Genomic DNA, 57,671 nt, shown 5'->3' with positions numbered 1-57,671 from the left:
GCATAAATAGAGGCGTGATCACCACCAGGGGCTCTGCCGACGCCGAAATCAATACGATTTGGCGCCAAGCCACTTAATGTTTTAAAAACCTCGGCCAACTTATATGGTGAATAGTGCATCATCATAACGCCTCCAGTACCGATTCGAAGACGTTTTGTTTTTGCTGCTAAGAAAGCAGCTGTAACTTCGGGAGCTGAACTTGCCAGTGAATGACTATTATGGTGCTCTGCTAACCACATACGATGATAGCCAAGCTCTTCACCTAAAAGCGCTATTTGTTCTGTACGCTGAAAGGCTTCCTCAGCAGTATGATCTTTTGGAATAGGCATTTGATCTAAAATACTTAATCTCATTAAAAACACCCTCTCTGTCTAAACACTCCCCTCTACTGTAATATAGGAAAATCTTTTTACAAAGCAAAAGACCTTACTCATAGGCTAACCGCTTTGAATGCCATGTTTCATAAACCATACCAATAAGCAACCGGGTTTGTACGGGACTCAATACGACATCATTAAATTTCATTGCATAAGCAGTAAATTTCTTTGTTTGTTCATCCACTATGAATTGTAAAATGGCATGCCCTTTCTCACCTTCAAATGTAATATCACCTGATAATTCGACAACATGCTCACCTGTTTTTGCTTGGTAATACCGCCAATACGGTTCAAAAAATGCGTAATTAAATGCATTACGAACAGATACATCTGAAAAATTCCTCAAATATCCTTCTTTTACTATATCGATATATTCATTATCAGTTATATCTTTTTTGGCATTATATACATATCCGACAAGTAGCCCCATAAACACAACACAAATAAATACTCTTATATGATTCCCTAAACTCAAATGCTATCACGTCCCCTTTACGCAAAAAACATCATCACCTACATATTACATTAAAAAATACACACAAAGTAGAATATTTTTGTTTTTTGTCGAATTTTAAAATATTTAAAAATATCTAATTGTCAAAATTAATAGAGAAATACAATTTAAGCTATTTACAGTCCCGTTTCATTTCGCTACTATCAAATTATTATTATAGAAAAGAGATGACTACCGTGCCTTTCGATTTAGATGTAAACATTTTACTCATTCTTATCTTTTTTGGCTTTCTAGCAGCATTTATTGATTCTGTTGTAGGGGGCGGCGGACTTATTTCATTACCCGCACTTATGTTTGTTGGTCTTCCACCATCTGCAGCCGTGGCTACCAATAAATTAGCGGGCACTATGGGGTCATTAACGAGCACCATAACATTTTATCGCTCTGGAAAATTGGATATTAAAGCCGTTTATAAATTGTTCCCATTCGTTTTTATAGGTTCCATGATTGGTGCTTGGATTGTCCATCTTATGGACCCAAGCGTTCTAAAGCCGCTAATGCTTGTGATGCTCGCAGCTGTGGCTATTTATACTATTTTCAAAAAAGACTGGGGTAGCGTTTCTACCTATAAAAAATTGACGCCTAAACGTTACACATTTTTCGTAGTGATCATTACCTTAATCGGCTTCTATGATGGCTTTTTAGGGCCAGGAACAGGCTCGTTTCTACTGTTTGCCTTTTTAATAGTTGGCTTTGACTTTTTAAAATCAGCAGGCAATGCAAAGTTTTTGAATTTCGGAAGTAATATCGCCGCCCTTCTTATGTTTATATACTTAGGGCAAATAAATTATGCCTATGGTTTACCAATGGGACTTGCGCAAATTGCTGGCGCTATTGTTGGTTCTAAATTTGCCATTAAACGTGGAAGTGGATATGTACGTAATTTATTTATCGTTGTGACAATTCTATTACTTTTAAAAAATACATATGACTATTTTTCATGATTCTTTAGTAAGCCCGTAATCAAATAACGCATATAAATAACCAGGCATCTCCGGTACGATAAATGTATCAATTAGAGGAGGTGCTTCTTTATGTCCACTACCAAACTCTCCTGAGCCGAGCTGCATCATTAAAACAACTAGTGCTGAAATTTCCTTCTTTAATGGCGTAGATGAGCGCATCATCCAAACGATCCTGAAGGAGTTGAATAATCAATGAAGCAAGATTTTACGAGCGTGCAGAACATCTACATTATTTGCGGTCAGACCGATATGCGTAAAGGTATTGACGGTCTCGCAGCACTCATTCAGGATTCTTTTAAACTTGATCCATCTAGTGATTCCATCTTCTTATTTTCTGGAACGAGTAAAGACCGTTAGAGATGGCTTCGCCATACTTTATAAACGATTAGATAATGGCAAACTGCAATGGCCAAAAGATGAAAAGGAAGTACGTAACCTTTCACAAAAGGAACTTCGCTGCTTTTAGAAGGTTTATCGCTTCAGCAACCAAAAGCGATTATGAAATCTGCAAAAGGTGTCTTATAAACCCACCTATTAAGATGGTATAATAATCCACAACTATACTGAACGGAAATGTGGTGAATGATTTGACGAACGTTCCTAAGCGAGAAAATCAAAATGAACGATTAATTCGAATGCTTGAGCAACAATTAGCTCAGTCAAATCGAAGCATAGACTGAACAAGTTCGCCAATTAACCAAGGCTTTATACGGTTCAAAATCGGAAAAATCAAAGTATCAAGCACCAGACGGACAAGGTTCTTTATTCGATGACGATCCGTCTTTTAACGAATCTGAGCACACAGAAGAACAAAGCACAGCGACGATTACTTACACTGTTAACCATAAACTACATAAGAAAAAACGGAATGCATACAGTAATCTACCTGATGTCACGTTCGCCAACTGTTGGGCGCATGTGCGACGTTATTGGCTGAAAGCCGATAGCAAAAACGGGCAAATTGGCGTGGATTACTGTGATCAACTGTATCACCTAGAACGTCAATTCAAGCATCTTTCACCAGGTAAACGCCGAAAATCACGGCAAAAACATTCAAAGCCGATTGTAGAGCAATTCTTAAAATGGGTGGATGAATCACCTTTCTTCGGAAAAAATGCCTTAGCCAAAGTTGCGGAATACACATTAAATCGTGTACATGGATTAAAAGCTTTTCTGTTCGACGGTAGGATTGAAATCGATAATAATCCGGTTAAAAATGCGATTCGTCCAAATGTGATTGGTCGTAAGAACTGGCTTTTCTCTGTTAGTGAAGCAGGCGCTAAAGCGAATGCCATCTGTTTAAGTTTGGCTGAAACGGCAAAAGCAAACGGCATCGATTTCTATCAATACCTAGTGACGTTAATGACAGAATTGCCAAATTTACCGATTCACCAGCAGCCAGAAATTTTAAATAATTACATGCCTTGGTCGAAAAAATCCAAGCCACATGTACAAACTAGCCATCTATCCGAAAAAAATTAGGATAGATGGCCATTCGTCGTGTGTACCGAAAAGGTGCGCTTTTTTTATATTTTGGGCTTACGCTATATCGGAGAAAGTGTAGCGCAAACAATTGATTCTACACAAGATACGTCATTCGTTTTGGATACTTTATATCAATTACCTGATTTACCGCAAGGCTGCATCTTGCATAGCGATCAAGGTTCTGTGTACACATCATATGCGTATCAAAAATCAGTCAAAGAAAAAGGAATTACCATAAGCATGTCCCGCAAAGGCACGCCCACTGATAATTCCCCAATTGAAACGTTCTATCTCGACGGAATCTACCGCACGACAAATGCGCATATGATTCAAATCGTCGAAGACTAAATTACCTATAATAACAATATCCGTATTCAAACAAAATTTAACAGCCAGTCCCCCATACCTGAATGAAAACACTGTTATCATTCAAAAAATAACGTTACATCTGCCAGTTTACTTAAGCTAAAATGCTCTCTGACTGTATAATAGTTGGTTTATAGGAATTTCGCAACTTCATGTACCTACAATAATTTAGATTACAATTATGTTTATATAGTAACTAATTCAGCTTTCTTTTTCTTAAGTGGTGCAAACTCTGTTAGACGTACCCAACTTAAACCAAGCGTTCCTTCACCTGCATGAACCGCTACACAAGCACTTAGTGGTAATACGGAGAAGTTTATGTGCGGATATTCGTTCTCTAAAGCTTTTTTCCAAGCGGTTGCGCCTTCTTCATCATTACAGTGAATAATTGCAACTTCAGGGATAATACTTTTTTCTAGATCTGTATTTAAAACATTTTGTACATATGTTTTAGCTCTAGTCGTAGCGCGTACTTTTTCTTTCATAACGGGCTTCCCATCTTCAAATGATATGACAACTTTAATATTCAACAAGTTACTTAAAAATGCTTGAGTCCCTGAAACTCGACCACTTTTATGTAATTGTGATAAGTTAGCCGGAATAAATGAAAGCTCACTGTTATCTGCCATCTCATTGATTCTTTCAACAATATAGCCAGGTTCAAAACCTTCACGCTCTAACTGCTGACCGAGTTTAATCATTTTCATCATCGGAAATGACCCGATTTTTGAATCCACTGGATATACTTCAAATTCAGCTTGACCAGCTGCTGTGAAAGTGCTTTGATAAGTGCCCGAAAGATGTTGAGAGGTATGAATTGCAATTGCACATGTATACCCTTGTTCTTTTAATGATTTATATAAGTCTACAACTTCACCAATAGTAGGTTGTGATGTCTTTGGATTTTTTTTAGCATTTCGTAGCTTTTCGTAAAACTGATCATGTGTCATATCAACAGTTTCGCGTAAAGCCCCTTCTTCGAACACTATATTAAGTGGTAATACGTGAATTTGATTGTCCTGTATGAACTTTTCATCTAACAATGCTGCTGTATCTGTAACCCATGCAATTTTCTTTCCCATTTAAAAGTAATCCCCTTCATCTATCGTAGAATATTATTCATTTTATCTTATGCAACTATACACAGATAAGATCATCATGAGTAGTGATATTTATAATACTGTATTTATTTTTTACAATCTTCGACATTATTTCGACAATAATTGCGATAAAAATAGCATTTTATAAGCATACGGTAAGCTATCTAATATTTCATTCGCTAATTGTTGGGCGCATATACGACATTATTGGCTGAAAGCCGATAGCAAAAATGGGAAAATCGGCTTGGATTACTGTGATCAACTGCATCGCTTAGAACGGCAATATAAGCATCTCTCACCAGGAAAGCGTCGTAAAGCACAGCAAAAGCAATCAAAACCGATTGTCGAAAAGTTTCAGGAATGGGTAGATAAATCGCCTTTCTTCGGAAAAAATACCTTGGAAAAAGTTTCCGAAAACACATTAAATCGTGTACATGGGTTAAAAGTTTCTCTGTTCGATGGTCGGATTGGAATTGATAATAATCCAGCTGAAAATCCGATTCGTCCTAATGTGATTAGCCGAAAGAACTGGCGTTTTTCTATGAGTGAAGCTGGTGCTAAAGCGAATGCACTGCTTGAGTCTGGCTGAAATAGCAAAAGCGAATGGTATCGATTTCTATCAATATTTAGTTAAACTAATGATGGAGCTGCCGAATTTACCGATCCATCAGCAACCCCAAATTTTAAATAAATACATGCCTTGGTCGAAAAATATCCAAGCCACATGTGCAAAATAGCCATCTATTCGAAAAAAATTTCAGATAGATGGACATTCGTAGTGCGGTCCGGAAAGGCGCGCATATTTTTTATATTTCGGGCTTACATTCTTTATATCTTTAAAATCGAGTAGGAGACTAGCCATTATTTGGCTAGTCGACCTCTCACACCACCGTACATACGGTCCCGTATACGGCGGTTCAACCTCTTAAGTATCTGAGCTCATAAAGTTGGGTTATGTCTTTCAGCCCCCACTTTGTGAGCTTTTCATTTGTTATCGCTCGATTAATAATCTCGTTTCTCGATAGTCGCCAATACCCTTTTCTTGAATGTGCTATTTTCATCGCATCATCATGGTCAATCCCATATTGACGTAATTTCGCATACCTCGTTTTTGGTTTCTTCCATCGCTTCAAAATGAGTTGACGCAATCGATGATTTAACCAACCCTGTATTTCTTTTATGAAGGCTTTCATATTGGCAATTCCATAGTAATTAATCCATCCAACCGTCGTTTGATTGATTCTTTTCACAATCCCTTCAAACGTACCTGCCATTTTACGACTCGTTAATTTTCTTAATTTATCTTTGAATCGTTGTTTAGCAGCTTTACTCGGTCGGCATCCAACTTTCCCATTAAGTTTTGTATGTTAAAACCTAGAAATGTAGCGCTTGTTGCACCACATACTTTACTTTTCTTTTCGTTAATCGTTAGACCTAAATCTTCTTCGATATATTTTTTCACACTTGTCATGACGCGTTCTCCCGCTCTTGGCGTTTTCACGTAAATCACAAAGTCATCTGCGTATCGAATAAAACGATGTCCTCGTTTTTCCAGTTCTCTATCTAGTTTATTTAAATAAACGTTTGCTAGAATAGGAGACAGTGGGCCACCTTGCGGAGCGCCCTCCGTTGTTTCAATGTAAATATCTTTATCAAGAATACCTGAACGTAAGAATTTCCAAATAAGTTTGAGGACAATCTTATCTGTAATGAATTCTTCTAGATACGCTCTTAGTCGTTGGTGATGGATTGTGTCAAAATAGCTTTTTAAATCACAGTCCACCACTGTTCGATATCCTTCTTGATAGTATTGTTCGGCGAGTTCGATTGCCTGATGTGCGTTTCTTCCTTTTCGGAAACCGAAACTATTCTTAGAAAAATGCGGATCAATGATTGGGTCAATTACTTGTAGAATAGCTTGTTGGACTACACGGTCGAGCACGCAAGGGATCCCTAAATATCTCACCCCGCCATCCGATTTTGGAATAGCTACCCTTTTCACTGGTTGCGGTTGGTATGTGCCATCCTTTAGTTTCTTTTTGAGTGGCTCAAAATATTTCCGCAGATGAGATTTTAGTTCGTGAACTGTTATTCCGTCCACACCCGGAGCTCCTCCATTTTCTTTTACCTTTTTAAAAGCTCTCCATAAGTTGCCGTTGGTAACGATTCTATCGATTAAATTGATACCATCTTGTTTCTTCATTTCCATGATTACATCCCTACACGCTCTTATATACTCTTTCGCTTCCAGCTTATCCCTCTATAAGTAGCCATCTTTTGGTCTTTACCTCGATGTTTTCTGTGCTTTGATGGGATGTCTTCACCTCCTTGTTCCTTCAAGATTTAAGATTGTTCGGTCCTTTACTTTTGTTAGAAAGCTACTATGACCTCTGCTGACTTCTCTTGATTCATCCGATTATCACTAATCCGATTGTTAATCCAATAACCCTCAAGAGACCTCCCCGGGTAAGCGCAACCACTTTCCTCTCATGTAACTGCCAGATTTACTGTATGGGATTCGGGCAATATTGGACTTTGTTTTGTGCTGCAAACTCGTCCGTCCCAATTCAGCCTTATATCTGATTTCTGTTCGTCAGTTCGAGATTTTGCGTCCGACTTCCTTCAGATTCCACGTCACCATGGACACCCTTGTCTTTCGCTAACAGTTCCTACTGCCAAGCCTGTAGTGGACTTTCACCACCAAGTTGTTGCGCATGCCGGGCGCACAACGAAATAAAGCGGTGCAATTATATGAATTGCACCGCTTTATTCGTTTTGTATATATATTGTTTTACAATGGTCAATTCTCAATTTTTGAATAGGCCATTTACTCTTCACTTTTCTTTGTCGTTTATCGATAATATTGACTTTTATTTTTTTCTTTTACAGATACTCTTAGCTTCCAAAGCTCTTTAGCTAACTGAAATACTTCTTCATCATTCCCATCTTCAATCGCTACTTTTCTTGCTTTTAATAGAGCATTTGCAGCAGGTGATAGATCAGGACAATCCAGCACCCATTTTTTATAATCTTCTATAAAAGGTGCTGTATCACTCCATACATAACGATGTTTTAAAAATGCAGCACCAACTGTATTTCTATTAAGCTCTTGTTTATATCGAAACAGCTCTTTCTCATCGTTACCTAATAATACTATTTGCTTTCCATCTATAAATACAAGTGAAATATCTTCCTTTTTTAAGAAAGTTTCATCATCTCTAAGTTTTAACATAACTTTCTCATCGTAAATAGTCATTTCTAAGCTTTCATGAAAAGAAAATAATGTCACCATAATTCCCGCAAACAATCCAAGAGCCATTGTGATAAAACCTACCCATGCGCCATTATAAGATGCAATTAGATTTAAAGGCCCTTGAAAGGGTATCCATGGTAAAGTAATAGCCCATTTAGCAATACTCGGAAGAAACCAACCAAGCACTAAACCGAGAAGTGGGAAACCAAGCCACAAGATCACTTTATCGGCTTTGGAAAAATTCAACAATGTATAATTATTATCCAAACTTTTATTCATCATTTCACCTTTATTTACTTAATATTAGGTAAATAATAACACTAGATTAATATACTGTCAAAACGATTTGTTGTTTTCTACTCGTATTACCCCCTGTATAGATTTGGCACTCTCCTAGAAACCCCAACATTATCCAACAGTTTTTTCAAGGATTTCAGAAGATCTACTTCCTGCTTCAAATAAAGACTCTCAACGATACTTCCAATTACACCCAACTCATTTTTCCCCTTTCTAAGCAATAGCAAAAGGTTTATAATTTGCTATGATTTTTCGCCAAATTAAAATGAACGGTAAAGTGAAACTTTAATCTGCGGAGGTTTTCTTCATTCCCACTGATTGTTAGTCTTCACTATTGGGTTTTACGGATAATTAATGCTAGATAAATTACTAATTATTTTCCTTTAATGTTAAAAAAATAAGATAATTTTTTTATACTATCAACTTTTTTCCCCTTTCACACGTCTAGTAGTTGTATACAATTTGAAAATGTTATAAAGGAGCTTCTTTGGACATGAAAACAAGAAATGCATTTCAACATGAAGAGGTGTTTGTCCAGTTAATTCGTGAACAGAAAGAGCGTTTTTATTTGCTCGCGTATAGCTATACGAAAAATGAACAGGACGCACTTGATGTCGTACAAGACAGTATTCAAAAAGCAATGCTTTCTCTAGATCGACTAGAAAATGTCGAGTATATGAAAAGCTGGTTTTACAAAATCGTCGTACGTACATCTATAGATTTTTTACGTAAGCATAAACGCTTACAAGTAACAGATGATGATACATTGCAATATTTAACACCTGCACAAGAGGATGTCTACGAAAACGTTGATTTAGAACATGCGTTAGAAGACTTACCTATAATGTACCGTGAAGTTGTTATTTTACATTATTTTGAAGATTTAAAACTCGCTGATGTTGCAAATATTCTTAACATTAAGCTGAGTACTGCTAAATCACGTCTTTATAAAGCGCTAAAACTATTGAAAATACAGTTGGAAGATGTGAAGGGAGAAACAGCACATGGATGAAAAATTAAAAGAATTAGAAAAACAATATAATGAGGTATCTATTCCAAAGGAGCTTGATTTTGTGGTTGAAAACGCATTAAAACAAGGTAAAAAGAACAGAAAAAAAAGAGCACCACAATGGTTACTTGGATCTGCGGCAGCTGCAATGCTTTTTACAGCTGGTTTAAATGTCAGTCCTGCAATGGCACGAACACTTTCAGATATTCCTGTTGTTGGTAGTGTCGTAAAAGTCTTAACTTGGACTGAATATGAAGTAAAAGAAGAGACATACGATGCGGACATTAAAATACCTTCTATTGAAAACTTAGAAAATAAAGATCTTGCTAATGCTTTAAATGAGAAATACCGTTCAGAAGGTAAAGCTCTTTATAATGACTTTATTGCCGAAGTTGGTGATTTAAAGGCTAACGGTGGCGGCTTTTTAGGCGTAGATAGTGGCTACGACGTAAAAACAGATAATGACCAAATCTTGTCGATTGGTCGTTACACTGTCAATACAGTAGCATCATCTTCTACAACGATGCACTACGATACGATTGATAAACAAAATGAAATTTTAATTACACTGCCAATGCTATTTAAAGACGATCGTTATATTAAAACGATCAGCGATAACATTATCGAACAGATGCGCAAACAAGCCGCTTCCGACTCAGATAAAGTATACTGGGTAAAAGGTGCAGGGCATGAAGAGGTTACGGACAACTTTACAGCTATTAAAGCAGACCAGCAATTTTATATTTCTGATAAAGGGAAACTTGTGATTTCCTTTGATAAATATGAAGTGGCACCAGGCTATATGGGCGTAGTAGAATTTGAAATCCCAACAGATGTCCTTAAAAAGGATCTTGTAAGCTCTAATTATCTTCATTAATCATTTGCAATAAAGTGAAATTTTAATCCGTGGGGGTTTCTATACCCACGGATTATTAATTTTCACCAATCGGGCTTTTACGGGCTGTAAGTCTCCCACCTCACTTCTTATTGTGGGGAGACTTACTGCCCTTTAAAATATAATTCTAAAAAACGAGGTATTTGAATCGTCAATTACCTCGTTTTTTTCTATAAAAAATTTTTTCATGAACTATAGCAATTATGCCTCGGCATAATTGCGTCCGGAATCGGCTTTAACTTCTTTCAGCGGATGTTTTTTGTACCGAAAGCGTAGCGACAGGTACAGATGTTTGGACACCCACTGAAAAGTGACTTAAAACCGCTTTCACTTCACCACCTATAAAGGTTGGGGACTTCTGTAGCTGATTCTTTGCTTTCGCTACCAACTGCTGCAAGAAGTTAAAATTCTCTTTTCAGAGTAGTTTGTCATACTTATAATCCCCTCACTTTTTGTCTAAGCTAAAATGTATCAATTAACGTTAGAGGGTTTTTATATGAAAGGTGTAGGATCGATTAGTATTTTACATGTTGTCTTCTTATCTATGACTGTTATTGGCTTAAAAAATCACGTGACAATTATTCCCCCACTACTCGACGTTGTAGGGAGAGATGGTTGGGCATCTGTATTAATGGCTACTGTTATTATATTCTTCTGGCTATTTCTTTTAGTTTATATTCAAAAAAAGACGAATCAAGAACCTATTAGAGACTGGTTAGATGGGAAAATCGGGAAAATAGGCTCTACAATTGTCATCTATATTATCGTTATTTATTTACTCATTTTAGCTGCTTTTACGATGGTTGAAACATTGCAATGGGTAAACACAACGTTTTTACCTGAAACACCGGTCATTATATTATTACTCATTTATACGATTCTTTGTATTTTACTCGTTACAACTAGCTTACAAACCATTGTTATGTTAAATGTCTTTGTATTATTTGGTGTAGTAGTCTTTGGTTTTTTTGTAGCATTTACAAATATACAGGTAAAAGAATATGAGTTATTACGTCCATTTTTTGAGCATGGATTCCACCCCGTTATTAAAGGGATGGTTTACCCGGCATCAGGATTTATTGAATTAATCATACTGTTATTTTTGCAGCACCAATTTAAAGAACGTCTTCGTTGGTATCATTTAGGCATCATACTTTTCATTTTAATGGGGCTTACTTTAGGTCCACTCCTTGGAGCAATTGCAGAATTTGGTCCTACCGAAGCCGCAAAGCAAAGATATCCTGCCTACGAGGAATGGGGACTAGTATCAATTGGTCGCTATATTGAGCATCTTGACTTTTTCTCAATATACCAATGGCTTACTGGTACATTTATACGAGTTAGCTTCCTCTTATATGTTATAGCGGATTTATTGAAAATGACTGGGGCCCCGAAGCAAATATGGAGAATGCTAGCTCCACCCTTCTTTCTACTGTGTCTACCGCTAATTATTTTAAATGAAAACATATTTTTGAAGGTGAAAGGGAACTATATATTAACAGTGACTTTTATTTTCTTTTTTCTTCTGTCAATTTTTTTCGTACTAGTAGCGTTCTTTTCAGGTAAGTCTTCCCCAAAAAAGAAATCTGAAAAACAAGAGATGGAAAGTGGTGAATCATAATGTCTCAGCAGGAGAAGGTGATAGATCTAAACACCTTAAAAAAACTATTTCAAAAATCAGCAGATATTCAATTTCAGGAATATACATTTAATCAAAAAAAGGTTCAATTCATTACCTGTGATGCAATGATAGACCAGCAAATGCTCAATGAAGTCATTATTCGGCGTGTTCAGTATCTTTATGACAATTTAGCTGATACAACCTTTGAAGATAATATTACACAGCAACTTCACATCCCGACTCTTCAAAAAATCAAAGATAAAGAAGAAGCCATTACCTTTGTATATACTGGTTTCCTACTGCTTTATTTTGAAGAGGAAGAACTTTTATACGCTAGTAATATTGCTAAAAAGCCTAATCGAAATCCTGAAGAAACGAGGATGGAAGTTCTCGTTAAGGGACCAAGGGATAACTTTATTGAAGACATCCGGGTCAACATTGCACTATTACGAAAACGTTTACCTACGAATTCTTTTTGTGTAGAAAAAATGGAGTTAGGCAAACGTTCAAAAACAAGCGTGGCTATTCTTTATTTTGATGATATTGTCGATATGGATATTTTACACGGAATTAAAAAGCAACTGACAGCTGTAGATACAGATATTGTCTTTAGTGGGGATATATTAATGGAGCGGGTTAATAAAAACTCCAAACTTTTCCCAAAATTCGATTACACAGGACGACCCGATTATGCTATTCAGGCTCTAATTAGAGGACGCTTTCTTATTTTCGTCGATGGTGTAGCATATGGCATCATCACACCTGTTAATTTATTTTTATTATTAAAATCCGCTGAGGATAATGAATATCCAATCGTTTTCAGTTCTATAGAACGACTTTTGAGGATCGTTGGCATTTTAATCGGTTTGCTATTGCCTGCATTTTGGCTCTCTTTGACGACCTATCATCAAAATCAGCTACCATTCCAGCTTTTAGCAACAGTCGTCCAATCAAAAACAGGTTTACCTCTCCCTTCCTCTCTCGAAATGCTAATCATGCTACTTATGTTTGAATTGTTTCGAGAAGCGGGCTTACGTCTGCCTTCTGTTATTGGTGGTACGATAAGTGTAGTTGGAGGTTTAATTATTGGTGATGCAGCCATTCGCGCTGGTGTGACAAGTCCAGAAATGATTGTCGTTATTGCGATCTCTACAATTGCATCATTTACTCTTGTGAACCAATCTCTTGTCACAACCATCAGTATATTGCGTATTGCGTTCATTCTTGCCAGTGCTTTCTTTGGTTTATTTGGCTTTTTCATCTCACTTTACTTTACACTTCTTTACTTATGTAACATCCGAATTTACGGTTATTCTTACATGAATCTTGCAACAGATTTAAATTGGACAACTATTAAAAAATCGATCTTCCGCTTATCACCAAAAGGCTACACCGAGCGTAATAAAGCACTTGCACCCCAAGATAACACACGTACATCTAAAAGCAGGAAGAAACAATGAAGAAAAAAGTTATTTTACTGTCAAGCTTAGCTACTTCACTCCTTCTCTCAGGATGTTGGGATGTTAATGAAGCTCAAAGAATGTATTATGTAGATGGACTTGGTATTGATTATAAAGATGGTCAGTATGTAATATACATGCAATTAATTAACTTCACCAATGTTGCAAAATTCGAATATCCTAATCCTCAAACAGTACAGGCAGAAGTTGGACAATCTAAGGGAAAAACAATGGAAGAAGCACTTTATAAATTATTTCAATCCGTCGACCAAAAAGTGTTTTGGGGGCATATGACATTTATAATTTTCTCCGAGGAAGCGATGAAAAATAAAAATGCCCTCTCCATTATAGACACTGTGTTGCGGTATAGGGAAACAAGGTATCAAATATGGACCTATTGTACACAAGATTCTATAAAAGACATCCTTCTTCTAACGCCGATTTTGAATAAATCTCTTATATCATCAAAGCTTAGTACTCCTTTAGATACAGCTGATAAAGAAATATTCGTCGAGCCCGTTAATTTCCGAAATTTAGTTATTGGCTTAAATGAACCAAATCACGAAATTGGTATCCCTTATGTAACGATCAGTAATAACTGGGAAACTGCAGAGCAACAAGGTCAGGAAACTGCCTTAACAGGGGTCGGGGTACTTTCTAAAAGTGGGTTTAAAGGCTTTATAAAGAATGATGCTGCAAGAGGCATGCAATGGATGCATAATAGAACGCACCGAGGTGAAATAACCTTTAAGTTAGATGATAACGAAACAGATTATTTGACAGCAACATTGGAAAAAATAAAAGTAAATATTGAACCACTTGTTAAAAATGATCAAGTAACATTTGATGTCCATGTAAAAATAAATGCAATTTTAAATGGTTTCAAAACGAATATTTCAGAAGATGAAATAAGAAAAAAGATTATAAAAGAAGTGAAGAAAGAAATTCGAACAACGTATAAAGAAGCATTAACGAAAGATATTGATATTTATCGCCTTTCTGAACATCTATACCGAAAAAATGTGAAAGTATGGAAAAAGATAGAGAAAGACGGAAAGATCCCATTAACGCCAAGTTCTATTAGTAAATTAGAAATAGACGTTAACCAAGTAAATTCTGGCCGTAAAACATTTACGGGAACATTTAATGAGTAATCTAAAAATATCCCCTTAAATGTACATAACTATTTAAGAGGATATTTTATTTTGGATTAAATATAAATAAGACTTTATTTATTCATTTTCACATTCAATTTATCTTGCTATTCCCCAAGGAGTCACCCAGTCGGTACGAAGTTCAACATATGGCAATATGCTGCGATATTGTCGAAATAATTATTTTTACCACAAAAAAATTAACATATCTTCACATATTGATTTGCAATTGATGATCAGCATGCTATAATTCATGTATAAAGAATTGAATAGCTTTTGACAATTATGTCAAAGGGGAGTAGCTAGCAGATGTAAACATAGCATCTGATTTCACATTCGTCATTACATGGTTATTTACCATCGGGTGTGAAGGCATATCTTGGCGTACAGATATTCTGTGCAACAACCAATTAATTAGCTTAGCAAGACCTTTGCCTATTTTTTTAGGCATGGGTCTTTTTATTTTGCCTAAAAAAGCAAAGAATAAGTTGAAAGCAATTTATTCATTTCTGTTCAAAGTATAAAGGAGGAAATACATTTGGAGGCAATTTTACTAGAATACGCATGGGTCCTCGTCGTATTAATTGTACTAGAAGGTTTATTAGCTGCAGACAATGCCGTTGTTATGGCTGTTATGGTTAAGCATTTACCAAAAAATCAACAGCAAAAAGCATTGCTATATGGTTTAGTGGGAGCATTTGTTTTTCGTTTTGCGGCACTATTTCTTATTACAACGCTCGTTAACTTCTGGCAAATTCAAGCTCTAGGTGCTGCCTATTTATTAATTATGTCAACGAAGCATATTTATGATTCCCGAAAAGCCAAACAAAATCCCGAGGAAACTCAGGAGAATAAAAAACAATCTGGTTTCTGGATGACCGTACTGAAGGTTGAGTTTGCTGATATTGCTTTTGCCATAGATTCAATATTAGCTGCTGTCGCCATTGCAGTTACACTACCTCATATCGGAAATTTCGATGTTGGCGGCATTAATGCTGGGCAATTCGCTGTGATGTTTTTAGGTGGTATTATCGGTGTTATTATGATGCGTTTTGCTGCTCGTTGGTTCGTGAAAATACTCGATAATTATCCATCACTTGAAACAGCTGCCTTCTTAATCGTTGGTTGGGTTGGTGTAAAGCTGGCTGTTCTAACATTAGCACACGAAAAACTAGGTATAATCCCACATGAATTTCCACACTCAACACTTTGGAAGGCCATTTTCTGGATTGTCTTAGTTGCAATTGCCCTTGGTGGCTATTTAGTTGGTGTGAAAAACCAAAGGAAAAATGTAAAATAATGAAAAAATATTACCCGGTCTAGCGAAGGCCGGGTATTGTTTGTATCATCAAATCGTGGATACTTGGTAACCAGTTAGCACCACATGATGATAATAATACATATTTTTTTATAGTTGAATCTTTTTCAATGTTGATTCGTATGTTACTATATAAAAGTTATTTTACAAAAGAAAGGATTTTTCTATATGGCGTATGCTAAAAATCAAAACTTAAATAAGATCTTAAAACACTTTGCTTTTATGTGGGTATTAACAGTTGTCGGAATGTACATAGCAACATTATTACCTCCTGCAATTGTCATGCCAATATCCATTATTGCGCTTGTACTTCTTATCATTGTCATTTTTGTACGAAACTTGAAGCTTGCTAATTCTATTATGTATACAATCCCCTTTTTAATGGGAATTTCACTATTTTGGACAACACAATTTTACATTGTAGAGCTAGGGCAACAACTTGTTTTACTTGTTTTCGTAGCGACTGTAGCTATTTTTATTGTGCTAGCACTGATAGGTATGATGATGAATAAAGACATTTCCAATTGGGGAACCTATTTATTCACCGTATTAATCGTCGTTATTGTATTTTCATTAGCCTTTATGTTTTTCCCTGTTAGCAACTTGGTCGCTTTGATTATTGCAGGAATTACTGTACTACTTTTTAGTCTCTATACGGTTTATGACTTTAACCGAATCCGACATAATCACGTTTCAGATGCTGAAGTAGTAGGCATGGCTTTAAATCTATACTTAGATTTCATTAATTTATTTGTCAATCTTTTAGAAGTCATTTGGCGTTTAAAAAATGAATTTGATTAAATTTCATAATTGAGAATAAAAATCAATTAAATTGCCACACTGTCCTTCTTCGCTGTATACTAAAAGAGATGCAGCAGGTATTTACTGCAAAGGGAGGAAAACTTTTATGTTATCTGAAAAACTACACACAGCACTAAACGAACAAATGAATTTTGAATTTTACTCTGCGCATGCTTATATGGCGATGGCGGCATATTGCACAGATCAAGATTACGATGGCTTTGCCAACTTCTTTTTAGTACAGGCTGAAGAAGAGCGCTTCCATGCGATGAAATTTTATAATTTCCTAAGCGATATGGGCTACCGTGCAACAATCCATGGCTTCGATAGCCCAGATAACCATTTCGAGTCTATTTTACATGCCTTCAAAACTGCTCTTTCACACGAGAAGGAAGTGACTCGCCGTATTTATAATCTATCGGATATCGCTTTAGACGAGCGCGAGCATGCGACAATGGCTTTCTTAAAATGGTTTATTGACGAGCAAGTGGAGGAAGAATCAACATTCGACACGTTAATTCGTAAAATTGAACGCATTGAAAATGATTCTAATGCCATCTTTATGCTTGACGCTGAATTAGCGACACGTTCATTTACACCAGATGCTGAAGCTTAAAATTTACTAGTAAATTGAGTCATTTTTTATTCATCCTCAATGTTTTAGTCTTACTTAACATTTACGCAGGAAGATTAAAAATGACTCTTTTCTTTTACATATTATATGGACTTAATCAAAATAGCCACTATAACTAAGAAACCCTACTTCTTCGTTTGGTTTTAAAAGCAATAGTTGATCTGTACCCTTTAAGTAAAATAACGGCGCTTCATCATTGACATACGGTTCTCCTAAATCTTTATACCATTTTTCATTTAGCTGTTTAGAATAAAATTCAAACGATATGTTTTCAATCTTATCGCTTTTACCTATATAAGAACAATATTGCGTCTCTATATCTTGTCCTGTACTGTCTTTCAAGTAATAAAAATCACAGTCTATTTCACCATATGCGGTATCGAACTGTTTCCTCTTAGCTGGTTTTCCTAACTTATTAACTACATCTTTTCTCGAATTACCTAGAGCAATTCCATTAACCATAAAACCATTCTTTTGTTTATCAATCTTAATAATAAATCTACCTTGCTCAAATAATCCCACCAAAGATTTATTAGACTTTTCAGCTATCTCTTGTGCTGAGTCACCGCTACTATTAACAGTTTTTATATCTGCCTTTTTATTAATTAGTTCTTCAACAGTTTTTTTATCCCCATTTACTATCGCTAAATATAATGGTGTTTGCCCTTGTTCATTGAATCCATTTACATTTGTTCCCTTTTTTATCAATTCTGCTAAAAAATCAAAATTATCTTTTTTATGATTTAGGAGAACATGGATTGCATTATTTCCAAATTTATCAACCTTATTAAGATCTAGTCCTTTATCTATAAATATTTGAACTACCTCTTTATTTTGAGTAAGAATAGCCGTTTCGTATGTATTTTGTCCATCTATATTCACTTTCTTTAAATCAATATCCAGGTTCAATAATTCTTTTATTAATGCTGTATTGTTTAACTGCTGTAATAAGGCTACTTGAACTATATTGTTTCCCTCGTTATCTACTTCTTGAAGATTTACTTTCATTTCATTAATAAGGTATTCAATCATCTCTCGATTCCCTGTTTTCATTGCAGAATATAGAACGGTATGCCCCAGCTCATTCTTTACGTCCATATCAATACCGTATTTATGAAAATCTTTTAATATTTCATATTGTTCATTATTGATTGCAACATGCGCAAGGGTATCCTTGTCTTTTCCAACTCTGATACTTCCCATTCCTTTATTCATTAAGGAAATAGCTAATTTTTTATTAGGTAATTTGATGGCTTCACTTATTGAATTTTCGCCATCTTTGTTAACAAAATTAGCATTGGCCCCGTTTTCAATCAAAAAATTTATATCATTCATATTTTGACTTTTTACTGCTTCAATCAAAGAGACATCCTTATCTTTTAATAAAAGATAATTTTCCCATGAAAAAGTAAACTTTGTTATAAAGCCATAAGTTGCAATACCAATAAGCAATAAAAGACTGATTAACACAGAGCTATATTTAATCATTTGCTTTACTTTTTTCTTAAATATTTCTTGTTGGCGTTCTTTTTCTAATAGCTCTTTCTTTTTTTTCTCTTCCAACTGTTTTTCATATAATTTAATTTGGTCATTAATCGCTTCTTCATTATTATAATAGAAAGAACATGATCTTTTTCTCTTTTGCAACGCTTACATGTGTTCATATTCTCTACGTTAAGACGTCCACATACACATGTCCATTTATCATTCAATATTTGTGAATAATAATATTGTGCATCATTTCCTTCATGTGTTTTTACAAACGTTAATAGCCAAGGGTTATTAATTTCTTTTAGTTCTACTTTTTCTAGCTCTGATTCAGTTTGAGTCCATGTAGTTCCATCACTAAAAAGTACTTTCTCAATGACTATATCAATGTTTCTTGCATGTGGAAAATTTTCTAATGAAATTTTTTCATTGTCACCAAATGCTCGGTTAGGACCTATTGATTCAGGTAGCTGAAGTTTATATTTAAAGCTATTTGATTCCCAACCAACTGGCTCACCAAATTGATCAAAACAATAAATGGTAGCATTAAAGCCTTTAATTCTATTTTCTGAAATATTATTAAATCTAAATGAGCAATAAACCTTACCAGTTTCTTTACTTCTATAAAGCTGATACTTAAGCACTTCAATTGGACAATTTATATCAACTAACATACTATTCCTCCGATTAATTTAACAACTCAAATTCTTCTTCTTGAGGCTTCATACAAATTTTTAAACTTATGTCTTGAAGTAAGGAAATAATTTTCGCTATGGCTAGAAAGAATATTCCTGTTAATATAATAGATATTGCTAATACTAAAGTTGTAGTGAGATGAGAGGTATAACTATCTTTTAATACAAAATATCTTTCTTCTATAAGGTTATTATCATAATGTTTACGAGTCACTTCTTCCCAATACTTCATATCCTCCCTTTCTTCTTTTAAACTTGAGATTTGAGATAAAGCAAAAATTATAGCGGAAACAATTAATATCACACTTGTTATCTGTAGTACTAATTTCACCAGTATGCCCTCCATATAATAAAATAATATCTATTATATACCAATTATTCATTATTTGCTATTCATTTCCTAGGAAAATATTCATAATAACTTTCTTCTTCCTAATACTTTATTCATTATTAAAGTTTGTACTTTTTAATAAAAGGCTGTTTAACTTGATTGTTGTTTTTCTCAAATTAAAAGCGTATTCTTGTGGCAAATACTTATAATCTACCCTTTTAATTTGTCAGAACCAACTTTCGTAATAATTAAATATCAACACCGTAATTAAACAGAGCCTAAAAAAAAAGAAACGCTAAAAAACTAACATTTCTCTTTTTCTTACTTATTTCGGCACCGAAATTCCACCTCTATTTCAGTGGAATATCAACTGTTTGAGTTCCATCTAAAAAGTTTTCATAATGTGAGAAATAGATACGAACTGGGTTGATGATTCCCTTCATGTCATATGTTTCGGTTTGTTCGATTACGTATTCATCAGGTCTATAGTGACTTACTGAATTACTGATAACACTTTCGCCATTTGCATCTATGGCCGTGCCAAGTAAACCGATATTTTTATTTTCATAAGAAGTTGGAACATTTATTGTTACCATGTGCTTATTAACTTGAACTTTTAAGCCTGGGAGAGGTGGTTTCGATAGCACTTTCTTTTGGTTAAAATCTACCTCTATAAAATCTTGCCCTTTCGGCAATACTTTTACTTTTCCAATGGATAATGTTAACTTTTTGGGCTCTCTAAAATAATTACTTTGCATAAAGAATGTCGCTTCCCAATCCATAAAATCCCCTGTAGCTGTTATGCCATTATTAATCGTCGTCCATTCCTCCCCTTTTTCATCCAATAGACGAATATCATCAAATCCTAAAATACGCTGATCATTATGTGGATCGAGAGCGATTGTAACACCTGTACGGAGCGGTGAAATTGATACAGACTTGATGATGATTTGCTGACCTTCAAAGCTCATTTTTTCATTCAATACATAGGACTTCGTTTTCGCTATTGGCTTTTTAAGTGAAAATGGGATCGTAAACTCTGTTTGTTTTTCATCTGCAAATTGTATATATAGTTCAAAATTAGCATTGTCATAATTTATAGGATTTTTAAATGAAGCCGCAAATTTATCTTCAATCAAAGATGTTTCTTTTTCGCTATACCAACTGTAACTTATTCCAGCGGGTAATACCTCACCATTTAGACGGAGCTCCATTTTCTTGATTGCTAAATCATGAACATCGAACGGTGCCGAAAATGTATAAGGCAATATCATACCTGTTTCATCAGCAATAACTCCTTGAAGTGTAAATGATACACCATTTTTCGTTTGTGACAGTCCTAGTTCCTCATAATAGTTGTTATGGAGTATATCTTTGACCCCTTTATCATACGTAATCATCTCTACTAACGGAGCAAAGCCTGGGATTTTTGCGATGGTATTCGCAAAAGCTGGAGATACACGGATAGACGTTACAAAAAGTAACAGCAATGCACAAGTAACAGCACTGCTTTTCCATATACGTTGTCGATTACGCTTTTCTTTTTGGAAGCGTATGACACTTTTCCTATGCGACTCTTCTAAATGCTCAAGTGGTATGTCAATTTTCGCTAGTTCTTTGACAAAAATATCATAATCATGCTTTTCTACCTGTTTCATCTATAGCTCTCCCTTCTCCGTAAAATATAGTTTTAGCTTTTTCAATGCCGCATGTAACCTTGACTTCACAGTTCCTTCTGGAATATTTTGAAGTCTAGCAATATCCCGATTTTTATAATCTTGAAAATATTTTAGAAAAATAAGCTCTTGCTGCTCTTTTGGTAGCTTTGTAATGATATCTGTCATTTCAAAACGCTCATAATTGGGGGCATTATCGCTGATTTCTATGTCTTCTTGCAAATTAAGACGACTGCTTCTTTCACGCATATCATGGCAAATATTGAGTAAAATTCGGACAAGCCACGTACTAAAATAACCTGGTTCTTTGACGGTATGTATCTTTTTTAGGCTTCGATATGTAGCTTCTTGTATTGCTTCAATGGCATCATGTTCATTTCTTAAATAGGAAAATGCCATACGGTACATCGTCTGTTCATATTGTTTTATTAGATGTAAAAAAGCATCTTCGTCCCCAGCTATCGCACGCTTCACCAATGCTTGTTCATCCATCACATACACCCCCTTCTACTTATTAGACAGTCAAGCTGACATTTTCGTTCGATTTATTTTTAATTATTTAATCAATTGTAACAAATTTCATTTTCATTTATATTCTGTATCTATTACTTCATAGAATTTAAAAAAGGGCTTCTTTGATTGTTGCTGTTAAAACATAAAAACAGAGTTAATCTACAAGATGTGTAGAATCAACTCTGTTTTTATGTTTTCTTAAATCGAATATTTCACTAAAGCACTCCGTTACTTTAAGTGTATTCCTTCACAATCTTTAATTAATAGGTGTTAATATTCAATTTTCATTTGATGAAGAAAAATTAGTTTTTTCCATTAACAAGGAACTTAACGAAGAGGATTATTCTATTATTTTTGCAAAACCAAACAATAAAACCATTGCTGTATTAAAAGAGCATACGGATGCTTTGGAAATGTTTAAACATTATTTACCTGGAAGTAGTTATTTCACTAACAGGGACTTTAATCTTTGAGAAAGCTCCTAAAAAGAGAAACGCCCGCAATCAACGTTTCTCGTATCTTCTTTATAGTAGTTGTGGTTCTCGAACTTCTCCATCAAATGCAGCTCGATATATCGAATAGATATCTTCTCGCTTAAGCGGCATCGGACTACGTGCTAAAATTCTTGTTTGCATTGTCGCATCATCCGTTAGTTGTTCCAGTGCTAATTCTGGTATATTAAATCCTTGTAATGTGGACGGAATATTAACGTCCTTCACAAGTTGCTTCAATGCATCTACACATTTATAGGAAGCCTCTTCTTGCGATAAATACGCAGATGAAATACCCATTGCATCTAAAATATCTTTCATACGTTTTTCGCAACTTTGACGAATATAGCCCATGACATATGGTAATAGCACTGCGTTGGAATCTCCATGAGCAATATGGAACTGGCCACCAAGTGGATAAGCTAAAGCATGTACTCCTGCAACACCAGCATTGAAAAAGGCTAAGCCTGCCAAATAACTTCCATAACTCATATCCGAGCGTGCCTGCTTATTTTGACCGTCATGCACTGCAGTTCGAATGGAACCACTAATTAATTTAATGGCTTGTAGTGCAAGTGCATCAGTTACTTCATTGGCATTTACAGAAACATAAGCCTCTATTGCATGTGTTAAAGCATCTACGCCTGTAGCAGCGGTCACTTTGGGTGGTAAGGAAATCGTTAACGCAGGGTCTACAATGGAGACATCTGCTAATAAGTAATCATGTGTCACAACATCTTTAGTCGTTTCTAGTGATAGCACGGATATATTTGTCACTTCTGAGCCTGTTCCAGATGTAGTTGGAATTAAAACCTTAGGTAACCCTTTATTTTCAATATTTTTTGTTCCCGTTAAGTTTAAGTAATCTGCCACTTTCCCATCATGTGTTGCCAATACAGCGGCAAGCTTCGCTAAGTCTAATGCACTTCCTCCCCCTAGACCAATCACTAAATCAAAATGATGTTTTCTTGTGAATTCAACTAGTTTCTCACCAATTGCGAGCGGTGGCTCTGGGGCAATATCGGTATAAATAGTTGTAGCGTACCCATTTTCAAGTAATGGCTTTTCAAGATGATCTGTTAAACCTAACTCTTTTAAAAATGGATCTGTGATTATTAAAATATTATTTGCTTTCAATTTTTCTACTTCCGGTAGTAGCTGACTCAAACAACCCCAGCCTGTATAACTCGCAGGAGTAAAGGTTAATTTATGCATAATTGTTCTACTCCTATCTATTCATAATAGCCTTCTGTCGATTTTCTAAATGACTTAAATTGGACTGAATCATGGCCAAACCACACTTGCGAATTTGTTTCATTTGCTAATCTTCTAATTCGTTCAACCGTAGAATTATAGCCCACAGAATCATATAGTATTCCTGGTGGCTTGACAGGCGGCCCAAAGCTTTCAGCGGTGTAAATGGCATCTGAAGCTAAAATAATTCCACCCGTTTCTGGCATATTAATATGCAAACCTAGCATTCCCCAAGCATGACCGCTTCCAAAATTCAAAACTTGGATTCCTTCTGCAAGTTTCACATTATCCTCACCACGCTTAATTAATCGCCATTGTAAATTGTTTTTTATCCACATATCAATGTCACCCCAAATATAGGCACCTTCTTTTACATTTCTTGCGTATGTTTGTAAAGTTCCATTGAATTCATCTTCCTGTACAATAATCGTTGCATTTGTAAAAAGCTCTAAACAGCCTGCATGATCTAAATGTAAATGTGAAGCTACAACATATTTAATATCTTCTGGACGCACATTTAACTCTTCTAAACGATGATGTAAATAGCAATCTTCTGGCATATTAATCGGGAATGCTTTTTGAGTAAATTCACCCCAGCGCCCTTCAGATCCCATTGAATTTGGGTTACATGCTGTATCAAATAATACTTTTCCTTCTGGATGATCAATTAATACTGTATAAACTGGAAGCTCTATAAATTCATTTGGCTGGTTTGGATGATCAATCGTTGCAGGGTTATGCATGGCAATCAGATAGTTTTTATCCATTCGTATTGTTCCATTACCCATAACATACAATTTCGGGTGCTGTTTGATTATGTTCATTTACAACCATCTCCATTTCGGAATCATTTATGCCTCGACATAATTGTAGCTGTCGCTTTGCTTTCGCTACATAAAAACATTTGCTGCTGAAAGAAGTTAATTGTTATTCCAAATCACTAGCTTCATTTCTGTCATTTCCTCAACTGCATATTTGATTCCTTCTCGACCGGTTCCGCTTTCTTTAATGCCGCCATATGGCATATGGTCAACACGGTATGTTGGAACGTCATTAATAATGACGCCTCCTACTTGTAATTTCTTTGAAGCTTTAAAGGCCATCTCGATTGAAGGTGTAAATATGCCTGCCTGTAAGCCGTAATGTGAATCATTGACAGCATCAATAGCTTCTTCTATGGAAGAAACAGAATTGACAATTACAACAGGTGCAAATATTTCCTCACAAGATACACGGCTTTGGGAGGATACATTATATAATACTGTTGGAAGTAAAATATTATTTTCAATACGACCACCTGTCAGTACTTCGGCACCTTCTGCTACCGCTTCTTCTATCCATGTGACAGCACGCTGTTGCTCAGTTTCTGAAATCATCATCGCTAAATCCGTTGTTACATCTAATGGGTCCCCTATTATTAGCTGTTCTATTTTTGCTTTTAGTTTTTCTAAAAATACATTCATCATATTTTCTTTTACATATATACGCTGTAGGGAGATGCAAACTTGACCTTGATTTGCAAAAGCCCCCATCACAATTCGGTCCATAATCTTATCGAGTTGAATCCCTTCATCAACAATAACACCAGCATTCGAACCAAGTTCTAATGTGACTTTCTTTAAGCCAGCGCGATTGCGGAGGGAAATACCTACAGCAGGACTTCCAGTAAATGTAATCATCTTTACTTTTGGATGTGCTAAAAAGGCATCTCCTACTAGTTTTCCTTGCCCAGTTACTAAGTTAAATGCACCTGCTGGTAATTTTGTTTGTGCCAATAATTTTGCTAAAAAATGAGCAGATAACGCTGTTTGGGTTGCAGGCTTCAAAACAATCGTATTTCCAGCTGCTAATGCGGGTCCAACTTTATGGGCTACTAAATTTTGCGGAAAATTAAAAGGCGTGATAGCCGCAATAACGCCCAATGGCTCTCGAATTGTATAACCAAATCTACCCTCTCCACTTTTAGATGCATCCATTGGAATCATTTCACCAGATAGTCGTTTAGCTTCTTCTGCTGCAAATTTGTAAGTTTCAATCGTTCGATCAATCTCAGCATAGGCATATTTTAAGGGTTTAGCTGATTCTAGTGAAATAATTCTAGCTGCCTCTTCTCGATTTTCTGCAAATAGATCCGATAATTGTTCTAAAATTTCTGCTCTTTGAAATGCTGTTAATGCTGCCATTTCGGCTTCTGCTGCATGAGCACTTTCAATTGCATGCTGCACATCATCTTCAGTGGCCATAGCAAATTGAGCAATGGCCTCTTTTGAGTAGGGAGCTTGAACCTCCATAAATTCATCTGTCATTTGCCATTGTCCATTAATAAATAAGCTCTTTTTCAAGACCTTACTCACTCCTCTCTTTTGATGGTTACGTATTCATTTCTGAAAATAAAAAAATGAATACGTAACCATTTTGATTTTTAAAAATAAACTGAGGCCTCAGTTTATTTTTTTACTTGTTGTATTTCTCGGGAAAAGTTTAACAGATTCTGTTTGTTGGATGCAATCACTTTTTTTCTCCATTACCTCAAATAACTTTTCAATAGCAATAAATCCGAGGTTTTTTTCGGATTCTAAACCTACTGTTGTTAAAGCAATTGAATGGTGCTTACTGAGCTCCACATTATCAATGCCAATAACATTAAAATCTTGAGGAACATGAAAGCCCCTCTCTAAGCAAAGGTTTAAAATTTCAATAGCAATTGCATCTGTTGCGGCACAAATAGCGGTAGGCCTCGTAGGAAATTTTAGTATTTCCTCAAATACTCGTTCAATATCGTCTTTTTTCGTATTTGTAAAAAATGCTGGCACTGTATTTATATCTATACCGCTGTCCTTTAATGCATTTTTAAAGCCATTGTACCTTTCAAAAAAAGTACTGATTTCATGTGGGCCGCCAATCCAACATATGTTACGATGACCTAAAGATAAAATATGATTCGTCGCTATATAACCAGCTTCCACATTATCAATTTCTACAAAATACCTGTTTTCTCGATGCTTGCGATTATACATGATAAAAGGTACGCCTAGTTTTTCAAGCTTAAAAAATAAGTCATCTTCATATAACATAGACGATAAAATAATCGCATCAGCCCTAGTTTCCAAAACAGAATTATAAATAGAATCTAAATCATCTTCCGTACCAAAATAAACATTTACTTTATAGCCCCGAGCAGTAACATAATTAACGATTGCAGTAGTTGTATCGACAAAAAAAGGATTATGTAAAGGCCCTGATATCAAAGTAATAATGCCAGTTTTTTTCTGTACAAGCGATCTTGCAATATCATTTGGAATATAGTTTAAATCCTCAATTGCCCGCATCACTTTTTCAACAGTTTTCGGCTTTACGAGTTCAGGAGTATTTAACACCCTTGAAACCGTTGTTTGAGAGACACCCGCATACTTAGCCACATCTTTTGAAGATACCAAAAAACCACCCACTTCATCTTTGTAAGCCTATTTTATACCATTAAAGAAATAATGTTAATAGATAAGAGTAAATGCAAGTACTTTCTATTATTAGGAATTTTTTTGATTTTTTCGCTCATAAGGCTTAACGGCTTCGCTAGCTTTAAAATTATAAACAGGTGTAATTACTTTTATTATATCTGCAGTTTCCTCGAGAACAGATGTAATTTCTGACATCGGCTTATATGCCATTGGGGCTTCATCTAATGTTTCTTCGTTTACGGATGTTGTCCAAATGCCTTGCATCATTTCTTTAAAATCTTCCATGTTTAGTGCTTCTTTTGCAGCACGGCGAGAATACATTCTCCCTGCCCCATGTGGTGCTGAGTAATTCCAATCTGCATTCCCTTTCCCCATACAAATAAGTGAGCCATCTCGCATATTCATAGGAATAACCAGCTTCTCCCCTTTATTTGCTCGAACGGCTCCTTTTCTTAACGTCATTGTTTCTGTATCAATATAGTTATGGATCGTATCGAATGTTTCGTTAAAACGCCAGTTCATATGCTTGGAGATTGTTTCGGCAATTGTCCAACGATTCATCCGAGCATATTGCTGAGCAATTTTCATATCGTGAATATAATCATGGAAATACTCACCCTCTAAATAAGCTAAATCTTTTGGTACAATAGGATTTTGCTCTTTAAAAGCTTTAATCATCGCTTGAATTTCTTTTTCGCGCCCCTGATATTTCAGCTCGGCAATTTTATCTTTTAAATCTTCTTGTTGTAATGTTTCATAGGCTCTTTTTTGATGCCAATTCGCTACCTTAGCTCCGACATAACGCGACCCAGTATGGATAAGTAAGTAGTGTGTGCCTGCATCGTCTTTGGCAAGCTCTATAAAATGATTGCCTCCCCCAAGTGTACCAAGCGATAAATTCGTATAGTCATCTTTTAAACCACTTGCTACAAACTGTCTCCCCTCGAATTCAACAAAATGACGTGCAGAAGATACTTCCTGATGGATATTCTGTCCGCTTGGTATATGTGCTCGAATTGTAGTATCAAGTTTCGAAAAATCGATATCCGTCTCATTTAACTCAGCTACAAATACACCGCAACCAACATCAACGCCTACAAGATTAGGCACTACACGATTTTGAAGTTGAATCGTTGTGCCAATAACACAACCCTTCCCTGCATGATAATCTGGCATAATCCGTACTTTTGTTCCTTCCATAAAGGCTTGATTTGCCAATTCTTTAATTTGATCGATAGCTGATTGTAAGGCTGTATTTGAATAAATTTTCGCTTCAGTAAAACGTCCTTTAATTTGAATCATGTTAATCCCTCCTACTATCTATACGAAAACCGTCTTATTTAGTTCCAATTTTAGCCAATTAATCCATTTGTAAAAAACCGGAAATACATAAAAAATGTTCTAAAATTATAAATTAATTTTAGAACATTTTCTTTTAACATTTATTCTTCATATTGAATATCTAATTTTTTCGGTATTTCTGGTATATCGTTTGATTTTACATCTACTTCTGTTAAAGCTAACGTATGTAATGGATATTTTTTCTGAACATCGAAAGGAATTGCAATGCTCTCCATTTTATTGTTCATTTGACTACGTGCAAGTAGCCCATTATTTGTCAGGTCAATGCTTATAATACTGTTAATCGTTTCTTTTAGCATTAAAATATCTTTTTCTTTTAACGGCATTTGTTCGTCCATTAAAAATGGTTGAATATTTTCTTTAATATAGCCCTGCGCCTCAATTAAACAAGAAAATTCATTTAATTTATTTGCGTATAACTTTAATTGGCGCTTTTCTTTTGAACGTTGGTGATTTAGCTCTTGCACTTTTTGCTCAATGCGTTCCAAACGTTTTTTCGTTAACTCCATAAGATAACTTTGTATTGAATAAATGGACTGAAGCATCGTTGCCTCCGCTTCTTGCACTTTTTCATATTGTGCAATACAAACAACTTGCTGCTCATTTAACTTGTTGACACGTTCCTTGAAAAATCCATTTTGTGTATGCTGACCAAAAATAGCTTTCATAAGACCTTTTCCATGAATTTTTTTATGCTGAGCGTCCAATCGATCATATTCACGTATATAATCGCTATGCATATTACGGTATTCCCGTAACATTTGTTGATAAAAAACAGCCTTTTCTGTAAAGCTTTCCACAATTTCATCTTGAAAATAATCATTTTGTGAAATGGTTTGTAAAAGTTGGTATAATGTTTGAACATTTTCAAATACGTTGGCAACCTGCTCGTATTCTTGCTCATATTCAGTTACAATCGCTAAATCACGTTGATAGCGTGAAAATTCGTATTGTGTATCGCCTGCATACTTTTCAATGTTCTCAACTGCAGATTGGAATGGATCTCTTTGTGGAATAACAGTTAATTCGAAGCGGAATCGTTCAAGCCATTGCAAGAAGCGAATTAAAATGCCATACGTTTTCTTATCACTATTTTCTGCAACTCGATGAATTTCTGAAATTAATTGCTCATACTGACTTTTCTCCCAAAGCTCATCACTCTTAGTCTGTTTAGCTTCAATCGCTTCTCTTGCAGAGATAGCAACAAAATCACTTATTAAATACCCAATTCGTTCTCTCTCAGCATTAATAAACGCCTGCGTATTGTCATTTGAATCTATGGCATTGATTACACAAAGAGGCTCAACACCTTTGTTTTTTAGCGTTTCCATCAATAATATTTCAGGATAAATAGCCATCGAACCTGAGCGTAATACCCAAAAGATTTCGTCAACACGGTTCATCAATGCCTCTGGGAAGTAGGCTATTTCTCCTCCCCCAGCTTCCAATGAAACAGAATCAATAATTGTTACTGATTTTAATAAATCGTTTTTCAAATATACTTCTAAGTAATCTAAATGTTCTCGTAGTATTTGAGATGCAAAAGTATCGCTAGTTGTCAATAATTCTAGCTTGCTCATATCAAATATTGCTACAACGCCATCTAAAAAATAAGCCTTTATTTCTTCATGTTCACCGTATCGCAAAAATGTATTTACCCCTGTTGGATGCTGATCACTAACAGGCAAAACTTGACGTCCTAAAAGTCCATTTACAAGTGTTGTTTTTCCAACACGCTCTTTCCCAACAATAAGAATCATCGTTTCGTTGTTAGCATCTTGAATGATACGATTTAAATGTTTAGCTGTATCTTTTACATAAGTATTTTGTACAATAATGCCATGTAATTGGCGCAAATGGTCAACAAGCTGTGGCAAAATATTATTCGCTGAGGCTGTATATTCGATCGGAACATTACCAATATTTGTCATCCCCAAAACCTCTTTTCGTATGTATCTAAAGTTATTATAAATGAAAATATTCATTTATTAATATATAGTACTAAGAAATAACGACAAAAAAGGACAATATACTTAAATGCAAACGTCACAAATAGGTAATAAATCTTATGTTTTTAAACAGGTTATCTCAGATACTATTATTCATTCAGACTAAAAGAAATAAAAATTATTATTATAATTTCGTAAGAGAGTTAGTCTTTCCTTCATTCTTCCATTCCAGCCATACGTGAGTAAACCGCTCCAAGTGTTGGCATTCCACCTTGTGCACCGAATTTCTCCACTGATAATGAAGCTGCAATATTTGCAAAATACACTGCCTGATCCAATGATTGCCCTTCTACTAAAGCATAAGCGAGTGCACCGTTAAACGTATCACCTGCACCTGTTGTATCTACTGCTTTCGTCAAATAGCCCGGAACATGAATAGGATATTCACCATCAAAATAGCGTGCGCCATCACTACCTAGCGTAATAATCATTTTATTAGGATACTTTTCTAATATTTGTTCAACATCATCTCCAAAAATTTCGGCACACTCCGTTTCATTTGGTGTGATATAGGCAATATCCTCCATCCATTGCACATCAAAATTAGCCGCTGGTGCAGGATTTAATAAAACAGGTACATTCGCTTCTTTACAAAGTTTTATTGCATAAGCGGTCGTTTCCGTTGGGATTTCAAGCTGCATAATTACCATTTGACTTTTTTGAATGATTTCTTTCGCTGCCTCTATATGCGCAGGCATTAACTCATAATTTGCCCCTGGTACTACTATGATACGGTTATCATTATTGTAGATTAAAATATTAGCAATCCCAGTAGGTGCCGATACGCTTGTAATAGCTTCAGTTTGAACATGCTCTTGCTGTAAAACATTGCGCAATGTTTCGCCAAAACTATCGAAGCCTACGCAGCCTATCATTGTGACTTCACTTCCAAGACGTGCTGCAGCAATTGCCTGATTAGCCCCTTTTCCTCCTGGAATTGTTTGAAAATCTTTACCAAAGATCGTTTCACCTTGCTTTGGAAAAACCCCCATTTGTACAACTAAATCCATATTTATGCTACCTATAACTGTAATCATCTTTTGACCTACCTTCCATCTTATTTTTCCATTTTAACTGAGAAAGCAGTGGAAAGACAGGCCATTTATATTTGAAAATTATGGGGTACTGATCTTCTTACTCAATGTTCTGCAATGCAGTTTTTCATCACCCTATATCAATTATGCCTCGACATAATTGCATCCGGAATCGGCTTTGTCCTCGCACAAAGAACTCCTTTCCGATTTCCGTGACATCCGCCGGAGGCTTTGGGCCAACTGATGTTTTTTTGTGCGAAAGCGCAGTGCAACGTAGCGGCAGCGACAGGATGGTTTTTGTGCGAAAGCGCAGTGCAACGTAGCGGCAGCGACAGGATGTTGGTTCTCAGTCATTGCCACAGGACGTGGCGTTCTTCGACTGAGTTCCTCTATTTCAGCGGACGTTTGGACTCTCACTAAAAAGTAATTTAAATCGCATTCATCTCACCACCTATAAAGGTGGGAGACTTCTGTACCTGTCGCTTTCGGTATAATAACCACTTGCTAAAAGAGGTTAAAGTTTTCCCAATAAACCTTTCCTTGCCTCTAATTCAATTTTCCTATCACAATCTACACAGGAAAACTTCCCGTCCATATTTTCTTTATATAGTTTATATTTCCTTGTGCCTTCTACAACTTCAAATATTTTCTTACAAAAAATACAATGAACCTTATAGCTAATCATGATACTTCCTCCTTTAACCCAATGTAGTTTTTCGGGGAATATAGTACAAAATATAATGAGAGCGACAATAAAATACTTATAATACCGAAAATAATTGCCGTCATTTGAAGTGTAAATAATTCTGCAAACAGACCTAATAATAAGGTAAAGGAAATTTGTAAAATATTTTGAAATATATTAGAAAAACTACCGAATCTCCCCATCATTTCAGGCGGTACATTTTGCTGATAGAATGTTTCATAACCCGTATTACAAAATGCCATAAAAAAGCCTAGAAAAACTAAACTTACAAATGCCAAAACACTCGATGTTGAAGCATAAAAAGCTGTGTAAAATAGCATTGTCAGAATCAAACCAAAAGCTATATATGATCGTGTGGAGGATTTTTTGGCGAAGCTTGCAGCAACCATTCCACCTAAAATTGCTCCGGCTCCTGCACTACTCACAAAGACTCCATATAAGCTATCGGATAAAGCCAAATCTTGCTTTATAAATGTTGTTTCCTGAGAATCAAGCGCAAATGCAATCATTAATGTACTTTGAAACAGTAAATAAATCGTTATAAATAATGAATTTTGTCGAATGAAAGCTATCACCGCTAGATAGTCACTTTTTAGTATTTGCCAAGTAATACGTTGCAGTGAAGTTTCCTTCACATCATCTACATCAGGTAATATGTATATGATTAAAGCACAAACAAAAAATGTAAAGCTGTTTAACCAAATCGTAATTGTTGTATTAAAAAGCATAATGAGGAGTCCTGCAAGTGCTGGACCTACTAAAAACGAGCCTGAATTGAACGTGCCAAGTATTGCATTGAATCGTTGTCTATCTTCTGAGGGAACTAGCTTTGTAATATAATATGTACTACTCGGTCCAAAGAAACTACTCGCTATATTCGCTAAAAATAACAGCATATAGATGAGCCAAATAGATTCCATAAACGGCATACAAAAAACTATGAAACCTCGTATAATATCAGTTGCAATCATCAACTTGCGTTTATTCATACGATCAATGAAAGAGCCAGCTACCAAACTTGTTAAAAGTCTTGCTATTGGTCCGACAATAAAGATTCCAGCCATCGCTGCCGGCGATTGCGTTAAATGCCATATTAATAAATTTAGCGCAACAAGGTAAATCCAGTTCCCTAAATTAGAAAAACCTAAGCCTCCAATTAATAAGCTGTATTTTCGAAGGATTTTCATTTATAGTTCCCCCCTTTTTTACTTCTCACAAAAGCTTTTCTTGTAAATGTTTAACTGACTCAACACCAAACGTTAGTTAATTTCCGTTCCAACTTATATACACGAGATACGTTTTTTCATTGCTAACTTATAGTGTCGTGACAATAAACTGGGTAGCATTCCATTTATTCCCCATAACTCTATTTATATATTATCAAAATATTACTTCAATTTGTTGCGTTTATTTAAAATAAACATTCAAATAACTAAAGTCGCTTTTTATTAGAATTATAAAATGTAGCAAGGAATAATCATTTACCAATCTATGAGTTCTTCCTGCTCCCTGAGCAGTTTCCCCTTCACTCAAAGCAACCCTTCTTTAAGCAACAAAAAAACTGAAGACAACAAATTTGTCTTCAGTCAAAAGGTAAGCCCTCAATCTATTTTAAAATACAACACGTTCTGCTTCGTAAGCAGCAATATGTTCTTCGTATTTGAAGGTTAGCGCAATTTCATCCAAACCATTCAGCAATGTTTCTTTATAGTAAGGATCGATGCTAAATTTATAAATTACACCGTCTTCACCCGTTACTGTTTGTGCTTCGAGATTGACTTCCATCGTGTATGGATTTTCTAAGCCTTTAGCTAAAATTTCATCACACTCTGCTGCAGTTAGTTTGATGGGTAAGATCCCATTTTTGAAGCAGTTATTATGGAAAATATCTGCGAATGATGGTGCAATTACTACATTGAAGCCATAGTCTAAGATAGCCCATGGTGCATGTTCACGAGATGATCCACAGCCGAAGTTATCTTGAGCTACTAAAATTTTAGAGTTTTTATATTCGGGTTTGTTTAATACAAAGTCCTTAATTTCATTGCCCTCTCCATCAAAGCGCCAATGGTAAAATAAATACTGACCAAAACCTGTACGCTCAATACGCTTTAAAAACTCTTTTGAAATAATTTGGTCTGTATCGACATTTTTACGATCGAGTGGTGTTATTACACTATTTACGATATTAATTGGTTCCATTTGCAATCATCCCTTCCGTGTAAATGGCATTTACACAGTTTCCTTTACGAATTCACGTACATCCACAAAGTGACCAGCAATTGCTGCAGCTGCTGCCATTGGAGGTGATACTAAGTGTGTACGAGAACCAGCTCCTTGGCGTCCTTCAAAGTTACGATTTGATGTTGATGCACAGCGTTCACCCGCTGGTACTACATCATCATTCATTGCCAGACACATTGAGCAACCTGTCTCACGCCATTCAAAGCCAGCATCTGTAAAGATTTTATCTAATCCTTCTGCTTCTGCTTGTTTTTTCGTCGAATAGGAGCCTGGCACAACGAGCGCTGTTACATTTTCATGTACTTTACGCCCTTCGATGACATTTGCAGCTGCACGTAAATCACTGATGCGTGAGTTTGTGCAAGAACCGATAAATACGTGTTGAATATCGATTGAAGTTAATGGTTGACCTTCCTCTAAGCCCATGTAGGCAAGTGCTTTGCGAAGAGCAACTTTATCTGACTCATCCTCATACTCTGACTGTGTTGGTACATTACTTGAAACACCTGAACCCATTGACGGATTCGTTCCCCAAGTTATGATTGGCTCAATTTCTTCTGCTTGTATAATACGAACTGTATCATATGTTGCATCTTCATCGGACGCTAAGCTTACCCAATAATCTGCTACTTCCTCAAACTTGTCTCCTTGTGGTGCATGTTTGCGACCACGAATATAGTCAACAGTCGTTTGGTCAGGAGAAATTAGTCCTGCCTTTGCACCCGCTTCAATTGACATATTACAAATTGTCATCCGTTCTTCCATAGAAAGCTTATGGATAGCCTCTCCAGTGAATTCCACAATATGTCCTGTGCCGACACCGATACCGAATTTCGAAATAATCGCTAAAATTATATCTTTGGCAGCTACACCTACCGGAAGCTCACCTTCTACACGAATTTCCATTGTTTTCGGCTTGTTTTGCCATAGAGTTTGTGTTGACAATACATGTTCTACCTCAGATGTTCCAATACCGAAAGCAATCGCTCCGAACGCACCATGTGTAGACGTATGGGAGTCACCACAGACAATCGTTTTACCAGGCTGCGTTAAACCTAGCTCTGGTCCAATCACGTGAACAATCCCTTGGTCAGGATGCCCCATTCCTGCAAGTTCAACGCCAAATTCTTCAGCATTTTTAGCTAACGTTTCGATTTGGTTACGTGCAATCGAATCATGAATCGTTGGTAGATTTTTTGTAGGTACGTTATGATCCATTGTTGCAAAGCTTAAATCTGGGCGACGTACTTGACGTCCGTTCAATCGTAGACCTTCAAAGGCTTGTGGAGAAGTTACTTCATGAATTAAATGGAGATCAATATATAACAGGTCCGGTTTGCCCTCTTCCTGATAAACGACATGTTTATCCCAAATCTTTTCAATTATATTTTTGCCCATTATCTTCACCTATTTCTTTAAATGTATGTTGTCATAATGCTTTCTGAAACAAAGCTTGTATCTATCTCGTTAATGACTTTATCTGTCCATTCATTCGTCGATAGTATACGACTACCATCACGTGCAAGATCTGCTGTGAAATAGCCATCATCAAATACTGCACTTACAGCACGTTCGATTTCTGAAGCCTCTTCTTTTAAGCCAAATGAATATTGTAGCATCATGGCAACTGAAAGAATGGTTGCGGCAGGGTTCGCTACACCTTGACCTGCAATTTCTGGTGCTGAGCCATGTACTGGTTCATATAGACCAAAATTATCTCCGCGAATAGAAGCAGATGGTAGAACGCCTAAAGAGCCTGTAATAACAGATGCTTCATCACTTAAAATATCTCCAAACATATTTTCAGTAACGACCACATCATAATAACTAGGATTTGTAATTAATTTCATAGCAACTGAGTCTACTAAATTGTGCTCTACTTGCACATCTGGATACTCTTTTTTCTTCGCTTCTACAACTTCGCGCCATAAACGACTTGTTTCAAGTACATTCGCTTTATCAACAGAGCATAATTTGCCTCCACGTAAACGTGCTAATTCAAAGGCATTTTCAACGATACGTTCAACTTCAGCAGTTGAGTAAACAGTTGTATCTATCGCGCCATTCTCAGTACGCATACGTGGTTCCCCGAAGTATACGCCGCCTGTTAATTCACGTACAATCATTAAATCGACGTTTTCGGCTACTTCACGCTTTAATGGTGAAGCATCTAGTAAACTCGGGAACGCCTTTACTGGACGTAGATTTGCGAATAAGTCGAAATGTTTGCGAATGCGTAATAATCCTTTTTCTGGACGTAATTCCGGTGGATTATTATCCCACTTCGGACCACCAACGGCTCCTAGTATAACTGCGTCACTATTTTCACACATCTCAATTGTTTCATCTGGTAGTGGATTATTGTGTTGGTCGATGGCAGCGCCTCCGATTGTTGCATAACTTAAATGGAATGTATGGTTGAATCGCTTACCAATCACCTGCAATACACGTACAGCAGAAGCAACAACCTCTGGCCCTATTCCGTCACCAGGAAGTACTGTAATTTTTTTCTCCATCGTCAAAACACCTTTCTTTGTATAGCGTTGAACTACGCTATTTTAGTAAGACTCTCACCTATATTTATAGGTGAGGTCATCAATATTACGACTACACGTAATCGGAATCATTGCGTTTGGATGTGAATGATGTTGACTCTATTCACTACTATTAAAATTGCTGACATTGATTAACTTACAGATTGTGTACGAAGGCTTGCTTGGATTAAATGACGGTTGATGGCATTTAAATAAGCTTTTGCCGATGCTTCTAAAACATCTTGTGATGAATTTCGTCCGGTTGTTGACATACCATCATATCGAATATTAATCACAGCTTCGCCTAATGCATCTCGTCCTTTACCAACCGACTTAACTCGATAATCAACCACATGAATATCTCCTTGAACAAGTTGCTCAAGTGTATTGAAAATAGCTTCTACCGAGCCCGAACCCGTTGCCACAACTGTCTTTTCTAAACCTTCTGATGTTAAAAACAATCGCTGTTGCTGTTGGTATATTTTCTGTACCATATTGTACCTGTACCATCTTTAATTCGTAGAGTGGAACATCTTCTATTTGAACTTGTTCCTCAGTAAGAAGCGTTCGTGTATTCCATATGAATTGGGGAAGTTGCTAGGAAAATATGAATGTGTGGTTGTTCGGCCACTTGAATCGCTTCCCACGTTGTGCCGATGTCTTTTTGTACACAACGAGCTAAGCCTGTTACGATAGAGTGTTTCACTGTTTCTGCAATACGATTTACCGCCTCAAAGTCACCTGGTGACGAAGCAGGAAAACCTGCTTCAATAATTGTCACTCCTAGGCGCTCCAGTTGCTTGGCGATTTCAATCTTCTCTGCTGTGTTTAGATTAATACCAGCAGATTGTTCGCCGTCGCGAAGTGTTGTATCGAAAATATCAATTTTTCGTACTTGCAGCCACTTCTCTTACGACCTTTTCTTTACCTTCGTTGATGAATGGCATCATAGCACGTAATTTAGCACCAACTTCTTCGATTTGGTGGTTTGCACCAGCTTCTTTGAATTTTGTATATTCTGGACGACCGTTTTCATTTTCTTGAATCCAACGGCGAGCGAATGTACCATCTTGGATATCCGTTAATACATCTTTCATACGAGCTTTAACTGAGTCATCGATAATGCGCGGGCCTGCAACATAGTCGCCCCACTCTGCTGTATCTGATACTGAGTAACGCATTGTTGCCATACCACCCTCAAACATAAGGTCAACAATTAATTTTAGTTCGTGAAGTGTTTCAAAGTATGCTAGCTCTGGCTGGTAGCCTGCTTCTACTAAAGTTTCAAATCCTGCTCTAACTAATTGTGTAGCACCGCCACAAAGTACAGCTTGCTCACCGAATAAATCAGTTTCAGTTTCTTCTTTGAATGTTGTTTCAAGTAAACCGCCACGAGCTGCACCGATTCCTTTACCGTATGCAAGAGCTAAATCTTTTGCTTGACCAGTTGCATCTTGATGAATTGCGAATAAACCTGGTACACCAGCACCTTCTTGGAATTGACGACGAACTAAGTGTCCTGGACCTTTCGGAGCAACTAAGAATACGTCTACATCTGCTGGTGGTGTAATTTGACCGAAATGAATGTTAAAGCCGTGTGCAAACATAAGTGCTTTACCCGCTTCAAGATGTGGAGCAATTTCAGCCTCATATACCGCTTTTTGGCGCTCATCTGGAAGTAAAATCTGGATAACATCTGCTTCTTGCGCTGCTTCCGCAACAGTCTTTACATCTATTCCATCCGCTTTTGCTGCATCGAATGATCCGCCTGGACGAACTCCTACAACTACATCGAATCCTGATTCTTTAAGGTTTAATGCATGTGCATGACCTTGTGAACCATAACCGATGATTGCGATTTTCTTTCCTTTTAATACTTCCTCGTTGATGTTTTGTTCATAGTACATAGTAGCCATTGTTTTTTCCTCCTAATTTTGGGTTTGTTTTTTTCAACCTCAGATGCAAGTAAGCCAACAAGGGCTATGCATCCAAAGCTGTGAATTTTATATGCAAACTATTTTAAAATAGAGAGCTGCGTATTTGAGATTTTTTGTGTTTCACGAACAGATGCAGTAGCCCCTGTACGCGTTAATTCTTTAATACCATAAGGTCGAATTAGTTCAATAAAGGCATCAATCTTATCTGGATCGCCTACTACTTGATATGTGACAACGTTTTTCGCAGTATCAATAATTTGAGGACGGAATGGTTCCACTATTGAATTCATTTCTAGTCGTAAGTTTGGTGGTGAAATTACCTTCACAAGCGCTAACTCGCGTAGCACGATTGATTTATCTGTAATATCATTGACCTTTAATACATCAATTTGCTTCGATAATTGCTTCACTAGCTGTTCAATTTTACGCTCATCCTCAACGTTTACAACAAAAGTCATTTTCGAAAAGTTTGGTTGCTCTGTATGACCAACTGTGATTGATTCAATATTAAATTGACGCTTCATAAGTAAGCCTGTTACACGATTTAACACACCGCTTTGGTTAATCACTGTTACTGTAATTACTCGTTTCAATTCTTTTTCACCCCAATCATTTCATGTAGGCCTTTGCCTGGTGCTACCATTGGGTAAACACATTGGCTCTGTTTTACACGACAATCAATTAATACTGGCTCATCGGAAAGTAGTGCCTCACGGAAAATACTTTCCGCTTCATCGATTGTGTTTATTCGGTAGCCTTTAAGACCATATGCATCCGCTAATTTAACAAAATCTGGTTGGATCGGCATTAATGAAGATGAATAACGCTCCTCATAAAATGTTTCTTGCCATTGGCGTACCATTCCTAGACAGCTATTATTTAAAATCACTACTTTTACCGGTAAGTTGAATTCTTGTAGTATGGAAAGCTCTTGCGCAGTCATTTGGAATCCTGCATCACCTACAATGGAAACAACTTTTTTGTCTGGCTTCGCAAACTGGGCGCCAATTGCAGCTGGGAAGCCGAAGCCCATCGTACCAAGTCCACCAGACGTTACCCATCCGTGATCATTGTTTAAGCGATAATATTGTGCAGCCCACATTTGATGCTGGCCAACATCTGTAGTAACAATTGCGTCACCTTCTGTAATTTTATGCACAAGCTCTAGTGCTTCCTGCGGTAAAATCTCTTTGTCCCCTGGCTCCTTGCTGTACCATAATGGATATTCATTTGCATGGTTATTTAAGTACGCTAGCCATTCAGTTGTATCAGGACCATCAAAGTCTTTTTTCAATAATGCTTTTAATGCTTCTTTGGCATCTGCAACGATTGGAATATCTGTCGGCACGTTTTTTCCAATTTCCGCTGGATCAATATCGATGTGTATAATTGTTGCATTTGGAGCAAATGTTGCTAAATTACCAGTTAAACGGTCATCAAAGCGAGCTCCGATATTCAACAGTAAATCTGATTTTGTAATAGCTGTGTTCGCTGTTGCAGTTCCATGCATTCCTGCCATACCTATGAATAATTCATGCTCTCCATGAATTGAACCCAGTCCTAATAGAGTGTTTGCTACTGGAATTCGATATTTTTCAGCGAATGCTGTTAACTCTTCTTTAGCATCTGCAAAGAGGACACCAGCTCCAGCTAAAATGATTGGATTTTTGGCCAGTGAAATCGCCTGAATGGCCTTTTGAACTTGTAAATAATTCGGTTTGTATGTTGGTTGATAACCCGGTAAATAGATTTCATCAGGAGCCTGTGGTGGATTCTCCACATCAAATAACATTTGAGAAACGTTTTTCGGGAAATCCACTACAACAGGACCCTTCCGACCAGTGCTGGCAATATGGAAAGCCTCTTTAACAATACGCGGGATATCATTGACATCCTGTACCTGATAATTGTGTTTCGTAATGGGTGTCGTAATTCCCATAATGTCCGCTTCTTGGAAAGCATCTGTACCAATCACAGATGTTGAAACTTGACCTGTGAATACGACTAATGGGATGGAATCAATCATTGCATCAGCAATACCAGTTACTAGGTTTGTTGCCCCAGGACCGCTTGTCGCAATAACAACACCTGTTTTATTTGAAACACGCGCATAACCTTCCGCTGCATGGATTGCACCTTGTTCATGTCTAGTTAAAATATGACGAATCGGATTTTTATACATTGCATCATAGATTGGTAGTACCGCTCCACCTGGGTAACCAAAAACAATTTCAACACCTTGTTCATGCAGTGCTTGCACTAATACGTCAGCACCATCTTTCGCTTGATAGGTTTGTTCAGCTTTTGCCGTTGTTGCTAATTCTTCTTTCTCATTGATAGAAACATTCGTACTCATCAAATATGCCTCCTTCTTATCATTCAATTTCACATCAGTAATGTGCATCATTGAAGTATTACAAACTGGCTATCTCCTTGAAAAGAGATGACAGACTCTTTTAACGTCCTAAAAAAAATAAAAAGCCTTTTTCTCCACACGCAAAGAATTACCTTACGTAGGGATGAAAAAGACTTTCCATGGTACCACCCTTTTTTATAGCAAATAATTGCTACCTCGTGAATAAATATCAGCATTTATGCACCAATGCGAGATCATTCGCATCCAATACGGTGTCATAAATTATTTATTCATTAATAACGAGCACTTTCGATTATGCCCGGAGCTATCTAATGGCGAACACGCGTTTAATAGCTCACTCAGAGGGGATGTCGGATCTAGTTGTATTGCCGGCTTCCAGCACGACCGGCTCTCTGGTAATACAAGGCTCTAGAACCTTTAACCTCATCAACGCTTTATCTTTTTAAATTTTCATAACGCCACCTGTAGAGGCGCTTGTTACTAATTTTGAATATCTTGCTAGCCAACCGCGCTTAATTTTCGGTTCAAATTCCGGTAGTTTTGTACGACGTTCAGCTAATATTTCATCTGAAACTTCTAAATTAATAGTACGATTTGGTAGATCAATCGTAATAATGTCACCGTTCTCTACTAAAGCGATTGGACCGCCTTCTGCTGCCTCTGGTGAAATATGTCCGATTGAAATACCACGAGATGCACCTGAGAAACGTCCATCTGTGATTAACGCAACTTTTGTGCCAAGACCACGACCTTGAATCGCAGACGTTGGTGCAAGCATTTCAGGCATCCCTGGGCCACCTTTTGGTCCTTCATAGCGAATGACGACTACATGGCCCTCTTTAACTGTCCCGTTATCGATATTTTCTTGTGCGGCTTCTTGTGAATCAAAGACGATTGCTTCGCCTCTGAATACTTTAATAGAAGGGTCTACAGCTCCTACTTTAATAACAGAACCATCTGGCGCAATATTACCAAATAACACTGATAAACCACCAACTGGGCTATATGGATTGTCTTTCGTACGAATAACTTCAGCATTTGTAATATGATAATCTTTTACAAGCTCACCCATTGTTACACCTGCAACTGTTGGTCGATCTGGGTGAATGGCACCTGGGATAGATGCTAATTCATTAATAATGGCACTAACGCCACCTGCTTTATTAATATCATCCATTGAAATATCTGAAGCAGGCATGATTTTCGCTAGATATGGCACACGTTCTGCCACTTTATTAATATCTTCAATGTTATAATCGACTTCAGCTTCATTGGCGATTGCTAGTGTATGAAGGACTGTATTTGTCGACCCCCCCATCGCCATATCAAGTGCAAATGCATCATCAATTGCTTCTTTAGTAATAATGTCGCGGGGTTTGATGTCCTCTTTAATCATACGGACTAATTGTTTAGCAGCTTCTTTAATAAGCTTATGGCGCTCTTCAGAAGTAGCTACGATTGTTCCATTACCTGGTAAAGCTACCCCTAGCATTTCCATTAAGCAGTTCATAGAGTTTGCAGTAAACATTCCTGAACATGAACCACATGTTGGGCATGCATTGTTTTCAATATCTAACAGCTCTTCAGCTGACATTTTGCCTGATTTATGAGCCCCTACACCTTCAAAAACGGATGTTAATGACAATTGCTTGCCAGTAACAGATGTTCCTGCCTCCATTGGACCACCAGATACGAAAATGGACGGTACATTAGTACGAACTGCTGCCATTAACATTCCCGGTGTGATTTTGTCACAGTTAGGAATATAAAATACGCCATCGAACCAGTGTGCATTAATAACAGTTTCAGCAGAATCTGCGATAATTTCACGACTCGGTAAAGAATAACGCATACCAATGTGCCCCATTGCAATACCATCATCTACACCGATTGTATTAAATTCGAATGGAATACCACCCGCTTCAATGATGGCCTCTTTGACAACATCAGCAAATGTACGTAAATGAACGTGACCTGGTATAATGTCGATATATGAATTACAAACACCAATAAATGGCTTACCTAAATCTTTCGCTTTTACTTTGCCTGTTGCATATAAAAGACTTCGATGCGGCGCACGATCTACGCCTACTTTAATCATGTCACTTCTCATGTTAAACGCCCCTCATTTATTGCTATGTTCGTTGCTATATACGAAATGTTCTGTCTATTCCATTTTTGCGTATATGTTAATCTCTTAGGAGATTACTAACTGCTGTAACGAACGTGTTAAATTGTTGTAATCATAGTACGAAAAAAAGGTCTAGTCAACAGTATTTTTAGAATTGTTTGAACAATTTAAATAATACATAAAATTTGAAATCGTTTTCATGCTGATTAAGTGTCATTTTTATCTCGCTCCGAAGAATATTTTGACATTTTGTTCAAATTTTATTTTTTTAAATAATCTATCAATAATGTTGCCAAATCCTCCAAACGTGGTTGGATGCTTTTTAACGAGATAGCGCTTATAAAGTAAATAATTTTCTTAAGTACCCTGTCAAAAACACATGATCAGGATCATATTGTCTTTGAATGGCTAAAAATTTCTCGATATCTGGGTATAGCTCGTAGACATATTTAGCAGTTAAATGACTTAGCTTGCCCCAATGCGGTCGTCCTTTATATTTCTTCATCATCATATGGACCCATTCAAAATAAGGATCTTCCTGCATTCCTTTATACATATGAAAGGCAATAAACGCTGATTCTTGTCCTTGGGTAGGACTTAAAAAACCAGCTTCCCCTGCCGTTGTCCGACATTCTACCGGAAAATGCACATTAAAAATCCCACTTTTAAAGGTTGCGTGGATCTCTTCTATACATGCTCCAAATTGTGCTAACGGAATAGCATATTCACTTTCTTGGAACTTAACGCTACGTGGAGACGGATAAATTTCATAGCTTATCCCCGTTTTCTCCCCCTCCACAACATTGGCTGCTGCTAATTTACTCATAGCGCCACTTAACGCAGGCTTCCATTTACAAAGTTCAGACATAGCAAAAAAAGCACCGTTCTCTACTATTTGAAGCTTCAATGTTTCGATTCTCTTATTCCAATTACTCTGATAAACAGGCGCTATAGCGTTCATGCGCTTCACTTGAATGGTTTCGCTACCCGGGAAATAAAACCACTCAACATGTCGATGCTGTCGAATATCTTCAGCAAACATCGCCAGCCCATTTGCTAAAGTATCCCTTGTGCTCACATAATGTAAGCTATAAAGGGGTATCACCTTGATCGTTACTTTCACAAACACACCAAGCATACCAAGTGAAACATGCAAAGCTTCTGATAAATCATCCATTCCTCTCGTATGCTCCCTATAAGTACCTGTACCATCTACAAACCCCCATCTTGTTACAGCTGAGGATAACGAACTGAGTGTTACACCTGTTCCATGGGTACCCGTTGACACTGCTCCTGCAATCGTTTGCTCTTGAATATCCCCCATATTGATAAGGGCAAATCCATGCTTCGCAAGCAATGGGCCTATTTCATATAAATACGTTCCAGCCCAAAGTGTCGCCTCTTGCTTCTCCTCATTTACAGCTATGAGCCCACGCATATTATGTAAAGAAAGTGCTATATGTTCAGGCATCGCAACAGCGCTAAAGGAGTGAGCTGCACCTGTGACACGAATCGTTTTTCCTAATTCACGTGCATGCTTCACGATATTTGTAACCTCTTCAATAGAGCGAGGCAAGTACATTTCAGATGGATAAGAAATGACATTACCAGCCCAGTTTGTCCACTTCTCACCATTTTTCCACTTATCTATAGAAAACATTGTCCATCCCCCCTATAGGTTGTATAAGTTCCTACATACTTGTCTCCTCTAATTCCATGTAGTTCTTGAAATCTTTCACAAAGTTCACCAGCCTTCGCATGTCGAAAATAAAGCGTGTCTCCTATATTAACTGTTTTACGCTTTACTTTAACGGGTGTTTGAACTTCTCCTGCTCCTTCTAGACTAAGATATGAAAAAAAGGTCGGCTCATAGAATACCGGTAAACGATCAGCACTAATTGTCCCAGACGCCGTATAACCTCCACCATGACAAACAACAATATTTCTTTCTGGCTTTCTTGTTACACTTAAAGCAAATCCAGCTGCCTTTTCCAGCTGTAGATGCGTGAATTGATCAAACAAAGCTGGAGCATAAAATGCAGAGCCAACCGTAATTTCTGTTATTTCCTTCTGTTGTGCCGTGTATGCCATACTCCCTGAACCACCACCATTCACAAAGTGCAAGCTTGGAAAATACGCTTTTATATGCGCAATTGCTAATCTACGAAACTGGGTAACTTGCTTTTTAGCTTGCAATTGCATTACTTCAATAAATTTCCCTTTAACAGCATTGACTGGACGATTACCGACTCCTGCAATTTGAGCCTCATAGCCCATCGCTCCAACCACCTTAATAAATTCTTGATTTTTAATATAGTCGAGGAATGGTGTAAGTGACTCAAGTGAATGAAGCGAAGAGCGTTTTGTACCAAAATAAAGCAACTTAAAATCGTTAGATACATTAATATCAATACATACTTGCACGCGGACACCTAGCTCTTGCCCTAGCTCCGCCAAAAATCTGACATGTTCCCGCTTATCCACCATAAAGGTGACCATTTTTCCCGCTTTTACGAAAAGTAATAACTGACGAACAGCAGCTACCTCCATCACCGGATATCCTATTAATAAATTATCAAAATGCTGTTGCAGTAAAAATATTGTTTCTGCCGCTGTAAACGTCATAAATCCCGTCACATTGAGTAGATTCTTTTGTAAATAACGTAATATCTCCACAGAACGAACTGATTTCGTAGCGATACGTATTTTTTTCTGTCCACAAGCATTGTGTACAGTTGAAACATTGTGATCCAATGCATCAAAATCCAACCAAGCAAATGGACGTTCTAGTTCATGAAACGCGTGATTAAATCTAGTGGTCATGCTATCATTCCTTTATTTGTACTTTGTCTTTAATATTCATGTTAAAAATTATATTAAAACAATAAAAAACAACCGTGGACATAAAATCAAATTTGCCTTCACGGTTGTTTTAATAATGGACAAGCATTTAACTCACCTTTCTATTATGTTAAGAGATTACGAGGAAAATATGAAATCCGCTGCTAAATTTAACAATACTAGCAGATGTATGCCTGCAATCAGTAATCCTTGGCGATTTAAACGTTTCATAGCTGTCATATTCATATAGACCACTCTCCTTTTTTCACATTATACTCTCAGAAAAATTAATTTTCAAACTATTCGTAATATTAAATAAGAATCATTTTTCTGACAAACAGGCCCAAATATGGCATGATAAAAGTGAAATTATACCTATAGGGAGAGTGAAAAGGTTGAAAAAGGCTTTATTAGTCATTGATTATACGTATGATTTTGTCGCTTCTGATGGAAAACTAACTTGTGGAGAGCCCGGTCAAGCATTAGATAAAAAAATTTCATCCTTAATTCAAAAATTTATGACTGAAAACGAATTTGTCGTTTTTGCGAATGATTTACATGAGGAAGATGATCCGTTCCATCCTGAAACAAAGCTATTTCCCCCTCATAATATTCGCGGCACTAAAGGACGTCATTTATTTGGGCAAGTTGGCGAAATTTATAAGCTTCACAAGGATAAAGTTTTGTGGCTCGATAAAACTCGTTATAGCGCTTTTGCCGGAACCAATTTATCGATTTTATTGAATGAGCGAGGAATCAAAGAAATTCATTTAGTTGGCGTTTGTACTGATATTTGTATTTTACATACAGCAGTTGATGCTTATAATTTGGGCATTTCAACAGTTGTTTATGCAGATGGTGTTGCAAGTTTTGATGCTGCAGGTCATGAATGGGCATTACGTCATTTTGAACATACATTAGGCGCAACAGTTGTTAAGTAATTCATTTTCGCCTTCCATCTTCAGAAACGGGAATCTTCTGTACGTGCTGCTACGGTCAAAAAAAACAATGCTGAATGACAAACATTATCGTGAATTTGTAATAATTACTAACGAAGCGAGACGCGGTTAATTTACTTCATTCAGGGCATAACTAAACAATCGCCATTATATCTTAATTTTAAGGAGATGAAAAAAATGATTAGCTTCATTTGGTATTTAATCATCGGCGGAGTATTAGGTTGGTTAGCTGGCGTAATTTTAGGTAAAGATGTACCTGGCGGCATCATCGGAAATATTGTTGCAGGGGTTGTCGGTTCTTGGATCGGTAGTATGGTTCTTGGCAACTGGGGTTGGCGAGTTAGTAACTTTTACGTATTCCCAGCATTAATCGGTGCGGTCGTTCTGATCTTCATCGTAAGCATTATTCTAAAAAGTATGCGTAAAGCAACCTAAATATGTAATAAAGAGCCATCATTTTTGATGGCTCTTTACATATATTATTGAAAATAAAATGATCAAGGAATTTATATGAGTTTGTTGAGTCCTAATATCCATTATCGAATTCCCCTTTTATAACAACAAATGATTTAAGTTACATAACAGCTGATGTGGTTGATTGTGAGGCAGGGCTACTCCTTGGCGATTAGCAATAGAGGAACAAAGCCTAAAACCATCACATCCTGTGATAACACCTTCGTGACCAACAAAGACCATCAAGCATCGCGAGTGAAGTGGTTCATCGGACGCCCCCAGGGAAGTGCCATGTAGGAACGGAAATTACCGCCCATATTTTGCTAAATCGTAATAGAGATATTTTACTTTTCTTTATAAACGACTGCTTCCTTTAGCTCGTCATGATAGTCATTATACAAATTGAAATAATGTAACACCTTTTTTACATACTCATCACTATGATTGTACTTAAAAACAGCTTGCTTTATATGACCATCTGCTGCACCATTTTCCGATAAATAATTCGCAGCACTAAATATAGCGTCCTCAATATCATAAGGATCTGCTATGCCGTCTCCATTAGCATCTACGCCATACCCACCATATTTTTTAATGGTTTCTGGATTTATTAATTCAGCCTTCGATATGTCCCCTTTTCCTAGCCCCGAGCAGGAAGGATGTTGCCAGCCGACAAAAGTACAAGGCATAAATTGCATCGGTCCTTCTGCCCCAGCTGGTGAAACAAGCGACTTCATTGAGGAAAATCGTGTTTCAATTCGATGATGGGCAGCAAGTAAAGTCCAAGGTACGCCGTACTTTTCTTCTGCTGCTACATAGATCGGAATATATTGCTCTGGAATGTTCATATCGAAATTTTGTTGAATTTCTTCTAGTGCTTTTTCCCGTGCTAATTTTTCAAATATAGGTAATGTTTGTAGCTCCCTCCATGCAAAAAAAGCGAAAACACAAACAGTTATCGCTATTGGTATTAATAAAGCTATCATGCCCAATTGAGCGGAAGGCGATAGCATTGGTTTTTTCTTCTTTTTTTTAGTCATATGTCACACCTAATCTTTTATTCTATTTCTATATTACCAAAATTTTTGATTATATAGCAGATTTTTCGGTATATAATTACCACTACTTTAATAGTTGAAAAGGGAGGGGAAAATATAGTAAAATATAATTCGATTATTTTATATGGATAATAATAGGAGGAATTGATTTTGTGGAAAGACTTTAAAGAATTTGCTATGAAAGGTAATATTGTCGATCTAGCAGTAGCAGTTGTAATTGGTGGTGCTTTCGGTAAAATTGTTACCTCTTTAGTTGAAAATATCATTATGCCATTAGTCGGTATCTTAACTGGTGGTATTGATTTAACAGAAAGTTTTAAGTATGGCTCAGGTAACGCTCAAGTAAATTTAGGCGTATTTTTACAGTCAATTCTTGACTTTTTAATAATCGCATTTGCAATTTTCATGGCATTACGAATTATGACTAAGCTATCTCGTAAAAAAGAAGAGGCTGTTGTGGAAGAACCAGCACCAGAATTAGATGCTAAAGAAGAGCTTCTAAAAGAAATTAGAGATTTATTAAAAAAAGAACACGCTTAAATTGAAATCAATTATGCCTCGGCATTTCAGCAGGCTGCAAGAAGTTGAAAAGAATCTGTCTAATTACCTCGACTTATACCGAGGTAATAGGCAGATTCTTTTTTCTTTAAGGTCGTAAATTCCATGGTTCAAAAACGCCTACATGTTTTTCCGGTACTTCTTGTTCTATTGCATCGATAATTCCTTGGGCAATTTCACTATTTGTTAGCCATCTTGAAGAGTTGTTGTCTTCAATGATAAACCCAAGTTTCACCACTCTATAAGTTATATTAGAAGGGATATTATTTTTTGTACGTTCATTATTTACGTAAGAGCTACTCCCTTTAATATGGTATAAAATCACATTCTTCGTGTTAGGAATTGCTCGAAAAAGCGACTCCCAGACTCTTGTATCAGAGCCATGAATCCAAGCAATAACACAATCAAACGAACCATGTGTTTCTTGAGACCCCATTAACGCCGTTTTAAAGCTATTATAGTTCGTATAATCAACTATTAACGGTGACAATTTCGAAGAATAGTTAGCTTCATTTATCAAACTTTGCATTTTCTTTTGTTGTCTCCCGATAACGGTTACATGATTTCCTTGCTGTATAAGCCATAAAGAAACATCCTTTAGCATTCCTGTTCCGCCTATTACTAACCAATGTTTCATCGTTTCTTCCTCCCTCTCACATTTCCTACTATCCCTAGATGATTTAATATAAACAATCTCGCTAATTTTCTGAAATTATCTTGTTCTTCTTTAGTATACATGTTAAATTGGTAACAATTATTGAGATTATGGGGAAAAGAAGTAATAGATTCCCCTTTTATTCTGATGAAGAAAAGAGTGACGACATGACAAACAGCAGAAGTATTGAAACAAAACTTGTACAACTTGGGAATTTAAGTGATCCTAGAACTGGCGCTGTCAGCCCACCTATCCATTTATCGACAGCTTATAAACATACAGGTATCGGTGAATCCACTGGTTTTGATTATACACGTACAAAAAATCCAACTCGTGCTCTATTAGAAGCAGGAATTGCCGATTTAGAGGGCGGAGATGCGGGCTTTGCCTGTAGCTCTGGGATGGCAGCTATTCAATTAGTTCTATCCTTGTTTAAGCCTGGTGATGAATTAGTGGTGCCTGATGATTTATATGGTGGTACATATCGACTTTTTAATTTCTTTGAAGACACATACAATATTAAGCCTGTCTACTCAAAATTTGAATCAGTTGAACAGGTAGAAGCATTAATCAACGACAATACGCGTGCTCTATTTATAGAAACGCCAACAAATCCGCTTATGCAGGAATTTGATTTGCAAGTATATGCAGAATTAGCTCACAAGCATGGGGCTTGGTTAATTGTCGACAATACGTTTTACACACCATATTTCCAACGTCCAATCGAACTAGGTGCAGACATTGTCATTCATTCGGCTACTAAATATATTGGCGGACATAATGATGTGTTAGCTGGTTTAGTTGTCGCAAAAGGTACTGAATTAGCCGAACGTATTGGCTTTATTCATAATGGTAGCGGTATGGTTTTAGGTGCAATGGATTCCTGGTTACTTATTCGCGGATTAAAAACGATGCATCTTCGATTAAAGCAGCACGATGCGAACGCCAAAGCAATTGCCTCATATTTAGAGGAAGAAGAGCTTGTAACAGACGTGCTATACACAGGAAAAGGTGGCATGCTTTCATTCCGCTTGGCAAAGGCAGAGTGGATTGACCCATTCCTTCGAAACTTGAAGCTAATTACTTTTGCTGAAAGCCTTGGCGGTGTTGAAAGCTTTATTACATATCCAGCTACTCAAACACATGCGGACATGCCTTATGAGGAGCGTATTGAACGTGGAGTATGTGACCGATTACTACGATTTTCTGTTGGAGTTGAAGAGGCTGAAGATTTAATTACGGATTTAAAACAAGTATTCGGTACCCTTAGAAAAGAGGTTAAAAATGAAGCAGCATATTGAAACAAGTCTAATTCACGCAGGTGTCCGTGACGGCTATGAAAATAAAAAAGGTGCAGTCAATGTCCCTATGTATGTTTCATCTACTTTCCATCAGGAGAGTATCGATGAATTCGGCGAATATGATTATGCACGTTCTGGCAACCCTACGCGGGATGCATTAGAAAAAGCAGTAGCTGAGCTAGAAGGCGGCGTACGTGCCCATGCATTTTCTTCTGGGATTGCTGCTGTATCTGCAGCATTAATGCTATTATCTCAGGGAGATCATATTGTCATTACGGAGGATGTATATGGAGGAACATACCGCTTCGTCTCCAAGGTTTTACCACGCTTTGGTATTTCTCATACTTTCGTTGATTTCACAGATTTAACAGCAGTAGAAGCAGCCATTACACCAGCTACAAAGCTACTCTATATGGAAACACCGTCAAATCCAACACTTGGCATCACTGATATTCGCGGAGTCGTAGCACTTGCCAAGCAGTATAATTGCTTAACATTTTTAGACAATACGTTTATGACACCTTTACACCAACGTCCACTTGAGCTAGCTGTCGATGTTGTTATTCATAGTGCGACAAAGTTTTTATCTGGGCACTCTGATATTATCGCGGGATTGACAGTAACAGCTGACGAGAAGCTTGGTCAGGATCTGTACTTTATCCAAAATTCATTTGGCAATATATTAGGTGTACAGGACTGCTTTACTCTATTGCAAAATATTAAAACAACCGATGTACGTTTTAGTCGTTCTGCTGAATCGGCACAAAAGATTGCAGAGTTTTTAGCTACAAATCCCCTTGTCGAGCAAGTATACTATCCGGGACTTGCATCACATCCTGGCTATGAGATTCATCATAGTCAATCCACGAGTGCAGGTGCAGTACTATCCTTCCGCCTACCAAGCTATGGAGCTGCAAAAGCGCTAGTAGAGGCGATGAAAATTCCAGTTTTTGCTGTCTCTCTTGGCGGTGTTGAATCGATTTTATCCTACCCTGCTAAAATGAGTCATGCAGCAATGGAGCCTGAGGAGCGCGCAAAACGTGGTATTACTGATGGACTTTTACGTTTCTCAGTAGGACTTGAGCATGTTGATGATCTAATCGCCGATTTCGCTCAAGCATTAGAGGTAGTTGTCGCAAAGGCTTTATAACCACAAAACAACCGCGTTTCCTATTTACGGAAACGCGGTTTTATTCATTAAATGTACCTTCTATATGTTTGTGCTTAACAATCAGTTGTTCACACGAGCTAACACTCTATATAAATAATCTCCATGTCCCTTCACCAAAGTTACTTCTTGTTCATTCGATATCCAGTAAAATGAAAATTCTAAGCCTGCTTCGTTTACACCTGTCGGACAATGCTTCCAAGAATCTCGTTCTTCATTTGTCGTTAAATGATAAAAATAGCGTTTTTGTAATAGCCCTGAATGATGATTAAAATAATCCTGGGCAATTAACCCCTTCACTTCTAAAAAGGATAAACCTGTCTCTTCAAACATCTCTCGTGTTACTGCCTCTAGCGACGTTTCCCCTTCCTCTACCGTGCCTTTAGGAATTTGAATTCCTGCTCCTTCTGTATTTTGCTCAAATACTAACACTTGTAACTGACCCTCATGCTCTCTCGTAATATAGCCAAATGCCTTTTCAACAACTTGCATGAAGTCATTCCCTTTCGCGTCATTTAATGTTACAATAAATAGAAAAATTGGAATTGTTGGTGAAAAGTATTGATATCAATTATACGGCATATGCAAAAGAATGACATCATTTCTGTACAAGAAATTGCCAAAAAGAGTTGGCATCAAACATACAAGGGAATTATCCCAATTGAGATTCAAGATTGTTTTTTACAAGCTGCTTATAGTAGTGATCAATTACTAAGTCGTTTAGAAAAAAGTCTATTTTTAGTTGCTATACTTGAAGAATCAATAGTAGGCTTTGCAAATTTTTCAAATGTTGTAGATGGTGAAGCAGAACTTTACTCCATATATTTACTTCCAGAAACTCAGGGCAAAGGAATTGGTACAACCCTATTACAGGAAGGGATCAAAATGCTTCCAGATTTAACATCACTATTAGTTTGTGTAGAAAAGGAAAACACGAAGGGCATGAACTATTATCAAGCGAAGGGCTTCAAGAAATTGGAGGAGTTTGACGAGCTATTTGATGGTCATTTATTAAAAACAGTTAAACTAGGGTTAAATATAACTTAGTGTAACGGAGCTATAACTTACGCCGTTACACATTTTTTATGTCATCTATGAAAGATTGAATTGCTCTGATTGGATGACAAGTGCTGTTAACCCTGAATTACTTCCAGATTCATGTGCTTCACCTGTTTGCCAAAGAACACCTTCTCCAGTTTTTATAAATACTTGCTCTTGATCCTCACCGCAAACCCATCCTTCACTGTGGTACAGGCGCCTCATGCATCCCAACGACACCACTAGGCTCTATATACATGAAGCCAATATTTGTAGGCTACTCTGTTTTCATGATTTTCGTATAAAAAGCATCTATCGATTGATAATTATTAATTTTGGTTAGCCAATTCTTGTGTGAAATTATATTTTTTCAAGTAAGGATTCCCCTTCAAATTTTTTATACTATCTTGTACATTAAAATATCATCTATATATTTATTGTCTTGTAGCTTAATTTCATTTGTTTTTCTTCCTTCTTCAACAAATCCCATCTTTTTATAGAGCGCAATAGCCCTTTCGTTTGTTGAAAATACGCCAAGGCTAATTTTTTCGATATAAGGGTTGTTCTCTGCCCATTCTAGTAGCTTTTCAATTAAGCGTTTGCCAATCCCTAGACCACGATATTTATTAAGCACCATCATACCAAAGGTACCTGTATGTGCTAATCGTTTTCTTTGTGGCGATTGAAATACAAGCCACCCAACTATTTCCCCTTGATATTGTGCGATAAAAATTGTTTCTCGTTCATTTGTTATTTTCGCTTGTATCCATTCTCTTTGCTCATCAATCGTTCGCTGAAATTCATCTATTGTAGTGATTAAGTAAGTTTCTTCTGCTAAAACTTCTTTCTGGATTTCCAACAAAGCTTCAGCATCTTCTTGATAAGCAACCCTAATTTTGATATTTTCTGTCATTAATCCACTCTCCTTTTATACTTACGAAGTCTTCTTAGGTGATTCATTTTATATTTTGTTGAGTATGTAGCATCAAGTACTTGCTGATTCGCTCCGTTTAAACTATTGACAAGCTTTTCATTTGTTTGAATATACAGAATAATTATAACGATAACATTAAGTTCAATCTCTTCGTTAAATTAGCCTGCTGTTCCGCACGAATAGTCTGTTGTTCAACCAAAATTAATTTCCTTCCATCCTTGAAAATTGAAGCGATTTTTTGAGCAATCTCTTCTAGAATATCTTGCAGTTGAATTTGGTTATCGAATAACTTACATGCTTACGCCCCGATTGTTACAGCGTCCTGTTCTTTTTACTGTTTGAGAATTTACACCCTTAGTTTAAACATTCGTAGATTGGAGAAAATTAACCGTATTCGTATAGGACGTTATCTTCATAATAAAAATGACCCCCTCTTTATTTGTGTTAAAGACTATATATAAAATAATACTTGGATAAATTTACAATTTCAAGAAAATAAAAAACCCAGAATATTTTCTGGGCTTGATGACACTTACTTTTCTAGCTGATTAAAACTGACGGGCTTTTGCTTCACTTCTCAAGATACGGTTATGGAGGGTAATCTCCGTTTCACCATTTACTTGAGATTTTGAGCGTTTAATCCTTGACCAGTTACGGTGGATTTTCTGAGATTTTGGGTCTAATTGTTCGAACCTACTCATTTGCCATCCTCCTCATCAATATAGACTTCATAAGTGAAACCTTTTTTAGTATGACCTTACAATTAATAATTATTCAATTTTCCATCACCATTATCCCCAAACTTCTTGCAATGTCCTTCTAAATAACGCATCTAATTTTTGTGTAGGATCATCGACTTTAACATAAAGATTTTTACAGTATGTCTCAATATGCAGTATTTCTTTATCTAAATATTCATTGATACTGTCAATTCGCGGCTCCATATTTAGTTCATCACCTGCCATTTTTCTCTGTAAAAGTTGCTGTATTTCCGTTTTTAAAGGGCCCTCTGAAATTATTTCATTTAACAATTCCTGAAAATCAATTGGTGGAACCGTATTTTTTTGTTCGATCTTTGGGACTATCATTACAATCGCCATATCAATAGGTAACACGATGGCGCTCGGCTAAATTAGCTTTGATGTATTAAACAATTATGCAGCTACAACCTGCATAAACTGAGTGGTCTCCCTTCTTATATAAAACTATATTCATCGCTTCTTTTGTCTCTAGAATACGGTTCATCTTCATAGGTTCATTTCTATCTATTCTAATTTCACTACCTGTACTTCTTTCACTTTACTTACTTCGTTTCATATCTTCTTCATCAGCCTATAACTTCCTTGCTAAAATTTATTTGTTTATATTTCAATACTGCAAGATCATAACAGGTTTATTCTTTCTATTATCGTTTTTCATCCAAATTCCCCCTTCCACACATGCTATTCACTTATCCAAGTTCCCCTCCATAAACAACAAACGATGGTTCATTACCTACCGTTTCAAAATCTTAATTCTTTGTATAAAGAGATTCCAACCAAGTTCAGCACAATCTAGATCTACTTTATCCAAATATATTTAATAGATTAGGGTTTTTATTTATAGAAATGATGCTTTTTAACTTCTAATATTATAAATAATGTTAATTATTTGTACCAAAATGGTTTTATTCATAAAACGGTATTAAAGAACCCTTATATATTAAACTTTTCTGAAAATAGTATATTTTCAGAAAAGTTTAATATTTGAAATAGAAAAAAATAAGTCGAATTAAAAGGAGGATAATTATGAAAAGAGGAGTTTTTATTAGTTCTGTTGTTACTGTTCTTTTATTATTAACATTAAGCGTTAGTTCCGCGGATACTTGGAAAAATAACAGGTTAAACAAATATGATAGTAAACTATCCGCATATTATGACTCGAGTGTGGCGAATTTTGGATATATAGGCGCTTACGACGATGCTCGCGCGAAATGGGGAGGAATTTCTTCCGATGTAAGTATTTCTAAAACAACCTCAACTAGCAATAACCCTGACAAATATTACATCGGCACTACTTCTTCACCGACTTTATTAGGCATGATGATACCTTATAGTAAAACATCCACAGGTTATATTTATGAAGCTACAATTGATGAGGATTGGTTATACGGTACAGTTAGAATGTACTATGATAATATAGGGAAGTATAAAATGGGATATAGTGAAATTGTCTCTAATGCTGTTCACGAAATTGGACACTCGGTAAAATTAGCACACCCGGGTCAGGGAACATTAAGTAAAACGCCAGTCCCACCTGGTCAAGAGTCTGTTATGAATCAAGGTATTCAAAGTATCGGTCCACAATCATATGATAAGAAAGAGCTAATTAAGAAATGGGGAAATTAAGGAGGTTTTAGTATGTTGATCACTTTTTCAAAACGCGTCATCACACTAACAATTGTTACACTCATAATCTTATTATCTTTGTTATTAATAATGGGAAAGAAAAAAATGACTCCTGTGGTTCAAGTAGACGCAAACGAAATTACTTTTGAAACTCCTGATGAACTGGATGCTGCTGCAGATCTCATTATTATCGCATCTCCATCTGATGAGTTTTTGGACCGTGAACATAAGGTATCCTACTTTGATGACGGTACGATTCAAGACTATTATACTTTAACAGAAGTCCAAATTGATAAAGTTATTAAAGCACCTAGCGACTTTAATCTTTCAAACAATAATACTATCAGTATTATTGAACCCGTTGGAATTGTAGACCGAAGTGTAGGTAAGAGAAAGTTAGTAACCAATAATTATGAGGAACTCAAGGAAAAAAGTTCTTACATTTTGTTTTTAAAACAAAACTCAATGGGACAGTACGCAATAATTAATAACAATTTAGGGAAATTTAGCCTGGATAATACAGATTCTTTATATATTGGAGAAAAGAAATCATCAGAGGCTGAGAAATTTAAAAATGAAGTTCTCCAAAAATATTCTATCGACGAAACAAATTAAAAGTACACTTTCTTTTAAGAACCGTCAAAAGCACTAGATTCCATAAATTTATGGATAAATACCCCAATGATGAAAAAGCCCAGGCTCAAAATTGAACTGCCCCCCGTCAAGTAGACAGTTGAAATAATAAAAAATGTATTAAGCGGCTTGAGTCCTGAATTCTAACGGACTCAAGCCGTTTAATCGTTTCTGATAACGATAGTAATTATAAAAAT

The 57,671-nt window shown here is 36.5% G+C and carries 56 protein-coding genes and 5 pseudogenes (1 of these 61 running past the window's edge); 23 read left to right on the top strand and 38 right to left on the bottom strand.

What is annotated here, in order from left to right; all coding sequences use genetic code 11:
• Positions 1 to 353, bottom strand: partial view of an LLM class flavin-dependent oxidoreductase gene (locus tag ACIPKN_RS07185; protein ID WP_400934601.1) — the 5' end (the start) only. The gene continues 649 nt to the left of window position 1, outside the view; only the first 353 of its 1,002 coding nucleotides appear in the window; its start codon is at positions 351 to 353; its stop codon lies beyond the left edge, outside the window.
• A 73-nt stretch (positions 354 to 426) separates the two neighbouring features.
• The gene (locus ACIPKN_RS07180) at positions 427 to 852 is read right to left on the bottom strand and encodes a hypothetical protein (RefSeq protein WP_400934599.1); all 426 of its coding nucleotides are present in this window, start codon (positions 850 to 852) and stop codon (positions 427 to 429) included.
• Between the two features lie 215 nt (positions 853 to 1,067).
• On the opposite strand from ACIPKN_RS07180, the gene ACIPKN_RS07175 reads away from it, so the two are divergent.
• Entirely contained in the window at positions 1,068 to 1,835 is a 768-nt protein-coding gene (locus tag ACIPKN_RS07175) for a TSUP family transporter (RefSeq protein WP_142506995.1), read from the top strand.
• Here ACIPKN_RS07175 and ACIPKN_RS07170 read toward each other — a convergent pair.
• Entirely contained in the window at positions 1,830 to 2,018 is a 189-nt protein-coding gene (locus ACIPKN_RS07170; RefSeq protein WP_400934598.1) for a hypothetical protein, read from the bottom strand. The two genes, ACIPKN_RS07175 and ACIPKN_RS07170, sit on opposite strands and share 6 nt — an antisense overlap.
• 30 nt (positions 2,019 to 2,048) lie before the next feature.
• Between ACIPKN_RS07170 and tnpB (ACIPKN_RS07165) the strand changes: the two genes are divergently transcribed.
• The 5 genes and pseudogenes from tnpB (ACIPKN_RS07165) to ACIPKN_RS07145 all read left to right on the top strand — a co-directional run.
• The gene (tnpB, locus tag ACIPKN_RS07165) at positions 2,049 to 2,213 is read left to right on the top strand and encodes an IS66 family insertion sequence element accessory protein TnpB (protein ID WP_400934597.1); all 165 of its coding nucleotides are present in this window, start codon (positions 2,049 to 2,051) and stop codon (positions 2,211 to 2,213) included.
• Complete coding sequence (gene tnpB, locus ACIPKN_RS07160; RefSeq protein ID WP_400935047.1) at positions 2,170 to 2,322, top strand: IS66 family insertion sequence element accessory protein TnpB; 153 nt, start codon at positions 2,170 to 2,172, stop codon at positions 2,320 to 2,322. The genes tnpB (ACIPKN_RS07165) and tnpB (ACIPKN_RS07160) overlap by 44 nt, the downstream gene beginning before the upstream one ends.
• Before the next feature lie 269 nt (positions 2,323 to 2,591).
• A pseudogene (locus ACIPKN_RS07155) lies at positions 2,592 to 2,666 on the top strand (hypothetical protein); the annotation flags it as partial.
• A 57-nt stretch (positions 2,667 to 2,723) separates the two neighbouring features.
• Positions 2,724 to 3,316: pseudogene (locus ACIPKN_RS07150) on the top strand (IS66 family transposase); the annotation flags it as partial.
• An 85-nt stretch (positions 3,317 to 3,401) separates the two neighbouring features.
• A pseudogene (locus ACIPKN_RS07145) lies at positions 3,402 to 3,686 on the top strand (DDE-type integrase/transposase/recombinase); the annotation flags it as partial.
• A 206-nt stretch (positions 3,687 to 3,892) separates the two neighbouring features.
• Here the strand turns inward: ACIPKN_RS07145 and ACIPKN_RS07140 are convergent.
• Positions 3,893 to 4,789: a DegV family protein gene (locus tag ACIPKN_RS07140; RefSeq protein ID WP_400934595.1), complete on the bottom strand. Its 897-nt coding sequence runs from the start codon at positions 4,787 to 4,789 to the stop codon at positions 3,893 to 3,895.
• A gap of 166 nt (positions 4,790 to 4,955) precedes the next feature.
• Between ACIPKN_RS07140 and ACIPKN_RS07135 the strand changes: the two are divergent.
• Positions 4,956 to 5,544: pseudogene (locus tag ACIPKN_RS07135) on the top strand (IS66 family transposase); the annotation flags it as partial.
• A gap of 180 nt (positions 5,545 to 5,724) precedes the next feature.
• Here ACIPKN_RS07135 and ACIPKN_RS07130 read toward each other — a convergent pair.
• From ACIPKN_RS07130 to ACIPKN_RS07120, 3 genes are all read right to left on the bottom strand, one after another.
• On the bottom strand, positions 5,725 to 6,081 hold the full coding sequence (locus ACIPKN_RS07130) for a group II intron maturase-specific domain-containing protein (protein WP_400934594.1): 357 nt from the start codon (positions 6,079 to 6,081) through the stop codon (positions 5,725 to 5,727).
• Between the two features lie 20 nt (positions 6,082 to 6,101).
• Entirely contained in the window at positions 6,102 to 7,010 is a 909-nt protein-coding gene (gene ltrA, locus ACIPKN_RS07125) for a group II intron reverse transcriptase/maturase (protein WP_400934592.1), read from the bottom strand.
• A gap of 648 nt (positions 7,011 to 7,658) precedes the next feature.
• On the bottom strand, positions 7,659 to 8,342 hold the full coding sequence (locus tag ACIPKN_RS07120; RefSeq protein WP_400934591.1) for a YqeB family protein: 684 nt from the start codon (positions 8,340 to 8,342) through the stop codon (positions 7,659 to 7,661).
• A 508-nt stretch (positions 8,343 to 8,850) separates the two neighbouring features.
• On the opposite strand from ACIPKN_RS07120, the gene ACIPKN_RS07115 reads away from it, so the two are divergent.
• The 8 genes from ACIPKN_RS07115 (at position 8,851) to ACIPKN_RS07080 (ending at position 17,231) form a co-directional block, all read left to right on the top strand.
• Positions 8,851 to 9,369: an RNA polymerase sigma factor SigV gene (locus ACIPKN_RS07115; RefSeq protein WP_400934590.1), complete on the top strand. Its 519-nt coding sequence runs from the start codon at positions 8,851 to 8,853 to the stop codon at positions 9,367 to 9,369.
• Positions 9,362 to 10,243, top strand: coding sequence for an anti-sigma-V factor RsiV (rsiV, locus tag ACIPKN_RS07110; RefSeq protein ID WP_400934588.1), 882 nt, complete (start codon positions 9,362 to 9,364; stop codon positions 10,241 to 10,243). Before ACIPKN_RS07115 ends, rsiV begins: the two co-directional genes overlap by 8 nt.
• Positions 10,244 to 10,757: 514 nt before the next feature.
• The gene (locus ACIPKN_RS07105) at positions 10,758 to 11,882 is read left to right on the top strand and encodes an endospore germination permease (protein WP_400934586.1); all 1,125 of its coding nucleotides are present in this window, start codon (positions 10,758 to 10,760) and stop codon (positions 11,880 to 11,882) included.
• Entirely contained in the window at positions 11,882 to 13,342 is a 1,461-nt protein-coding gene (locus tag ACIPKN_RS07100; RefSeq protein WP_400934584.1) for a spore germination protein, read from the top strand. Before ACIPKN_RS07105 ends, ACIPKN_RS07100 begins: the two co-directional genes overlap by 1 nt.
• Positions 13,339 to 14,496, top strand: a complete 1,158-nt coding sequence (locus ACIPKN_RS07095) for a Ger(x)C family spore germination protein (protein ID WP_400934582.1) — start codon at positions 13,339 to 13,341, stop codon at positions 14,494 to 14,496. Before ACIPKN_RS07100 ends, ACIPKN_RS07095 begins: the two co-directional genes overlap by 4 nt.
• 538 nt (positions 14,497 to 15,034) lie before the next feature.
• A complete protein-coding gene (locus tag ACIPKN_RS07090) occupies positions 15,035 to 15,796 on the top strand; it encodes a TerC family protein (protein ID WP_323655280.1) in 762 nt (253 codons plus the stop codon).
• Between the two features lie 186 nt (positions 15,797 to 15,982).
• Positions 15,983 to 16,615: a Bax inhibitor-1/YccA family protein gene (locus ACIPKN_RS07085; protein WP_142507004.1), complete on the top strand. Its 633-nt coding sequence runs from the start codon at positions 15,983 to 15,985 to the stop codon at positions 16,613 to 16,615.
• A gap of 106 nt (positions 16,616 to 16,721) precedes the next feature.
• Complete coding sequence (locus ACIPKN_RS07080; protein ID WP_248716244.1) at positions 16,722 to 17,231, top strand: ferritin; 510 nt, start codon at positions 16,722 to 16,724, stop codon at positions 17,229 to 17,231.
• Between the two features lie 111 nt (positions 17,232 to 17,342).
• Here the strand turns inward: ACIPKN_RS07080 and ACIPKN_RS07075 are convergent, their stop codons facing one another.
• The 24 genes and pseudogenes from ACIPKN_RS07075 to ACIPKN_RS06960 all read right to left on the bottom strand — a co-directional run bounded on the left by ACIPKN_RS07075 (position 17,343) and on the right by ACIPKN_RS06960 (position 46,312).
• Positions 17,343 to 18,812: an ankyrin repeat domain-containing protein gene (locus ACIPKN_RS07075; protein ID WP_400934580.1), complete on the bottom strand. Its 1,470-nt coding sequence runs from the start codon at positions 18,810 to 18,812 to the stop codon at positions 17,343 to 17,345.
• A complete protein-coding gene (locus ACIPKN_RS07070) occupies positions 18,782 to 19,411 on the bottom strand; it encodes a DUF5780 domain-containing protein (RefSeq protein WP_400934578.1) in 630 nt (209 codons plus the stop codon). Before ACIPKN_RS07070 ends, ACIPKN_RS07075 begins: the two co-directional genes overlap by 31 nt.
• Positions 19,412 to 19,424: 13 nt before the next feature.
• Positions 19,425 to 19,763, bottom strand: a complete 339-nt coding sequence (locus tag ACIPKN_RS07065; protein ID WP_400934576.1) for a hypothetical protein — start codon at positions 19,761 to 19,763, stop codon at positions 19,425 to 19,427.
• Between the two features lie 350 nt (positions 19,764 to 20,113).
• Positions 20,114 to 21,421 (bottom strand): DUF4179 domain-containing protein, encoded by a 1,308-nt coding sequence (locus tag ACIPKN_RS07060; RefSeq protein WP_400934575.1) that lies wholly within the window; start codon positions 21,419 to 21,421, stop codon positions 20,114 to 20,116.
• Complete coding sequence (locus ACIPKN_RS07055) at positions 21,422 to 21,931, bottom strand: sigma-70 family RNA polymerase sigma factor (protein WP_400934573.1); 510 nt, start codon at positions 21,929 to 21,931, stop codon at positions 21,422 to 21,424. It lies immediately after the preceding gene.
• Between the two features lie 545 nt (positions 21,932 to 22,476).
• On the bottom strand, positions 22,477 to 23,658 hold the full coding sequence (locus tag ACIPKN_RS07050) for an iron-containing alcohol dehydrogenase (protein ID WP_400934571.1): 1,182 nt from the start codon (positions 23,656 to 23,658) through the stop codon (positions 22,477 to 22,479).
• Between the two features lie 17 nt (positions 23,659 to 23,675).
• Positions 23,676 to 24,521, bottom strand: a complete 846-nt coding sequence (gene ahlS, locus ACIPKN_RS07045) for an AhlS family quorum-quenching N-acyl homoserine lactonase (protein ID WP_400934570.1) — start codon at positions 24,519 to 24,521, stop codon at positions 23,676 to 23,678.
• A 96-nt stretch (positions 24,522 to 24,617) separates the two neighbouring features.
• Positions 24,618 to 26,039, bottom strand: a complete 1,422-nt coding sequence (locus ACIPKN_RS07040) for an aldehyde dehydrogenase family protein (protein ID WP_400934568.1) — start codon at positions 26,037 to 26,039, stop codon at positions 24,618 to 24,620.
• 99 nt (positions 26,040 to 26,138) lie between these two features.
• The gene (locus ACIPKN_RS07035; protein ID WP_400934567.1) at positions 26,139 to 27,134 is read right to left on the bottom strand and encodes a LacI family DNA-binding transcriptional regulator; all 996 of its coding nucleotides are present in this window, start codon (positions 27,132 to 27,134) and stop codon (positions 26,139 to 26,141) included.
• Positions 27,135 to 27,224: 90 nt separating this feature from the next.
• Positions 27,225 to 28,457, bottom strand: a complete 1,233-nt coding sequence (locus ACIPKN_RS07030) for an RtcB family protein (RefSeq protein WP_400934565.1) — start codon at positions 28,455 to 28,457, stop codon at positions 27,225 to 27,227.
• A gap of 140 nt (positions 28,458 to 28,597) precedes the next feature.
• On the bottom strand, positions 28,598 to 30,448 hold the full coding sequence (locus ACIPKN_RS07025; protein WP_400934564.1) for a dynamin family protein: 1,851 nt from the start codon (positions 30,446 to 30,448) through the stop codon (positions 28,598 to 28,600).
• A 233-nt stretch (positions 30,449 to 30,681) separates the two neighbouring features.
• Positions 30,682 to 31,563 carry a ribokinase gene (rbsK, locus tag ACIPKN_RS07020; protein ID WP_400934562.1) on the bottom strand — a complete coding sequence of 294 codons (882 nt, stop codon included), beginning with the start codon at positions 31,561 to 31,563 and terminating at the stop codon, positions 30,682 to 30,684.
• 511 nt (positions 31,564 to 32,074) lie between these two features.
• Positions 32,075 to 32,245: a DUF2197 domain-containing protein gene (locus tag ACIPKN_RS07015; RefSeq protein ID WP_400934561.1), complete on the bottom strand. Its 171-nt coding sequence runs from the start codon at positions 32,243 to 32,245 to the stop codon at positions 32,075 to 32,077.
• Complete coding sequence (locus ACIPKN_RS07010) at positions 32,242 to 33,453, bottom strand: MFS transporter (protein ID WP_400934560.1); 1,212 nt, start codon at positions 33,451 to 33,453, stop codon at positions 32,242 to 32,244. Before ACIPKN_RS07010 ends, ACIPKN_RS07015 begins: the two co-directional genes overlap by 4 nt.
• A 424-nt stretch (positions 33,454 to 33,877) precedes the next feature.
• Positions 33,878 to 34,468 (bottom strand): 3-isopropylmalate dehydratase small subunit, encoded by a 591-nt coding sequence (gene leuD / locus ACIPKN_RS07005; protein ID WP_400934558.1) that lies wholly within the window; start codon positions 34,466 to 34,468, stop codon positions 33,878 to 33,880.
• Positions 34,469 to 34,498: 30 nt separating this feature from the next.
• Positions 34,499 to 35,908 (bottom strand): 3-isopropylmalate dehydratase large subunit, encoded by a 1,410-nt coding sequence (gene leuC, locus ACIPKN_RS07000; protein ID WP_400934557.1) that lies wholly within the window; start codon positions 35,906 to 35,908, stop codon positions 34,499 to 34,501.
• 17 nt (positions 35,909 to 35,925) lie between these two features.
• Complete coding sequence (gene leuB / locus ACIPKN_RS06995; RefSeq protein ID WP_400934555.1) at positions 35,926 to 37,026, bottom strand: 3-isopropylmalate dehydrogenase; 1,101 nt, start codon at positions 37,024 to 37,026, stop codon at positions 35,926 to 35,928.
• A gap of 170 nt (positions 37,027 to 37,196) precedes the next feature.
• Positions 37,197 to 37,945, bottom strand: a pseudogene (locus ACIPKN_RS06990) (alpha-isopropylmalate synthase regulatory domain-containing protein).
• A complete protein-coding gene (gene ilvC / locus ACIPKN_RS06985; protein WP_400934553.1) occupies positions 37,926 to 38,960 on the bottom strand; it encodes a ketol-acid reductoisomerase in 1,035 nt (344 codons plus the stop codon). Before ilvC ends, ACIPKN_RS06990 begins: the two are co-directional and overlap by 20 nt.
• 98 nt (positions 38,961 to 39,058) lie before the next feature.
• Entirely contained in the window at positions 39,059 to 39,574 is a 516-nt protein-coding gene (gene ilvN, locus ACIPKN_RS06980; protein ID WP_049664470.1) for an acetolactate synthase small subunit, read from the bottom strand.
• The gene (ilvB, locus tag ACIPKN_RS06975; protein WP_400934551.1) at positions 39,571 to 41,337 is read right to left on the bottom strand and encodes a biosynthetic-type acetolactate synthase large subunit; all 1,767 of its coding nucleotides are present in this window, start codon (positions 41,335 to 41,337) and stop codon (positions 39,571 to 39,573) included. The genes ilvN and ilvB overlap by 4 nt, the downstream gene beginning before the upstream one ends.
• Before the next feature lie 463 nt (positions 41,338 to 41,800).
• A complete protein-coding gene (gene ilvD, locus ACIPKN_RS06970) occupies positions 41,801 to 43,471 on the bottom strand; it encodes a dihydroxy-acid dehydratase (protein ID WP_400934549.1) in 1,671 nt (556 codons plus the stop codon).
• Positions 43,472 to 43,826: 355 nt separating this feature from the next.
• On the bottom strand, positions 43,827 to 45,149 hold the full coding sequence (locus ACIPKN_RS06965; RefSeq protein ID WP_400934548.1) for a D-arabinono-1,4-lactone oxidase: 1,323 nt from the start codon (positions 45,147 to 45,149) through the stop codon (positions 43,827 to 43,829).
• The gene (locus tag ACIPKN_RS06960; protein WP_400934546.1) at positions 45,137 to 46,312 is read right to left on the bottom strand and encodes an amino acid deaminase/aldolase; all 1,176 of its coding nucleotides are present in this window, start codon (positions 46,310 to 46,312) and stop codon (positions 45,137 to 45,139) included. The genes ACIPKN_RS06965 and ACIPKN_RS06960 overlap by 13 nt, the downstream gene beginning before the upstream one ends.
• Before the next feature lie 413 nt (positions 46,313 to 46,725).
• Here ACIPKN_RS06960 and ACIPKN_RS06955 point away from each other — a divergent pair, with 413 nt between their 5' ends.
• Both ACIPKN_RS06955 and ACIPKN_RS06950 read left to right on the top strand, forming a co-directional pair.
• On the top strand, positions 46,726 to 47,271 hold the full coding sequence (locus ACIPKN_RS06955; protein ID WP_142507033.1) for a cysteine hydrolase family protein: 546 nt from the start codon (positions 46,726 to 46,728) through the stop codon (positions 47,269 to 47,271).
• A gap of 195 nt (positions 47,272 to 47,466) precedes the next feature.
• Positions 47,467 to 47,724 carry a GlsB/YeaQ/YmgE family stress response membrane protein gene (locus tag ACIPKN_RS06950; protein WP_142507034.1) on the top strand — a complete coding sequence of 86 codons (258 nt, stop codon included), beginning with the start codon at positions 47,467 to 47,469 and terminating at the stop codon, positions 47,722 to 47,724.
• Positions 47,725 to 48,086: 362 nt separating this feature from the next.
• Here ACIPKN_RS06950 and ACIPKN_RS06945 read toward each other — a convergent pair whose 3' ends face one another.
• Positions 48,087 to 48,782 (bottom strand): lytic transglycosylase domain-containing protein, encoded by a 696-nt coding sequence (locus tag ACIPKN_RS06945; protein ID WP_400934544.1) that lies wholly within the window; start codon positions 48,780 to 48,782, stop codon positions 48,087 to 48,089.
• 168 nt (positions 48,783 to 48,950) lie between these two features.
• On the opposite strand from ACIPKN_RS06945, the gene mscL reads away from it, so the two are divergent.
• Positions 48,951 to 49,340, top strand: a complete 390-nt coding sequence (mscL, locus tag ACIPKN_RS06940) for a large conductance mechanosensitive channel protein MscL (protein WP_400934543.1) — start codon at positions 48,951 to 48,953, stop codon at positions 49,338 to 49,340.
• Between the two features lie 106 nt (positions 49,341 to 49,446).
• On the opposite strand, the gene ACIPKN_RS06935 is transcribed toward mscL, so the two are convergent.
• On the bottom strand, positions 49,447 to 49,995 hold the full coding sequence (locus tag ACIPKN_RS06935; RefSeq protein ID WP_400934542.1) for a Rossmann-fold NAD(P)-binding domain-containing protein: 549 nt from the start codon (positions 49,993 to 49,995) through the stop codon (positions 49,447 to 49,449).
• 185 nt (positions 49,996 to 50,180) lie between these two features.
• Between ACIPKN_RS06935 and ACIPKN_RS06930 the strand changes: the two genes are divergently transcribed.
• Entirely contained in the window at positions 50,181 to 51,314 is a 1,134-nt protein-coding gene (locus ACIPKN_RS06930; protein WP_400934541.1) for a methionine biosynthesis PLP-dependent protein, read from the top strand.
• Positions 51,298 to 52,464, top strand: a complete 1,167-nt coding sequence (locus ACIPKN_RS06925; protein WP_400934539.1) for an aminotransferase class I/II-fold pyridoxal phosphate-dependent enzyme — start codon at positions 51,298 to 51,300, stop codon at positions 52,462 to 52,464. Before ACIPKN_RS06930 ends, ACIPKN_RS06925 begins: the two co-directional genes overlap by 17 nt.
• 81 nt (positions 52,465 to 52,545) lie before the next feature.
• Here the strand turns inward: ACIPKN_RS06925 and ACIPKN_RS06920 are convergent, their stop codons facing one another.
• Positions 52,546 to 52,974 carry an NUDIX hydrolase gene (locus ACIPKN_RS06920; protein ID WP_400934538.1) on the bottom strand — a complete coding sequence of 143 codons (429 nt, stop codon included), beginning with the start codon at positions 52,972 to 52,974 and terminating at the stop codon, positions 52,546 to 52,548.
• Positions 52,975 to 53,064: 90 nt separating this feature from the next.
• Here ACIPKN_RS06920 and ACIPKN_RS06915 point away from each other — a divergent pair, with 90 nt between their 5' ends.
• Entirely contained in the window at positions 53,065 to 53,529 is a 465-nt protein-coding gene (locus ACIPKN_RS06915) for a GNAT family N-acetyltransferase (RefSeq protein WP_400935043.1), read from the top strand.
• A gap of 45 nt (positions 53,530 to 53,574) precedes the next feature.
• Here ACIPKN_RS06915 and ACIPKN_RS06910 read toward each other — a convergent pair whose 3' ends face one another.
• The 4 genes from ACIPKN_RS06910 to ACIPKN_RS06895 all read right to left on the bottom strand — a co-directional run bounded on the left by ACIPKN_RS06910 (position 53,575) and on the right by ACIPKN_RS06895 (position 55,542).
• Complete coding sequence (locus ACIPKN_RS06910; RefSeq protein ID WP_400934537.1) at positions 53,575 to 53,745, bottom strand: hypothetical protein; 171 nt, start codon at positions 53,743 to 53,745, stop codon at positions 53,575 to 53,577.
• A 172-nt stretch (positions 53,746 to 53,917) separates the two neighbouring features.
• Positions 53,918 to 54,433 carry a GNAT family N-acetyltransferase gene (locus ACIPKN_RS06905; RefSeq protein WP_400934536.1) on the bottom strand — a complete coding sequence of 172 codons (516 nt, stop codon included), beginning with the start codon at positions 54,431 to 54,433 and terminating at the stop codon, positions 53,918 to 53,920.
• Positions 54,434 to 55,002: 569 nt separating this feature from the next.
• The gene (locus tag ACIPKN_RS06900) at positions 55,003 to 55,155 is read right to left on the bottom strand and encodes a YpzG family protein (protein ID WP_082172689.1); all 153 of its coding nucleotides are present in this window, start codon (positions 55,153 to 55,155) and stop codon (positions 55,003 to 55,005) included.
• 90 nt (positions 55,156 to 55,245) lie between these two features.
• Positions 55,246 to 55,542 carry a DNA polymerase beta superfamily protein gene (locus tag ACIPKN_RS06895; protein WP_400934535.1) on the bottom strand — a complete coding sequence of 99 codons (297 nt, stop codon included), beginning with the start codon at positions 55,540 to 55,542 and terminating at the stop codon, positions 55,246 to 55,248.
• A 699-nt stretch (positions 55,543 to 56,241) separates the two neighbouring features.
• On the opposite strand from ACIPKN_RS06895, the gene ACIPKN_RS06890 reads away from it, so the two are divergent.
• Both ACIPKN_RS06890 and ACIPKN_RS06885 read left to right on the top strand, forming a co-directional pair.
• Positions 56,242 to 56,841, top strand: a complete 600-nt coding sequence (locus ACIPKN_RS06890) for a hypothetical protein (protein WP_400934533.1) — start codon at positions 56,242 to 56,244, stop codon at positions 56,839 to 56,841.
• Between the two features lie 12 nt (positions 56,842 to 56,853).
• Positions 56,854 to 57,456, top strand: coding sequence for a hypothetical protein (locus ACIPKN_RS06885; protein WP_400934531.1), 603 nt, complete (start codon positions 56,854 to 56,856; stop codon positions 57,454 to 57,456).
• The last annotated feature ends 215 nt before the right edge of the window (positions 57,457 to 57,671 follow it).

Source organism: Lysinibacillus sp. NPDC086135 (assembly GCF_044746345.1).
In the GTDB taxonomy this organism is placed as follows: domain Bacteria; phylum Bacillota; class Bacilli; order Bacillales_A; family Planococcaceae; genus Lysinibacillus.
The sequence above is the reverse complement of the archived record's forward strand: the minus strand, read 5'-3'. Positions and strand labels throughout refer to the sequence as shown.

What these genes read in the sequence shown, in the direction of transcription:
- ilvD (WP_400934549.1), bottom strand. Translation starts at nt 43,471, where the DNA reads ATGAGAAGTGACATGATTAAAGTAGGCGTAGATCGTGCGCCGCATCGA.
- ACIPKN_RS07015 (WP_400934561.1), bottom strand. Translation starts at nt 32,245, where the DNA reads ATGATTAGCTATAAGGTTCATTGTATTTTTTGTAAGAAAATATTTGAA.
- ACIPKN_RS07010 (WP_400934560.1), bottom strand. Translation starts at nt 33,453, where the DNA reads ATGAAAATCCTTCGAAAATACAGCTTATTAATTGGAGGCTTAGGTTTT.
- ACIPKN_RS07140 (WP_400934595.1), bottom strand. Translation starts at nt 4,789, where the DNA reads ATGGGAAAGAAAATTGCATGGGTTACAGATACAGCAGCATTGTTAGAT.
- rbsK (WP_400934562.1), bottom strand. Translation starts at nt 31,563, where the DNA reads ATGATTACAGTTATAGGTAGCATAAATATGGATTTAGTTGTACAAATG.
- ACIPKN_RS06905 (WP_400934536.1), bottom strand. Translation starts at nt 54,433, where the DNA reads ATGACAGAAAATATCAAAATTAGGGTTGCTTATCAAGAAGATGCTGAA.
- ACIPKN_RS06965 (WP_400934548.1), bottom strand. Translation starts at nt 45,149, where the DNA reads ATGTTTTCTATAGATAAGTGGAAAAATGGTGAGAAGTGGACAAACTGG.
- ACIPKN_RS06925 (WP_400934539.1), top strand. Translation starts at nt 51,298, where the DNA reads ATGAAGCAGCATATTGAAACAAGTCTAATTCACGCAGGTGTCCGTGAC.
- ACIPKN_RS06895 (WP_400934535.1), bottom strand. Translation starts at nt 55,542, where the DNA reads ATGATAGTCCCAAAGATCGAACAAAAAAATACGGTTCCACCAATTGAT.
- ACIPKN_RS07025 (WP_400934564.1), bottom strand. Translation starts at nt 30,448, where the DNA reads ATGACAAATATTGGTAATGTTCCGATCGAATATACAGCCTCAGCGAAT.
- ACIPKN_RS07170 (WP_400934598.1), bottom strand. Translation starts at nt 2,018, where the DNA reads ATGATGCGCTCATCTACGCCATTAAAGAAGGAAATTTCAGCACTAGTT.
- ACIPKN_RS07105 (WP_400934586.1), top strand. Translation starts at nt 10,758, where the DNA reads ATGAAAGGTGTAGGATCGATTAGTATTTTACATGTTGTCTTCTTATCT.
- ACIPKN_RS07085 (WP_142507004.1), top strand. Translation starts at nt 15,983, where the DNA reads ATGGCGTATGCTAAAAATCAAAACTTAAATAAGATCTTAAAACACTTT.
- ACIPKN_RS07030 (WP_400934565.1), bottom strand. Translation starts at nt 28,457, where the DNA reads ATGATTCAAATTAAAGGACGTTTTACTGAAGCGAAAATTTATTCAAAT.
- ACIPKN_RS07070 (WP_400934578.1), bottom strand. Translation starts at nt 19,411, where the DNA reads ATGTTAGTTGATATAAATTGTCCAATTGAAGTGCTTAAGTATCAGCTT.
- ACIPKN_RS06960 (WP_400934546.1), bottom strand. Translation starts at nt 46,312, where the DNA reads ATGACCACTAGATTTAATCACGCGTTTCATGAACTAGAACGTCCATTT.
- ACIPKN_RS07055 (WP_400934573.1), bottom strand. Translation starts at nt 21,931, where the DNA reads ATGGATGAACAAGCATTGGTGAAGCGTGCGATAGCTGGGGACGAAGAT.
- ACIPKN_RS06915 (WP_400935043.1), top strand. Translation starts at nt 53,065, where the DNA reads ATGCAAAAGAATGACATCATTTCTGTACAAGAAATTGCCAAAAAGAGT.
- ACIPKN_RS07060 (WP_400934575.1), bottom strand. Translation starts at nt 21,421, where the DNA reads ATGAAACAGGTAGAAAAGCATGATTATGATATTTTTGTCAAAGAACTA.
- ACIPKN_RS06920 (WP_400934538.1), bottom strand. Translation starts at nt 52,974, where the DNA reads ATGCAAGTTGTTGAAAAGGCATTTGGCTATATTACGAGAGAGCATGAG.
- leuB (WP_400934555.1), bottom strand. Translation starts at nt 37,026, where the DNA reads ATGGAGAAAAAAATTACAGTACTTCCTGGTGACGGAATAGGGCCAGAG.
- leuD (WP_400934558.1), bottom strand. Translation starts at nt 34,468, where the DNA reads ATGGAACCAATTAATATCGTAAATAGTGTAATAACACCACTCGATCGT.
- ahlS (WP_400934570.1), bottom strand. Translation starts at nt 24,521, where the DNA reads ATGAACATAATCAAACAGCACCCGAAATTGTATGTTATGGGTAATGGA.
- ACIPKN_RS06885 (WP_400934531.1), top strand. Translation starts at nt 56,854, where the DNA reads ATGTTGATCACTTTTTCAAAACGCGTCATCACACTAACAATTGTTACA.
- tnpB (WP_400934597.1), top strand. Translation starts at nt 2,049, where the DNA reads ATGAAGCAAGATTTTACGAGCGTGCAGAACATCTACATTATTTGCGGT.
- ilvB (WP_400934551.1), bottom strand. Translation starts at nt 41,337, where the DNA reads ATGAGTACGAATGTTTCTATCAATGAGAAAGAAGAATTAGCAACAACG.
- ilvC (WP_400934553.1), bottom strand. Translation starts at nt 38,960, where the DNA reads ATGGCTACTATGTACTATGAACAAAACATCAACGAGGAAGTATTAAAA.
- ACIPKN_RS07115 (WP_400934590.1), top strand. Translation starts at nt 8,851, where the DNA reads ATGAAAACAAGAAATGCATTTCAACATGAAGAGGTGTTTGTCCAGTTA.
- ACIPKN_RS06890 (WP_400934533.1), top strand. Translation starts at nt 56,242, where the DNA reads ATGAAAAGAGGAGTTTTTATTAGTTCTGTTGTTACTGTTCTTTTATTA.
- ACIPKN_RS07095 (WP_400934582.1), top strand. Translation starts at nt 13,339, where the DNA reads ATGAAGAAAAAAGTTATTTTACTGTCAAGCTTAGCTACTTCACTCCTT.
- ACIPKN_RS07050 (WP_400934571.1), bottom strand. Translation starts at nt 23,658, where the DNA reads ATGCATAAATTAACCTTTACTCCTGCGAGTTATACAGGCTGGGGTTGT.
- ACIPKN_RS07080 (WP_248716244.1), top strand. Translation starts at nt 16,722, where the DNA reads ATGTTATCTGAAAAACTACACACAGCACTAAACGAACAAATGAATTTT.
- ltrA (WP_400934592.1), bottom strand. Translation starts at nt 7,010, where the DNA reads ATGAAGAAACAAGATGGTATCAATTTAATCGATAGAATCGTTACCAAC.
- leuC (WP_400934557.1), bottom strand. Translation starts at nt 35,908, where the DNA reads ATGGGCAAAAATATAATTGAAAAGATTTGGGATAAACATGTCGTTTAT.
- ACIPKN_RS07100 (WP_400934584.1), top strand. Translation starts at nt 11,882, where the DNA reads ATGTCTCAGCAGGAGAAGGTGATAGATCTAAACACCTTAAAAAAACTA.
- ACIPKN_RS06910 (WP_400934537.1), bottom strand. Translation starts at nt 53,745, where the DNA reads ATGAGGCGCCTGTACCACAGTGAAGGATGGGTTTGCGGTGAGGATCAA.
- ACIPKN_RS06900 (WP_082172689.1), bottom strand. Translation starts at nt 55,155, where the DNA reads ATGAGTAGGTTCGAACAATTAGACCCAAAATCTCAGAAAATCCACCGT.
- rsiV (WP_400934588.1), top strand. Translation starts at nt 9,362, where the DNA reads ATGGATGAAAAATTAAAAGAATTAGAAAAACAATATAATGAGGTATCT.
- ACIPKN_RS07120 (WP_400934591.1), bottom strand. Translation starts at nt 8,342, where the DNA reads ATGATGAATAAAAGTTTGGATAATAATTATACATTGTTGAATTTTTCC.
- ACIPKN_RS06950 (WP_142507034.1), top strand. Translation starts at nt 47,467, where the DNA reads ATGATTAGCTTCATTTGGTATTTAATCATCGGCGGAGTATTAGGTTGG.
- ACIPKN_RS06945 (WP_400934544.1), bottom strand. Translation starts at nt 48,782, where the DNA reads ATGACTAAAAAAAAGAAGAAAAAACCAATGCTATCGCCTTCCGCTCAA.
- ACIPKN_RS06935 (WP_400934542.1), bottom strand. Translation starts at nt 49,995, where the DNA reads ATGAAACATTGGTTAGTAATAGGCGGAACAGGAATGCTAAAGGATGTT.
- ACIPKN_RS07130 (WP_400934594.1), bottom strand. Translation starts at nt 6,081, where the DNA reads ATGGCAGGTACGTTTGAAGGGATTGTGAAAAGAATCAATCAAACGACG.
- ACIPKN_RS06930 (WP_400934541.1), top strand. Translation starts at nt 50,181, where the DNA reads ATGACAAACAGCAGAAGTATTGAAACAAAACTTGTACAACTTGGGAAT.